This is a genomic window from Agromyces sp. GXS1127 (genome assembly GCF_050565425.1).
Taxonomy (GTDB): Bacteria; Actinomycetota; Actinomycetes; order Actinomycetales; family Microbacteriaceae; genus Agromyces.
In genome coordinates, this window is the sequence record NZ_JBOCIG010000010.1 from 1 (window position 1) to 55,355 (window position 55,355).

Below are 55,355 nucleotides of genomic sequence, written 5' to 3' on the forward strand. Positions count from 1 at the left end.
CACAGTGATCACTCTCCAATCGTTGAGTGTTCACTTTTCGACCGCCGCTACTGTTCAGTTTTCAAGCGTCGCCGACACCGAACGCACCGGATGCCGGTTGTAACCGGAACAGATCCCGTACACGGCCGGTTGCGGGGCGCGAGGAGTCCCTTCGTCGTCCTCGCGATGCGGTGCCCTCGGCCATGCGCCGACCCTATCCGACAGGACTCAGCAAATCCCTCTTCGATTGTCGCCGAGGGATCGGCTGCGTGTCAGCACCTCGAAAGCGGCGGTTGATCGCGGATGACGCAACCACGTCCGGGTCGACGGGCGCAGCGGTCTCGATCGGCAGTCATGGATCATGACCGAGCAACCCCGACCCCGCTCCCGCGACCGGCTCACGAAGATCTCAGGGCGGGTTTCGACCGACTGCCTCGCAGCCGTGCGGATGTGGCTGGGTGACTTCCTCGACCCTGACCACCTCCGGCAATCGCCGCCAGGTGCGTCCGGCGCTCGCCCGACCGCGACCCGGGATCAGTCCCCGGAGGAATCCTCGGCCGGGCGGTCGTCCTCATCCGTGGTGTCCGGCTCCTCCGGGGCGCCGCCGGAAGCGGTGTCGGCCTCCTCGTTCCCGGCGGGCGTCCCCTGCGTGTTCTGCGCGTCGCTGTCCATGCCATCCATATGACGCCCCCGACGGCGGATGCGCCACGGGTTGACAGCGTGGGCACGGCGGTCGCACCGCGACGCTCGTCTCGCGCGGTCGAGGCCGCCGCAGGGCGCGGCCCCGGGGTCGACCACCGCCGGAACACCCGCTCGACCGGCCCCGAGCGGCGCGCCCTGCGGCCGCCCGCGACACTCGGTACCATGCCGCGCATGACCATACGACTCGAGAACGTCGGGATCGCGGTGCGGGATCTCGAGGCGACGATCGCGTTCTTCACGGATCTCGGACTCGAGGTCGTCGGCCGCGACGAGGTGAGCGGGGAATGGACCGACACCGCGGTCGGCCTCGACGGCAACCACGCTCGCATCGCGATGCTCGAGGCTCCGGACGGTTCGGGTCGGCTCGAGCTCTTCGAGTACCTGGACGACCTCGCCATCGAGACGTCGCCGACCCTCCCGAACGAGATCGGCATGCACCGCGTGGCGTTCTCGGTGGACGACCTCGACGAGGCCCTCGAGATCGCCGCCCGGCACGGCTGCCGTCCGCTCCGCGGCGTGGCCGACTACCAGGGCGTCTACCGGCTCACCTACGTGCGCGGTCCCAGCGACATCATCGTCATGCTCGCCCAGGCGCTCGAGGCGGACGCGGGCTGACGGCGGGCCTTGCGAGCGCCGTCGGATCGCTTGCCGCCGACCCGCAGCGCGGGCACGCTGCGGCCATGAACGAGTTGCTCATCGGATACGCGCGCGTATCCACGCACGATCAGGACCTCACCGTGCAGCGTGAGGCCCTCGAGCGTCTCGGCGTCACGCCCGAGCGCATCTACACCGACCAGGGGCTGACCGGCACCAACCGCGATCGACCCGGCCTGCGTCAGGCGATGGCCGCATGCCGCGACGGCGACACGTTCGTGGTCACGAAGCTCGACCGCCTCGCCCGCTCGCTCAAGGATGCCCGCGACATCGTCGACGAACTGACGGCGAAGCGCGTGAAGCTGAACCTCGGAGGGTCGATCCACGACCCGAACGATCCGGTCGGGCGCCTGCTCTTCAACGTCCTTGCGATGGTCGCGGAGTTCGAGTCCGACCTGATCCGAGCCCGCACCCGCGAGGGCATGCAGCTCGCCAAGGCCAAGGGTCGGCTGCGCGGCAGGGCGCCGAAGCTCACCGACGCGCAACAGGCGCTCCTGATGCAGGTCTACCGGGACGGGACCCACACGACCGCCGAGCTCGCGGCGATCTTCGCCGTGTCGCGGGCGACCGTCTACCGAACGGTGCACCGGAACGAACCCTGACCCACGGGTCCGAACGACGACGGATGGCGCGGCCGCTCCTCACCCTCGGCGGCGTGCCCGGCTCACACCCCGGCGAGCGGTCGCGCCGACGCGTACGCGTCGGGCAGGGTCGCGATCGTCGTGTCGTACACCCGGGCGGGGAAGGCCTCACCCGCGGCGGTCGGCCACGACGGGTCGGCGCCCGTGACGAAGGCGACGGCGTCGGCGTGCAGTCGGTCGGCGAGCGCCTGGGGCGCGCGCGCGCCCGCGACCGCGGGCACGTGCGGGTCGGCGAGCACGTCGAACAGGAACGGCACGTCCAGGCAGTGCACCGCCGCACCCGAAACGGGCGATCGCCACGAGAAGCGGTACGCCCACGTCGCAGCTGGGGCGCCGCCATCCGCCGCCGCCACGGCCGCACCGAGTTCGCGTGCGGCGACCGTGCGAACGAGGGGAGCCCGGAAGACGTGGTCGCTCACGTACCGGCCGAGCACCGCGGCCGTGCCGTGCAGGTGCTCGCCGCGGTTCGCCTCGAGCCACTCCGAACGCCGCGGCTCGACGAGGCCGAGGCGCTTCAGCGCGGCCGCGCGCGACACCCACCGCAGACGGGTCGAGGCCTCGCGGAACGCGGACGCGAACTCGTCGTCGGCGGTGCCGAGCACCAGCGGGACGGCTGCCCCGACCCCCGCCGCGATCGAGGTCGGCGTCTTCGCCGGCACGAGCTCCCCGTCGACGACCGGTCCCAGCGGCAGGCCGGCGGCGACGAGCTCGGCGCCGCCCCCGCGAGCGCCCCGAGCCGGGCGCATCGCCTCGCGCTGCAGGTTCAGTACGCGCTCCTCCGGTAGCGATCGCATGCCGTCGAGGTCGGGGCGGATGCCGCCGAGCTCGCCGATCCGAGCGGCGAAGGCCTTCGCCCGCTCGAGCGACACGTCGGCGAGGGCCGGCGAGACCGCCCACACGCGGTGGAACAGGCCCTGCGCCCGCGACATCCCGAGCAGGGTGAGCACCGCGCCGCCGCCGGCCGACTGTCCGGCGATCGTCACGCGCCCCGGGTCGCCGCCGAAGGCCGGGATGTTCGCGCACACCCATTCGAGCGCGAGCAGCCAGTCGAGCACGCCCCGGTTCGCGGGCGCGCCGTCGATCCATCCGAACCCGTCGAACCCGAGGCGGTACGAGACGTTCACGGTGACCACGCCGTCGCGGTTGAACGTGCGGCCGTCGTACCACGGGCTCGCGGGCGAGCCAGCGACGTAGCCGCCGCCGTGGAACCAGACGAGCACCGGCAGGCCGGAGTCGGTGGCGGACGCCGGACCGGGCGACGGCGTGAACACGTCGACGTTGAGCGTCGCGTCGCCCGGCACCGAGGGTTCGGGGATCAGGGTGACGCCGGGGTCGCCGCGCTGCGCGGTCGGCCCGTGCTCGAGCGCGTCGCGGACGCCGTCCCAGGGCCGGGCGGGTTCGGGCGCGGCGAACCGGAGGTCGCCCACCGGCGCCTCGGCGAAGGGGATGCCGAGGAAGGCCGCCGAGGCGTGCGCGTCGTCGGGCGCTCCGCGCCATCGCCCGCGCACCACCCCGGCGCTCGTCGTCACGTCGACGGTGCATTCGGGCTCGGCCACGGCGTCTCCTCGGGTCAGGCGTCGGTCGGTGCGGGCGGCGGCTCGAGCAGGCGGAGCATCGCCGCGACGTGCTCGGCCATCTCGACGCTCGGATCCATGAGCCACTGCACCTGCAGTCCGTCGGCGGCCGCGAGCAGCAGCGTGGCCGCCCGGTCGGCCTCGAGGTCGGCGCGCACCGTGCCCTCGGCCTGCAGGCGACGGAGGTCGGCGGCGACGAGGTCGCGGAGGGTGCGCGTGCGCTCGGCGAAGAACGCGTGCGCCGGGTGCGCGGCATCCGTGGCCTCCGCCGACAGGCGGACGTACAGCTGGATCAGGCCGGGGACCTCGGCGTTCCGGCCGATGATCCGCCGGAAGCCCTCGAAGGTGGAGGTCGCTTCGATCTCCTCCCGCGCTCGGGCGAGGTCGAGTTCGTCGCGCTTGCGCAGCACCGCGGCGAACAGCTCCTCCTTGGAGCCGAAGTAGTGCAGCAGGCCCGCCTGGCTGAGGCCGACGGCGTCGGCGAGCTCGCGGACCGACGCCCGCCCGTAGCCGTGCAGGGCGATGACGTCGAGCGCCGCGGCGAGGATCTCCTCGCGCTTCGCGACGCCCTTCGTGTACGCCCCCCGCCGTGCCATGCCTCGATCCTAGGTTGCTCGGCACGAGCGGCTCGTCAAGGGGTTGGGGGCGGATGCCTCGCGGCGTAGCCTCGCGAACGGACGACCCCCATGCGGTCGTCGTGCCCGGACCGTGAGGAGGACGCATGCCGAAGACTGCCGGTGACCGCGCCGCGCGACGCGACGCCAAGCGCGCGGTGAAGGAGGCCGAACGAGCCGAGAAGCAGGCCCGCAAGCTCGCGAAGTCGCTGCCCGAACCCGCGCAGTCGCGGGTGAAGGCCGTGGCATCCGCGGAGAAGCGCCGCATCGGCGTCGTCAAGCACGATGCCGACCGGGTGCCGTACGCCGCCCGGCGGGCCGCGAAGCGGTCGTCGGCCCGGCTCGAGCGCGTCTCGGTCCGCTACGGCAGCGCCGGCGGGCGTGCCTCGTCGGCCGACGCGTCGCGCAAGGGCGGGCCGGCGAAGTCCATCGAGCGGCAGCGCAAGCAGGTGAAGCGCCCGTCGAGCATGGCGATCGTGAGCGGCTTCCGCACCCTGTTCGCGACGATCACGACGCCGACCGACAAGGAGCGAGCGCGCAAGACCGCCAAGGAGCGCGTGCGACGGATGGAGCGGAGGGGCTGACATGGCGATCCGGCTGAACGAACCTGCGCTGCGCCAGGCCCGTCGGCTCGTGCGTGACGGCGCGGTCGTCCGCGACGAGCGCGACGACTGGAGCGAGCACGCGCCGAGCGCGGACGACGAGAACCGGTACGTCGAGCGGGAGGGCTGGACCGAGTTCCGGCACTGGCACCTCGGCATCGACGACGACGAGAACGACGAGACGAAGGGGGCGTACTCGTTCCCCTACGGCGACTTCTCGAAGGTGCATCGATGCGCGGTGATCTCGCTCGAGAGCCGCGCCGGCCAGTACGACCACGACGAGATCCGCGACGCCGCGCGGAAGCTCCTCGAACTGATCGACGAGTCCCAGTGACCCGGCCCGGGCGACGTCCGCGCGTCACCGGATCGTAAGGAAGCACCTCGATCCGGCGCTGCGGGGGACGGGCAGGGTTGAGCCATGGGGACGGTGGGGGTCATCGGCGGCACCGGGCTCGCCGCGCTCGTCGACGGCGAGGTCCGCGAGCGGGCCACGCCGTTCGGGCCGGCGACCGTGACGATCGGCGGCCTCGGCGGTCGTGAGGTGGCGTTCCTCGCCCGGCACGGCGATGGCCACACCATCCCTCCGCACCGCATCAACGCGCGCGCGAACGCGTGGGCGCTCGCCGATCTCGGCGTGCGCGCCGTGGTCTCGACGGCGGCGGTCGGCTCGCTCCGCGCCGCCTTCCCGACGCAGTCGTGGGCGATCCCCGACCAGTTGCTCGACCGCACGTGGGGCCGCGCCGACACGTTCTACGACGGATCGCTCGTGCGGCACCTGCCGTTCGCCGAGCCGTTCTGCCCCGAACTGCGTCGCATCGCGATCAGGGCGGTGCCGGATGCCGCGGGGCGGGCCACCGTCGCCGTGATCCAGGGTCCGCGGTTCTCGACGCGAGCCGAGGCATCCGTGCTGCGCGACGCCGGCGCCGACCTCGTCAACATGACCCTCTGCCCCGAGGTCGCGCTCGCCGCCGAACTCGGCATGGGCACCGTGACGCTGTGCCTCGTGACCGACACCGACACCGGGCACGTCGACGGCGACCCCGACGCCGTCACCGCCGAGCTGGTGTTCCGCCGCCTCGCCGAGGCGCGCCCGCGCGTGCTCGCCGCGCTCGGGCGCATCGTCGGCGCGATCCCGACCGACTACATGCCGCGCGAACTCATCGACGCCGACGCGATCGCGCAGGTGCTCGCCCTCCCGGTGAGACCATGAAGGTCCTCGTCACCGGCGGCGCCGGATTCATCGGCGGCGAGGTCGTCCGGGCGGCGCTCGGGCGCGGCGACGCCGTGCGGGTGCTCGACTCGCTGCGCCCCGACGTGCATGCAGCACCCGCACCGCGCCCGGAGGGCGTCGAGCTCGTGCACGGCGACGTGCGCGATCCGGTCGTGCTCGACCGCGCGGTCGCCGGGGTCGAGGTCGTGTTCCACGAGGCGGCGAAGGTCGGGCTGGGCGTCGACCTGCAGGACGCGCCCGACTACGCGGCGACCAACGTGCACGGCACGGCCGAGGTCATCGCGGCGATGGCCCGCGCCGGCGCCGACCGGCTGGTCCTGGCGTCGTCGATGGTGGTCTACGGCGAGGGGGCCTACCGCGACGCCGAGGGGCGGCGCCGGCGGCCCGCCGCACGAACCGTCGCCGACCTGGACGCCGGCCGGTTCGAGCCGCGCGACCCCGCCACGGGGCATCCGCTCGTGCCCGACCTGGTCGACGAGGACGACGCGCTCGATCCGCGGAACGTCTACGCGCTCACGAAGCTCGCGCAGGAGCATCTCGTCGCGACGTGGGCGCGCTCGACGGGCGGACGGGCCGTCCTGCTGCGGTACCACAACGTCTACGGGCCGCGGATGCCGCGCGACACCCCCTATGCCGGTGTCGCCGCGATCTTCCGCTCGGCGCTCGCGCGCGGCGAGCCGCCGAGGGTCTTCGAGGACGGCGCGCAGCGCCGCGACTTCGTGCACGTGACGGATGTCGCCGCCGCCAACCTCGCGGCCGCGGACGCGCTCCCCGGCATGCCCGCGGGCACGGCGCGTCCCTTCAACGTCGGGTCGGGCGTCGTCACGACCGTCGGGGGACTCGCCGCCGGGCTCGCCCGCGCGATGGGCGGGCCCGAGCCCGTCGTCACGGGGGAGTATCGGCTCGGCGACGTCCGGCACATCACCGCGTCGTCGGCTCGCGCGCGGTCGGAGCTCGACTGGGCGCCGCGCGTGGCGCTCGCGGACGGGCTGGCGGAGTTCGCCGCCGCCGAGGTCGCCGGAACCGAGGGAGCCGCCCGATGACGGCCGGGCGCCACGCACCCGCACGCGTCGACCTCGTGCTTCCCTGCCTCGACGAGGAACGCGCGCTGCCGTGGGTGCTCGGCCGGCTCCCCGACGGCGTCCGCGCGATCGTCGTCGACAACGGATCGACGGACCGCTCGGCCGAGGTCGCCCGCGACCACGGCGCCACGGTGGTGCGCGAACCCCGGCGCGGATTCGGCGCGGCCGCGAACGCGGGACTCGAGGCGGCGACGGCGCCGTTCGTCGCGTTCTGCGACGCCGACGCCTCCCTCGACCCGGCAGAGCTGCCGCGCCTGCTGCTCCCGGTCGAGCGCGGCGACGCCGACCTCGTGCTCGGGCGTCGTCGACCGACGACCGGTTCGGCGTGGCCCGTGCACGCGAGGTTCGCCAACCGCGTGCTCGCCGCCCGCATGTCGCGTCGGACGGGCGTGCGGCTGCACGACCTCGGTCCCATGCGGGTCGCCGTCACCGCGCGACTCCAGGGGCTCGGCATCCGCGACCGGCGCAGCGGCTACCCGCTCGAGATGGTGCTGCGCGCCGCGGTGCACGGATGGCGCATCCGCGAGCTCGACGTGCCCTACCTCCCCCGCGAGGGCCGTTCGAAGGTGACCGGCACGGTCCGCGGCACCGTCACGGCGGTCGGCGACATGTCCCGCATCTTCCGGGAGGTCCACGCGTGACCGCCGTCGCCGTCATCGCGAAGGAGTGCCGGCCGGGTCGCGTGAAGACCCGGCTCACCCCGCCGTTCACGCCCGAGCAGGCGGCGGCACTCGCCGCAGCGGCCCTCGACGACACGCTGGATGTCGTCGGCGCGCTCGCCGTCGACCGGCGCGTGCTCTACTTCGACGGCGACGCCGTGCCCGCAGGCGCCGCGGGGTTCGACCTGCTCGCCCAGCCGCCCGGCGAGCTCGACGAGCGGCTCGCGCACCTGTTCGACGTGATGGACGAGCCGACGCTGCTCGTCGGCATGGACACGCCGCAGCTGACGCCGGCCCTCGTCGCGGCCGCGCTCGACCTCGACGACCGCCCGGCGGGTCGCGCGGTGAGCGGCGGGCCGCCCGCGGCGCCGATGCGCGAGGGACCCGATGGGTCGCCCACGCCCGACGCCTGGCTCGGCCCGGCCGCCGACGGCGGCTTCTGGGCGCTCGCGATGCGGAACCCCGACGGCGGGGTGATCCGCGGCGTGCCGATGTCGCGCGATGACACCGGACGGCGCCAGCTCGAACGGCTCGAGGCGGCCGGGCTGATCGTCGGGCTGCTCGGCGAGCTCACCGACGTCGACACGGCGAGCTCCGCGGCATCCGTCGCCCTGGCAGCCCCGGGCACGCGGTTCGCGAGGCTGCACCGCGAACTCGCGGGAGGACGGCCATGAGCGCGCCGCCGTTCGGCGGAGGTCGCGGCGAACCCTACGTGCGGCTGCTCGCCGGACAGGACATCGCGACCCTCTCGCTGCGCGGCGCCGACGGCGACACCCACCGGCTCGACGCCGGCAGCTGGGTGCGACCGGCCGGCGCCGCCGACCTGACCGTCCTCGACCGGGCCCGCGGGCCGCTCCTCGACGTCGGCTGCGGGCCCGGCCGCATGCTGCACGCCGCCGGCGCGCGCTCCCTGCCCGCGCTCGGTATCGACGTCGTACCGCACGCCGTGGCACGAGCGCGCCTCGCCGGCGGGCTCGCACTCCGGCGGTCGGTGTTCGACCGGCTTCCGCTCGAGGGTCGCTGGCGGAGCGTGCTGCTCATGGACGGCAACATCGGCATCGGCGGCGACCCGGCTGCGTTGCTGCGTCGATGCGCCGAGCTGCTCACGTGGGGTGGGGAGGTGCTCGTCGAGGTCGACGCCGAGCCCGACCTCTCCGTCGTCGGCCGCGTCACGCTCGTCGACGACGGCGGACGCGAGAGCTCGCCGTTCCCGTGGGCCCGCGTCGGTTGGTCGGCGGCCGTCGCCCTGGCCGCCGACGCAGGGCTCGCCGTCGCCGAGCACTGGGACGCCGCGGGCCGTCACTTCGTGCGCGCGGCGCGATCCGTGCGACGGACCGCCGTGCGCGAGACGCGCAGCGCGATCGCGGCGACGACCAGCAGCGCGGCCCAGATGACCGCGAGCGCGATGCCGTAGGAACCGACGAGGATCGTCGGGTTCGGGTTGCCGAGCATCGAGGCGACGAGCGCGGGCACCGTGATCGCGGTCAGGACGGCGCCGACGACCAGCGCCCCCTGCGCGACCGCGACCCCGCGATCACCTCGTCCCAGCCGGTCGCGCACCCGCGCGGCACCGAGGCCGAACGCGACGACGACCGGCGCGACCACGCCGTCGTGCAGCAGGATCGCCGCTCCCACCCACACCCCGATGCCGAGCCATCGCGACGGTGCGATCTCGGTGAGCACCAGGAATACGCCGAACGCGGCGAGCCCGAGCCCGATCGCGATGAGGATGCCGCGAGCCGCCCTCATACGGTCACCTCGATCCGGCGCAGCCACTTCGTCTGCATGACGCCGGGGCGTCCCGGGGCGATCACGCGCGCGGGGAATCCGTGGTCGACGTGCAGCGTGCCGCCGTTCAGCTCCAGCGCGACCAGGGTGAGCGGATCGCGCGCGTACTGCGGCGGCATCTCGGTGCGGGCGAACGCGCCGCGCTCCTGGAGACTCTCGAACCGGACGGGTTCGGTCGGCTCCGCGGCATCCGCCGCGGCCAGCAGGTCGACGAGCCGGACGCCGCGCCACCTCGCCGACTGGCTCCAGCCCTCGACGCACGCGATCGGCAGGACCGCCTCGGTCTGCGGCAGCGCACGCAGTTCGTCGAGCGTGAAGTCGCGCGAGCCCGACGGCGTCGCCACGGTGAGCACCCAGCCTGGCGCGACGGCGGTCTCGGTGACGCCCGCCTGCGCGGCCGTGCGGTTGATCGGCAGGCCCTGCGGTCCCACGCCCATCCGTCGCGGCGCGAGCACGTTGAGCGGTGCGAGCGCCGGCACCGCCTGGCCCGCGGTGAGGGCGACGGCGGATGCCGCGGCCGCACCGACCCCGGCGAGGAAGCCGCGACGCGACACGAACCGTCCCGCGGCATCCGGTCGGTCGCCCTCGGGCCGCCGCCAGACCTTTGCGATCACGGGCAGCTTCACGCCGAGGTGGATCGCGAGCGACCCGACGAGCACCCATGCGAGCGCGAAGTGCGTGGCGCGGAACGGGAAGGGGAACGCGTACCACTGCACGAGGTTCATCAGCCCGATCGTCACCTCGACCAGCGAGACGCCGACGAGCACCGCGATCGACGCGCGCTCCAGGACGTGCGCCACCGACCGCACGGGCGGCCAGGCGAACAGGCGCGGGTAGACGGTCCAGAGCTTGGCGAGCAGCAGCGGCACGGCCGCGGTGCCGGCGATCACGTGCACGCCCTGCGTCCACCGGTACAGCTCGACGGGCCGGGACGGCATCGGAAGCCACGGCAGCGGGTCCTGCAGCAGGTGGCTGTAGACGCCCGTGGCGAAGCAGACGAGGAACGCGGCGCCGAGCAACCGCCCCACGACGACCGCCGTGCGCGGCGACTTCACCCGAGGATCGGAGGCCGCGCCGTGCGCGGCGCCGGCGAGCGGCTCGAGTCGCTCGGCGATCCGGGCCGAGGCGCGTTCGGTGAAGCCGGCCATGGCTCCAGTCGACCACCGCGGCGCGACGGACGCGAGGGGCGGAGCTTACGGTTCGCGGACGCGCGTGCACGGGCTCGTTCCGCGGGTTCCGACTTCCGTAAGAAGTCCACCCCTGCCCGTCCGTGCACCCGCTCCGTAGGGTCGAAGGGTGCAGCTCGAACCGGAGGGTCCCGGCGCCGAGAGTGCGCGCGCGGCATCCGCTGCGCGACGGCGCACCCTGGTCGTCGTCGCGCCCTGGATCGGCCTCGTCGTCGCCCTCGCCCTCATCGCGCTCGCGATGATCGTGCCGCCGCTCCTCGGCCAGGACATGAACATCCGGTCGTTCCCGCCGCTGCACGCCGAGTGGATGCCGCGGCTCGGGCCGGGCACGCTGCCGGCCGTGCTCCTCGCGGTCGCCGCGGCCGTCTGGGGCGTGCCGCTCGCGCGGCGGCTCCGCTGGGGCGCGCTGCTCGGCGTCGTCTACGCCGCCGCCGTCGCGTGGATGGTCGCCCTCGCGACCGTCGACGGCTGGGACGGGATCGGGCGGATCCTCGAGCACCGGTACGAGTACCTCGGCACGGCGCGTGCGGTCACGGACTTCGGTGCGACCCTCCGCGACTACGTCGCGCACATCCCGCTCGACTCGGAGGACAACTGGCCGGTGCACATCGCCGGGCACCCGCCGGGCGCACTGCTGTTCTTCGTCGTGCTCGTCCGCCTCGGGCTCGGCGGCGGTCTCGCGGCCGGGTTCGCCGTGCTCATCGTGGGCGCGACGGCGGCACTCGCGGTGCTCACGCTCCTCCGCCGGTTCGGGGCGGAGGACACCGCCCGCCGCTCCGCGCCGTTCCTCGCGATGGGGCCCGCGGCGATCTGGTTCGCGGTGTCGGCCGACGGCATGTTCGCCGCCGTCGCCGCGTGGGGCCTGTGCGCGCTCGGGTTCGCGGCGACCGCGCGGGCCCGTGCGCAGGAGGCCGGCGACGGCCGGGCGGGTGTTCGCGGCACGGGCTCGACGGTGGTGTGGAGTGTGCTCGCCGGCCTGCTCCTGGGGTACTGCGTGATGATGTCGTACGGCCTGCCGATCCTCGGGATCCTGGCCCTCGCCGTGCTCGCGCTCGGCCGCGACTGGCGGCCGCTGCCGATCGCAGCGCTGGCCGCGCTCGGCGTCGTGCTCGTCTTCGCCGCGTCCGGCTTCGCCTGGTGGGAGGCGTTCCCCGTGCTCGTCGAGCGCTACTGGGACGGCGTCGCGAGCCGACGCCAGTTCACCTACTGGGTCTGGGGCAACCTCGCCGCGCTCTCGATCAGTGCCGGGCCGCTCCTGGGTGCGGCGATCGCGACGACGGCGGCGCGCGCGACCGGATGGCGGGCCGAGGCCCCCGCCGAGCGCGTCGTGATCGTGCTCGCGCTCGCCGCGGCGGCCACGATCGTCGCCGCCGACCTCTCGCAGATGAGCAAGGCCGAGGTCGAGCGCATCTGGCTGCCCTTCGTTCCGTGGCTCCTCGTCGGCACCGCCCTCCTCACCGAGCGCTGGCGTCGCGCCGGGTTCGCCGGCCAGCTCGCGTTCGCGCTCGTCGTGCAGCACCTGCTCGTCACGAGCTGGTGAGCACCGCCCCGCGTGCTCGTCAGCGGCGTTCCTCGGCGACCGCGTTGCCGCCGTCGACGGGGATGAGCTGGCCGGTCACGTACGACGCGCCGGGGCTGGCGAGCCACGCGATCGCCGACGCGACCTCGTCCGGCCGCCCGCTCCGGCCGACCGGCACGAGCAGGCCCTCCTCGGCCTCGCTCGGAAGCTGGCTCGCGGTCGCGATCCAGCCGGGCGCCACGGCGTTCGCGGTGATCCCGGACAGCGCCTCGTCGACGGCGAGCGCGCGGACGTACCCGAGCATGCCGGCCTTCGCGGTCGCGTACCCGACGTCGCCGCGCGAGGCCATGAGCGGCCCCGACACGCTGGATACGCAGACGACCCGCCCCCACCCGGTCTCGCGCATGCCCGGGAGCATCGCGCGGGTCAGCAGGAACGCCGTCGTGAGGTTCATGGCGAGGCCCGCATTCCAGTCGGCGAGCGTCATCGTCGCGTCGCCGTGCAGCATCTCCGGGTCGCCGGTCGCGATCATGCCGGCGTTGTTGACGACGATGGTGGGGCGGATGCCTCCTGCCGCGAGCTCCGCGGCGAGGTCGTCGACCTGCTCCTCGAGGTCGAGCCGGGCGATCATCGCGGTGGCGGTGATGCCGAGGCGCCGCAGCTCCTCGGCGCGCTCGTGCACGCGCTCGCTCGTCGCGGTGAGCACGACGCCCGCGCCCAGCTCGCCGAGCGCCCGCGCCGTCGCGAAGCCGATGCCCTCGGGGCTGCCGGCGCCGCTCACGATGGCGACGCGTCCGTCGAGGTTCCACGCGCTGGGAAGGTCCATGGCGTCATCCTAGGCACGCGGGCGACCGCGTCGGCAGGGGCGGGTCCGCGGACCGGCCGGCTCCGCGGACCCGCCCCTCCGCGGACCGGCCGAGTGCGGTCACGCGGTCAGGGCAGCGGAACGACGCACGCGGGTGCAGTCAGCTCGAGCGCGCCTCGGGCGGCGCCCGTCACCAGGTCGAGCTCGACGAGCGCATTCCCCTCCTGCGCCGCAACGACGACCGTGCGGTCGTCGAGGTGCGCGTGATGGCGCGGCCAGGCTGCGCCGATCGGGAGTTCCGCCGCGAGCCGCGGGTGCGCGGCATCCGTCGCCTCGAACACCGAGACGGTGTCGCGGCCCCGGACGAGCGCCGTGAAGAGGCGCCCCGACGGCGCGCGATCGAGGTGCGAAGGCTGCACGACCCGGCCGTCGGCCCCCGACCCGCCCTCGGCGGGCGGTGCCGCCGCCGGCTCGGTCCCGCTCGGCGCGACGTTCGCGGCGTCGAGCTCGAAGGTGTGCAGGCGCCCGTCGAGCTCCCCGACGACGTGCAGCAGTCCGCCGCCGACGAGGAGATGCCGCGGGCCGGTGCCGGGCGGCAGCTCCAACGTGCGCACGATGCGGAGCGTCGGCGCCGCGGCATCCGTCACCCGTTCGACGACGAGCTCGTGGATCGCGTCGCCGCCGAGATCGCTCACCAGGTACGTGCCCCACGGCGTCGCCGCGAGCTGGTGCGCGTGCGGGGCCTCCTGCCGGTCGGCCACCGGACCTGTGCGATGCGGCAGCGCGAGCGTGACCGGTCGGCCCAGCTCGCCCGAGGGCTCGAACGGCACGGCCGTCACCGACCCGCCGGTGTAGTTGGCCACGAGGAGCACGCCGTGGTCGGCCGCGACGACGACGTGGCACGGGTCCGCCTCGCCGTGCACGACCGACGCGATCGGCACGAGCGAGGCGTGCGCGCCGTCGGCATCCGCGCCGTCGACCTCGCCGAGGTCGAGCCGGAGGCTCACCACCGACCCCGCGGCATCCTCGCCCACGGCGAACCAGACGTCGCCCGCCACGGCGAGGAACGACGCGTTCGACGCGGCCGCCGAGGTCACCACGCGCCATCCGCCCTCGGCGTCGCGCTCGACGAGGTGCACCGCGGGCCCGGCGCCGTCGGGCGTGTAGCACCCGACGGCGAACCGGCGCGGGGCGGCGGTCATCGCGCGACCGGCGTGCGGTCGGCGACCTGCTCGGCGGCCACGGCGACCGGGCGGGCGACCGGCACCAGGCGGGTGAGCTGCGTCACGTGCTTGGGCTCGAGCTCGTCGAGCGTCGCGACCTCGAGCAGCTTCATCGTGCGCACGACCTCGTTCCGGAGGATCTCGATCGTCTTGTCCACGCCGCGGCGGCCGCCGGCCATCAGGCCGTAGAGGTAGGCACGACCGATGAGCGTGAAGCGCGCGCCGAGCGCGATGGAGGCCACGATGTCGGCGCCCGACATGATGCCCGTGTCGAGGTGCACCTCCAGGTCGCCGCCGACCTCGCGCACGACGTCGGGCAGCAGCAGGAACGGCACGGGCGCCCGGTCGAGCTGGCGGCCGCCGTGGTTCGAGAGCACGATGCCGTCGACGCCGCGGTCGGCGAGGAGCTTCGCGTCCTCCACGGTCTGCACGCCCTTGACGACGATCTTCCCCGGCCAGATGCCGCGGATCACGTCGAGGTCGTCGAACGAGATCGTGGGGTCCATGGCGGAGTCGAGCAGCTCGCCGACCGTGCCGCCGGTCGAGGAGAGCGAGGCGAACTCGAGCTTCGGCGTCGTGAGGAAGTTGATCCACCACTCCGGGCGCGGGATGGCGTTGATCACCGTGCCGAGCGTGAGCTGCGGCGGGATCGAGAAGCCGTTGCGCTTGTCGCGCAGGCGGGCGCCCGCGACGGGCGTGTCGACCGTGAAGAAGAGCGTGTCGAAGCCCGCGGCGGCGGCGCGCTCGGCGAGGCCGTACGAGATCTCGCGCTGCTTCATCACGTAGAGCTGGAACCAGTTGCGGCCGTTCGGGTTCGCGGCCTTCACGCCCTCGATCGAGGTCGTGCCGAGCGTCGACAGCGTGAAGGGGATGCCCGCGGCGCCGGCTGCGCCGGCGCCCGCCTCCTCGCCCTCCGTCTGCATCATGCGCGTGAAGCCGGTGGGCGCGATGCCGAACGGCAGGGCGCTCGGGCCGCCCAGCACCTCGCGGGAGGTGTCGACCTCGGGCACGTTCCGCAGGATCGACGGGTGGAACTCGATGTCGAGGAACGCCTGGCGAGCCCGCGCGAGCGAGATCTCGGCCTCGGCCGAGCCCTCGGTGTAGTCGAACGGCGCCTTCGGCGTGCGGCGCTTGGCGATCGCGCGCAGGTCGGCGATCGTGAGCGCCTGCTCGAGGCGTCGCTCGGTCGGGTTCAGGGTCGGCGTCTTGAACCTCATGAGCTCGGCGAGCTCGCGGGGGTTCGGCAACTGGCGCTGGACCATGTCGGTGCTCTCTTCCTAGGGGTGCGCGGGCGCGCCGGGCGCGCCGCGGTCGGGGTCGGTGGCGATGGTGGGGTCGTCGCCCGGGCGGTGCCCGGGGTCGGAGATCTCGGCGTAGTACCCCGAGATGTGGTCGTGGATGCGCGTGCGCGCGGCCGCGGCATCCGCCGCCCTGATCGCGTCGAGGACGCCGCGGTGCTCCGCGCGGAGCCGGGCGGACGTCGTCGCCCAGTCGGCGATGCGGTCGTGCCCCGCGAGCGCGTACTCCTCGATGCCGCTGCGCAGGCCCGCCATCGTCGCCGAGACGACCTGGTTGCCGGATGCCTCGGCGAGCGCCAGGTGGAAGGCCGCGTCGAGCGCCAGGAATTCGGCCGGGTCGAGGGCGGAATCGTCCATCGCGTCGAGCAGTCGCTCGGCGGCGCCGAGGTCGGGGGCGGATGCCGCGCCTCGCGCCGCCGCGGTGGCGAGGTCGCCCGCGACGTGGGCCTCGAGGACCAGCCGGGTGGCGACGATGTCGCGGACCGGGAAGCCGCTGGCGGCGACCTGCAGCCGCATGAGCGCGCTCATGCCGCCGCCGGGCGTGGCGATGATGATCGCGCCGGCGGTCGGACCGGAGCCCGCGTGGGTGCGGATGAGTCCGAGTACCTCGAGCACGCGCAGGGCCTCGCGGACGCTCGAGCGCCCGACGCCGAGGTCGGCCGCGAGCCGGCGCTCGCCCGGGAGGCGGTCGCCGGGTGCGAGCTCGCCGTCGAGGAGCTGCCGCTCGACGTGCTCGAGGACGGCCTGCCAGGCGCGCGGCTCGATCGAGCGAGCGGATGCCTCGTCGCCCATGTCGCCTCCCTCGCGCGTCCGGCGCAGCCGAAGCGGCGCGCCGATGTGGTCTGACCACAGCGTACCAGATGTGGTCAGACCACAGCCTGACGAGGGGCTGCCGCCGGGCCGACCGCTCGGTCGCATGAGGCGCAAGCCCCTCCTGTCGTGGGCGTCCCGACCGCAGACTGGAGCGGACGGCGCCGACGGCGCCGGGATGGAGGGCACGACGATGAGCGACATCAACACCCCCGGATCCGACTCCCGGGAGCACCCGCAGGAGCCTGCGGAGGGCCGAGGGACGGGCGACGCACGCGAGGAGCAGGAGCACGCCCAGCAGCCGGCGGAGGGCGCCCCCGACACGCCGCCCGACGACATGTCGTCGTACGACATCGAACCTCCGCCGGCCGAGGGCGCCGAGATCCCCGGCGTGCCCGATGCGAGCGACGCGCTCGAGGAGCGCGGAACGGACGAGCCCGGAGCGAACGCGACCGGCGTCGGCGCCTAGCACGTCGGACGCAGCGAGGCGCGGTCGGGCGCGCGGCCCGGGAGGACCGATGGTCCTTGCCGGGCCGCACACGTCTCGGGCAGTCTCGTGGCATGAGCGGATACGCCGACCCCGATCGACCCGAGCAGCGGCTGAGCGACGCGGAGCGCGACGAGGCCGTCGGACACCTGGCCTCGGCGCAGGCCGAGGGCAGGCTCACGCCCGCCGAGTTCGAGCAGCGCTCATCGGCCGCCCGCAGCGCGGTCACCTGGGCCGACCTCGCGCCCCTCTTCGCCGACCTGCCGCCGGTCGCGCCCGGATCGCCCGACCTCGCGCCGCCGCCACCGGGCCCCTCGCCCGCCTACGCCGGGCTGCCGTCGAGCACGACCACGGGGTGGGACGCCTCGGCGCCGCCGCCGTCGAGACGACGCTCGCGTGCCCTCGGCGGCCGGGTCGGCGACACGGTCATGGCGCTCTCGCCGTTCGTCGCGCTGCTGCTGTTCTTCGGGTTCGGCTTCTGGGTGCCGGGCGGCTTCGCCTGGTCGTGGCTCTGGTTCTTCCTCATCCCGATCACGGGCATCATCGTCTACGGCGGCGGGTCGGCCACCGAACGCGATCGCTGAGCCGATCAGCCCTTCTTCGGCCGGATCCGCACGCGGTTCTGACCCGAGGTCTCGTCGAGCTCGACGACGCCGCCCCGGGACTTCAGGAAGTCCGTGAAGGACGCGAAGCCAAGCCGCCGCTCCTGGAACGACGGATCCATGCGCAGCATCTGGTTCTTCACGGCGCCGCTCGGCTGCCACTCCTCGTCGGACTTCGACCGCAGCAGCTCGAGCGCCTTGAGCAGGAGCCGGCCGGGGTTGCGCGTGGTGCCCGCCGGGGCGTCATCCGCCTGGCCCGGTGCCATGAACTGCACGGCCGTCGTCGGGACGGACGGCCGCTCGGCGGCGGGCGCGTCTGCGCCGGGGGCGTCGCTCGAGGCGTCGGTCGCGTCCGACGCCTTCTTCGAGGTGGCGCGCCGCCGTCGCGTCGGCGTCGGCGCACCCCCGGCCTCGGCGGCGCCCTCACCCTCGCCTGATGCCTCCGCCGCGGCATCCGCGCCCGTCGACTTCTTGGATGCGGCACCCGCCGCCTGGCGACCGCGGGAGGCGGCCTGGGGCGCCGGGGCGTTCGCCTCGTCGTCGGCGACGGCGGCATCCGTCGTCAGCAGCGCGTCGTAGTCGGCGAACTCGTCGCACGACGCCGTGAGCGCGCGGCTCGTGCCGCCCGCGACGCCGATGCCGACCACGTAGCGGCCGAGGCGCTTGGCCTTCTGCGCGAGCGCCACGTAGTCGGAGTCGCCGGCGACGATCACGATGTGCGAGAGGTCGTCGATGCGGAACATGTCCTCGACGGCGTCGACAGCGAGGCGGATGTCGGCGCCGTTCTTGGTCGCCGACAGCGGGAAGAGCTGCACGAGGTCGACCGCGCGGTCGATGAGCTGGCCTCGGTAGCTCGCGTTCACGGGCGTCGACCAATCGGCGTAGGCGCGGGCGATCGCGATGGTGCCGAAGGTCGCCGCGAAGTCGAGCACGGCGTCGATGTCGACCGTCGCCTCCTTCAGGCGCTCGGCCGCCTTCGTGCCCGGCGAGACCGCCTTGTTGCGCGAGGTGTCCTTGCGGTACTGGCTGTCGCCGTGCAGCTGGTCGTACCGGGAGATGACGATGTTGTCGAAGTCGAAGTAGAGCGCGACCCGGGGTTCTGCCGAAGCGGGCATGAGGACCTTCCGTCGGTGTCCCTCGATCGTATGCCCGCGCGCCCGGGCGCCGACAGGGAGCGCGCTGCGTGCCGCGCGCTCAGGCGGCCGTGGCCACCGCGTTGTGCAGTTCGTCGGCGTCGACGCCGAACCGGCCGAAGCCGCCGCCGAGGTTCGTCATCAGCACGAAGCACACGCCGAGCGACGGCGTCACCCAGAACTCGGTGCCCGCCCAGCCGCCGTGCCCGAACGTGTCGGTCGTCAGCAGTCCCGGCGCGGAGTGCCGGAGGTTCCACGTGAAGCCCCAGTCCTGGCCGCGCGAGACCGGGTACGGCTCGAGCTTCGGCAGGTCCGCGGTGAGCGGGCGCAGCATCGCGGCAGCGGTCACGGGCGCGACCACCGCGCCGTCGTTGCGGAGCAGCGCGCTGCCGAGCGCGAGCAGGTCGCCCGCTCGGCCGATCAGCCCGGCACCCGGATGCCGCAGCGCGGCGAAGCGCGCGTAGTCGAGCCCCTGTTCGGCGGCGTCCACGGGGGCGTGCGGCGAGGCGGCGGCGTCGAAGGTGAGGCCGGAGGCATCCGCTCGCTCGGCGACCTCGGCGACCGCGCGCTCCCACGGCGCGCCGGAGGCGTCCTCGATCATCGCGGCGATGCCCTCGAACGCGATCGTCGAGTAGCGCGAGACCGTGCCCGCGGCGAAGTCCCGGCCGGGCGCGAGCAGCGACGGCCGGAGCCCGGCGGGCGTGTCGAGCGGCGGCTCGACGATGCCCGAGGTGTGGCTCGCGAGGTGGCGGAGCCGCACGACGTCGTCACGGCCGGCGCCGAAGCCGGGCAGCGCGCGCTCCAGCGGGGTGTCGGGGGTCAGCCGCCCCAGCTCGACGAGGCGCAACGCCGCGAGGCCGACGATCGGCTTCGTGATCGAGAAGAGCGGGTAGTGGTCGTCGACGGATGCCTCGCCGAACGCGTCGAGCGCGACGACGCCGTGGGCGTTCGCGACGCCGAGCACGGCGTTCGGCAGCGGTCCGTCGGCGACGTGACGGCGGACCCAGTCGAAGGCGTGGTCGAACTGCGGCATGGGGGCGGGTCCTCTCGTGGGCGCGGGGTGCGGGCTGGGTGCAGGCGCGGTGGGGCGAGCGAGCCGGTGCGGTCAGGTGCGCAGCACGACGTTGCGCGGTTCGTCGCCCCGCAGCATCCGCTCGATCTGGTCTCGGAGGAGCCGCGCCATGCGCGGCATCATCGCGGTCGTCGCGCCGCCGACGTGCGGCGAGATCAGCACGTTCGGCAGGGCGAAGAGCGGGTGGCCCTCCGGCAGGGGCTCGGGGTCGGTGACGTCGAGCGCGAAGCGCAGGCGGCCCGACGTCGCCTCCGCGAGGATCGCATCGGTGTCGGCGACCGCGCCGCGCGCGACGTTGACGACGAGCGCGCCGTCGGGAAGCGCAGCGAGGAAGGCCGCGTCGAGCAGTCCGGTCGTCGCGTCGGAGAGCGGCACGACCACGACGACGACCTCGGCGTCCGGCAGCAGCGCGGGCAGTTCGTCGACGCCGTGGATGCGGCCGCGCTCGTCGTCGCGGGCCCGGCTCGCGACGCGCGTGAGCTCGACTTCGAAGCCCGCGAGGCGGTCCTCGATCGCGCGGCCCACGCCGCCGTACCCGACGAGCAGCACGCGCCGGTCGGCGAGGCTCGCGTGCCGCGCCGGCGCCCAGCGCCCCTCGTCGGCGGCGCGCACGAAGTCGGGGAGGCCGCGCTGCGCGGCGATCGCGAGGCCGACCGCGAGCTCGGCGGTCGAGGTCTCGTGCACGGATGCCGCGTTCGCGAAGACGTGCCCCGCGGGCAGTGCGTCGGGCACGTCGTCGTAGCCGATCGACTGCGACTGCACGAGCCCGACGTCGAGCCCGTCGAGCACGCCCAGGCGGGCCGATGCGCCCATGTAGGGCGGCACCGCGATGCCGATGCGGCGGCCCGATGCCTCCGCGGGAGGCGGCCCCGCCATGTCCCACTCGAGGACGTCGACCCCGGCGGGCACGCCGCCCGCCGTCTGCTCGAGGGCGCGGCGCAGGGTCGCGCCGGGCACGGTGACGAGGAGGTTCCGCTGCTCGGTCATGCGTCGATCCTTCCAGACCTGATCTCGGACCCTCCGGCTCGCGCTGATCGGCTACGTCGCCGTTCGCCGCAGCCGACTCGCCTGGTGGGAGCAGCTCGTGGCGCTCGGGCTGCTCGTGCTCCTCGGCCTCGCGGTCGTGGGGCTCCAGCAGCTCGCGCACGGGCACTGACGCGTCGTCCCTCCCGGCTCAGCGCGCCGAGGGGTCGTAGCGGCGGGGAGCGAACGCCTGCGCGACGAGCGCCCGGAGCGACTCGAGGTCGCCCGCCGCGAAGCCCTGCGCGCGCGCCTGGACCAGCACGTTGCCGATCGCGGTCGCCTCGACCGGCCCGGCGAGCACCGGGATGCCGGCACGGTCGGCCGTGCGTCGGCACAGCAGCTCGTTGAGCGCGCCGCCCCCGACGACGTGGATCGTGTCGACGTCGACGCCCGACAGCAGCGACGCGGTCCGCACGGCGCCGGCGAACGCCTCGGCGAGGCTCTCGACGATCGACCGGGCGAACTCGGCCCGGGTCCGCGGCGCCGGCACGTCGTGCTCCGCGCACCACTCGGCGATGCGTCCCGGCAGGTCGCCGGGGGCCAGGAACCGCGGGTCGTTCGCGTCGAAGACCGCGACCTCGCCGGTGACGGATGCCGCGGCCGCGAGCAGTTCGGGCAGGTCGATCGCGTCGCCGTCCCGCTCCCACCAGCGCACCGACTCCGACAGCAGCCAGAGCCCCATCACGTTGTGCAGGAACCGCACACGCCCGTCGACGCCGCCCTCGTTGGTGAAGTTCGCCTCGCGCGAGGCATCCGTCGTCACGGGGTGCTCGAGCTCGACGCCGACGAGGCCCCAGGTGCCGCACGAGATGTACGCCGCCGACTCGGCCCGCATCGGCACCGCGACGACGGCGGAGGCGGTGTCGTGCGAGCCGACCGCCACGACCTCGATGCCCGCGGGCGCGCCGAGTTCGGCCGCGACGTCCGGCCGCAGCGGGCCGAGCGAGGCGCCCGGGTCGACGAGCGGGGCGAAGACGGATGCCGGGAGCCCGAGCCGCGCGATGAGCTCGTCGTCCCACTCGCCCGTCGCGACCTCGACCAGCCCCGTCGTGGAGGCGTTGGTGCGCTCGGCGACCCGGGCGCCCGTGAGCTGGAACCCGATGAGGTCGGGAACCAGCAGGAGCGAGTCGGCGAGGTCGAGCCATCCGCCCGCCTGTTCGGCGGCGAGCTGGTAGACGGTGTTGAACGGGAGGAACTGGAGTCCGTTGCGCCGGTAGAGCTCGGCGAACGACACGGTCGCGTGCACGGACCCGACCGCCGCCTCGTTCCGGTCGTCCCGGTAGTGGAACGGTTCGCCGAGGAGCCTGCCGCCCCGGAGCAGGCCGTAGTCGACCGCCCACGAGTCCACCCCGATCGAGGCGATCGCGGGCTCGCGGCGGAACGCGTCGGCGAGGCCGCGCGTGAGGTCGCGGTACAGGCCCGTGACGTCCCAGTGCAGGCCCGACGCCATGCGCACCGGGCCGTTCGGGAATCTCGCGACCTGGTCGAGGTCGAGCCGGCCGGCCGACTGGTCGACGTGCCCGACGATGACCCGTCCGCTCGTCGCGCCGAGGTCGACCGCGGCGACCGCGCCCGCCTTCGCGCCGGCACGGCTGCTCATCGTCGACCTCCCGCGTCGGCCGCCGACGTGCCACCCGCGGCGGCCCCGACCTCGCCGTGATCGCGCGAAGTGGCAACTCGACCGGCGTCGACGAGCGGAGGAACGGCGTTCATCGGAGGAACGCCGCCGCGACGCCCGAGTCGACCGGGATGTGCAGGCCCGTCGTGCGGCTGAGCTCCGGGCCGGTCAGCACGTACACCGCGTCGGCGACGTTCTCGGGCACGACCTCGCGCTTGAGGATCGTGCGGTTCGCGTAGAACTGGCCGAGGTCCTCCTCCTTCACGCCGTACGTCGCCGCGCGGTTCGCGCCCCAGCCGGCGGCGAAGATGCCCGACCCGCGCACGACGCCGTCGGGGTTGATGCCGTTGACGCGCACGCCGTGCTCGCCGAGCTCGACCGCGAGCAGGCGCACCTGGTGGGCCTGGTCGGCCTTGGTGGCCGAGTACGCGATGTTGTTGGGCCCGGCGAACACCGAGTTCTTCGACGAGATGTAGATCACGTCGCCGCCCATCCTCTGCTCGATCAGCGCCTTCGCGGCGGCCTTCGCGACGAGGAACGAGCCCTTCGCCATGACGTCGTGCTGCAGGTCCCAGTCCTTCTCGGTGGTCTCGAGCAGCGGCTTCGACAGCGACAGGCCCGCGTTGTTCACGACGAGGTCGACGCCGCCGAACGCGAGCACGGTCGCGTCGATCGCGGCCTGCACGCCCTCGGCGTCGGCGACGTTGGCGGCGACGCCGATCGCGACATCCGTGCCGCCGAGCTCGGCTGCGGCGGCCTGCGCCTTCTCGAGGTCGAGGTCGGCGACGACGACGCACGCGCCCTCGGCGGCGAGGCGGGTCGCGATGGCCTTGCCGATGCCGGATGCCGCGCCTGTCACGAACGCGATGCGGCCCTGGTGGGTCTTCGGCTTCGGCATCCGCTGGAGCTTCGCCTCCTCCAGCGCCCAGTACTCGATGCGGAACTTCTCGGCGTCGGAGATCGGGGTGTACGTCGAGAGCGCCTCGGCGCCCCGCATCACGTTGATCGCGTTGACGTAGAACTCGCCGGCCACGCGCGCGGTCTGCTTGTTGGCGCCGTAGCTGAACATGCCGACGCCCGGGACGAGCACGATGAGCGGGTCCGCGCCGCGGATCGCAGGGCTCTCGGATGTCGCGTGCGCGTCGTAGTACGCCTGGTACTCGGCGCGGTACTCGGCGTGCAGCTCCTGCAGGCGCGCGAGCTGCTCCTCGACGCTCGCCGTGGCGGGCAGGTCGAGGATCATCGGCTTGACCTTGGTGCGGAGGAAGTGGTCGGGGCAGCTCGTGCCGAGCGCCGCCAGTTCGGGCGCGCGCTCGGAGGCGAGGAAGTCGAGCACGACGTCGGAGTCGGTGAAGTGCCCGACCATGGGCTTGTCGGTCGAGGCGAGGCCGCGGATGGTGGGCGCGAGGGCCGCGGCGCGGGCGTGGCGCTCGGCCTCGGGCAGCGCCTCGAAGCCGGCGCGCACGCCGCCGAAGGGCTCCGGTGCCCCGTTCGCCTCGATGTACGCGGCGGCCGTGTCGATGATCCAGAGCGAATTCGCCTCGGCCTCGTCGGACGTGTCGCCCCACGCGGTGATGCCGTGGCCGCCGAGGATGCAGCCGATCGCGGCGGGATTCGCCGCCTTGATCTCGGCGATGTCGAGGCCGAGCTGGAAGCCCGGACGGCGCCACGGCACCCACACGACCTTGTCTCCGAAGATCTTCGCCGTCAGCTCCTCGCCGTCGGCCGCGGTCGCGATCGCGATGCCCGAGTCGGGGTGCAGGTGGTCGACGTGCGCGGCGTCGACGAGGCCGTGCATGGCGGTGTCGATCGACGGCGCCGCACCGCCCTTGCCGTGCAGGCAGTAGTCGAACGCGGCGACCATCTCGTCCTCGCGGTCCACGCCGGGGTAGGTGTTCACGAGCGCGCGCATGCGGTCGAGGCGCAGCACCGCGAGGCCGGCCTCCTTCAGCGTGCCGAGGTCGCCGCCCGAGCCCTTGACCCAGAGCAGCTCGACGGGCTCGCCCGTGACCGGGTCGGTCTCGGTGCCCTTGGCCGACGTGTTGCCGCCGGCGTAGTTCGTGTTCTTCGGGTCGGCGCCGAGGCGGTTCGACCGCGCGATGAGGTCGGCAGCAGCCTGGTTCGTCATGAGGTGATTCCTTCGGTGATGGAAGTGGTCAGAGGTGGTCGAGTAGGACGTGACGCGCCCGTATCGAGACCCGCCAGCCAGCCGAGCACCCGCTCGACCGTGACGGATGCCGCCGGCTCGCCGGGCCGGTTCAGGTGCCCGTGCTCCGTGCCGGGTTCGGTCATGACCTCGACGGCCACGCCGGCGGCGACGAGCGTCGCGGCGAACGCCTCGCCCGAGACGCGAAGCTCGTCGGCCTCGCCGTTCACCATGAGCACGGGCGGGAACCCGGCGAGGTCGGCGGGTGTCGCGAGCCCCGGCACGGCCGGCAGCGGGGCATCCTCGACCTGCCCGCCGAGGTACGTCTCGTACATCTCGCGCACACGCGCCGGCCCGAAGCGGTCGGCGACCGGGTTCGCGTCGAGCATCGCCCGCAACGCGGCATCCGGTGCCGGCTGGACGGCGAGCAGGGTCGGGTAGGCGAGGAACACGCCCGCGGGACGCGGCGTGCGTTCCGCCGACGGGGCGTCGGAACCCGGTGCGGCCTCCACAGCCGCGTTCGGGAACCGGTCCGCCCCGCCGGCGGAGTCCGGGGTCGCGGGGACGCCGAGCGTGCGCAGCACGGCCCCCGCGGTGAGGTTGGCGCCGGCGCTCGCCCCGCCGACGACGATGCGCGTCGGGTCGATGCCGAGCTCGTCGACGTGCACAGCCGTCCACGCCCAGGCGGCGAGCACGTCGTCGGAGCCGGCCGGGTAGACGTTCGCGCCGTCGGCGCCGACGAGGCGGTAGTCGATCGAGACGACCGTGACGCCGCGTGCGGCGAAGGCGCCAGCGACCCAGTCGGCCTCGGGCATGTCGAGGTCGCCCGCGACGAACCCGCCGCCGTGCGCCCAGACGAGCGCGGGCGTCGGGCGCGCGGCCGCGGCATCTGCCGGGTACACCCGGACGAGCCCGTCGGCCGCCGCGTACGGCGTCGGCTGCGTCATCCGTCTGCCTCTCTCGTCTCGTCGTCTGGTTCTGCTCGGTCGTCCCGGATCGAGAAGTCGCGGATGGCGATGGCTACTCGCCATCAGCGACTTCTCGATGCAGGGGGATCGGGATCTGGGGAAGCGCCTACGCGCCCCAACCCGCCTGCACGCCGCCGACGCGGTCGGCCGCGATCTGGGTCAGGTAGCCGGATGCCGCGAACGCCGCCATCGGGTCGGCGGGCAGGCCCCGCGACTCGCGCCACTCGGCGAGGGCCGGACGCACGTCGGTGTAGAAGGCGTCCATGAAGATGCGGTTCGCCTCGAGCACGTCGCCCGAGACCTGCGCGGCGCGCAGCGCGTCGGTGTCGACGAGCAGCGCGCGCGCGGTCATCTCCTGCACGTTCAGCACCGAGCGGATCTGGCCGGGGATCTTGTCCTCGACGTTGTGGCACTGGTCGAGCATGAACGCGACGTCCGGGTGGTTGAGGCCGCCGCCGCGCGCGACCTCGTAGACGATCCGGAACAGCTGGAACGGGTCGGCCGCGCCCACGATGAGGTCGTCGTCGGCGTAGAAGCGGCTGTTGAAGTCGAACGAGCCGAGCTTCCCGAGGCGCAGCAGCTGCATGACGATGAACTCGATGTTCGTGCCCGGCGCGTGGTGGCCGGTGTCGAGGCAGACCATCGCCTTGTCGCCGAGCGCGGCGACCTGGGCGTAGCTCGTGCCCCAGTCCGGAACGTCGGTGTGGTAGAACGCCGGCTCGAAGAACTTGTACTCGAGCACGAGTCGCTGCTCGTCGCCCAGGCGGTCGTAGATCGTCTGCAGCGACTCCTGCAGGCGGTCCTGGCGCCCGCGCAGGTCGGCCTGGCCGGGGTAGTTCGAACCCTCGGCGAGCCAGATCTTGAGGTCGCGGCTGCCGGTCGCGTGCATGATGTCGATGCACTCGAAGTGGTGGTCGATCGCCTTCTGCCGGACGGCGGCGTCCTCGTGGGTCAGGGCGCCGAACTTGTAGTCGTCGTCCTGGAAGGTGTTCGAGTTGATGGTGCCGAGCGAGACGCCGAGTCCCTCGGCGTGTGCGCGGAGGTCGTCGTACGACTCGACCTTGTCCCACGGGATGTGCAGCGCCACGGTCGGCGCGAGCGCGGTGTAGCGGTGCACCTGCGCGGCATCCGCGATCTTCTCGTACGGGTCGCGCGGGGTGCCCGGCGTCGCGAACACCTTGAAGCGGGTGCCGGAGTTGCCGAACGCCCAGCTCGGCAGTTCGATCGCCTGGAGCTCGAGCTGGTCGAGGACGGTCTGCGGAATGGTGCTCACGGTTCGCTGCTTTCTGTGCGGGTGGTGGCGGATGCCGCGGGGCCGGCGTCGGCCGCGGTGGTGGCGGATGCCGCGCCGGAGTCGAGCGCGGCGAGCTGGTCCTCGAGGTGGAACACCTCGGGAAGTCGAGGGGCGCCCTGGTCGGGGCGGGCGCCGTCGAGGGCGACGAAGAACTCGGCCATCTCGGCCTCCCACGGCGCGGTTCGGGGGTCGTTCGCGAGGGCGGCCTGGGCCGCGTCGTCGTCCTCGACCTCGTAGTAGCCGATGAGGAGGCCGTCCTCCCGGAGGAAGAGCGAGTAGTTTCGTCGGCCGGATGCCTCGATGGCGCGGAGCATGTCGGGCCAGACCGCGGCGTGCCGTTCGCGGTACTCGTCGAGGCGAGCGGGGTCGACCTGCAGCTGGAAGCAGACCCGCTGCGTGGTGCCAGTGCTCATCGTCGAGCTCTCCGTTCGTCGTGAATCGTTTCAAAGACTAGAACACGTTCGCGAGACGCGCAAGTGGAATACGCTTTCCCGCATGACCCCAGCCTACGCCTCGTAGACTCCGACGCGGAGGGGAGTCCGATGGCAGTCAGCGTGCGCGAGGTCGCGGCCGCGGCATCCGTCTCGGTCGGCACCGTCTCGAACGTGCTGAACCGGCCCGAGAAGGTCGCACCCGAGACGGTCGCGCGCGTGCTCGCGGCGATCGAGGAGCTCGGGTTCGTGCGCAACGACGCCGCCCGCCAGCTGCGAGCGGGCCGCAGCCGGTCGATCGGGCTCGTCGTGCTCGACGTGCGCAACCCCTTCTTCACCGACGTCGCACGCGGCGCCGAGGATCGCGCGGCCGAGGACGGCATGACGATCCTGCTCGGCAACAGCGACGACAACCCCGACCGCGAGCGCGCCTACCTCGACCTGTTCGAGGAGCAGCGCGTGCACGGCGTGCTCGTCTCGCCGCGCTCCGACGACCTGCCGCGCCTCGAACGCGCGCGTTCGCGGGGCGTCCCCGTGGTGCTCGTCGACCGCGAGGCGCCCGACCGGAGCTTCTCGTCGGTCGCCGTCGACGACGTCGTCGGCGGCGCGATGGCCGTGCGGCACCTCGTCGACTCCGGGCGCCGGCGGATCGCGTTCGTCGGCGGTCCGTCCTCGATCCGCCAGGTCGCCGACCGGCTCGAGGGCGCGCGCCGCGCCGCCGCCGAGACGCCGGGCGTGACGCTCGAGGTCGTCGCGACGTCGGGCACGACCGTGCTCGAGGGCCGTGCCGCGGGCGAGGCGATCCGCGACCGGGCGCCCGAGCACCGACCCGACGCGATCTTCTGTGCGAACGACCTGCTCGCGGTCGGCGTGCTGCAGGCGCTCATCATGCTCGGCGACCTGCGCGTGCCCGACGACATCGCGCTCATCGGCTACGACGACATCGACTTCGCCCAGGCCGCCGTCGTGCCGCTCTCGTCGATCCGCCAGCCCGCGTGGCTCATCGGCTACACCGCGGTCGACCTGCTCCTGCGCGAGGCGCGCGACGGCGCCGACTTCACGCCCGACCAGGTGCAGTTCCAGCCCGAGCTCGTCGTGCGCGAGTCGACCGGGCGCTGACGAGGTTCGGCCCTCCCGCGCCGAACGCGGGAGGGCCGAACGGTCAGCCGCGGTCGAGCCGCGTATCGACCGCGGCTCGACGGCGGATCAGCGGAACAGGTGCGCGCCCAAGTGGTCGCCCGCCTTCTCCGCCGCCTTCGGCGAGGCCTTCGCCGTGCCGTTCACCGACGACGTCGTCATCGCGTAGGTCAGCACGGCGTGCGCGATGGCGTCGGCCATGTCGGCGAGGCCCTCCTGGTTGACGTTGCTGATCACGCCCTCGTACTCGAGCGCGCCGCCGTAGGCGTCGTTCAGCGCCTCGTAGAGCTCGGCGTCGGCACCGTCGGCGACCGGGTCGAGGCTGTCGCACGCCTGGTGGTAGCACGGGTCGTACGACACCGGCTCGCCGTCGAACTCGGAGAGGCCGCCGTAGTCGAGGACCTGGTCGGCGGTCTTCGCGCCCTCGGCCCCGGTGAAGAGGCCGCCGGCGGGGATGCCCGCCGAGATGAACGCGTCGTAGTCCGAACGTCCGTCGAACGCCGTCGGCTCGGATTCCACGCCGATCGAAGCGAAGAAGTCCGAGAACAGGTGCTCGATGTCGTCGCTGCCGCTCGGACCCGTGATGCCGAACGCGTCGCCGTCGCCGTCGTACACGAAGTTGGCGTAGTTGGGCGAGCCGACCATGTCGAAGTTCAGGTACAGCTCGATCCGGTTGCGCTCCTGGCGGGGCAGCGAGTCGACGTAGTACTGCGACCCGATCAGGCCGGCCTCCTCGGCGCCCCACCACGCGAAGCGCACGGCGTTGCGCGGCTGGATGCCGAGCTCCGCCATCTGCAGCGCGGTCTCGAGGATCGCCGCGGAACCGGTGCCGTTGTCGTTGATGCCCGCACCGGCCGAGACCGAGTCGAGGTGAGCGCCGGCCATGACGACCCGGTCGGTGCGACCGGTCGGCGTCTGCGCGATGAGGTTCTGCGTCTCGACGTCGAGTTCGATGAGCGTCTCGGTCACGAGGTGCATGACGACCTCGCCGGAGGCGAGGAGCGTCGCGAGCTCGTCGCCGATCGCGAACGAGGTGCCGACGACGGGCAGGTCCTCGGAGAAGGCGTCGCCGAGCGTCGCGTTCAGGGTCTCCTGCCGGCCGTCCTGGCCCTCGTTGAAGATGATGACGCCGCTCGCGCCCGCGTCGGCGGCGTTCGCGGCCTTCACGGCGAAGTCGCACGACCCGCGCTGGACGAGCGCGATGTTGCCGGACGTGAATCCGTCGAAGTCGGATGCCTCGCAGCCGCTCGTCGACGTGTTCGCGCTGGATCCCGGCGGCAGCACGAGGTCGACCGCCTCGAGCGGCGCGGTGACGTCGCCGCTGCCCGAGTACTCGGCCGTCACGAAGTCCACGAACGGCACGTACACCTCGGGCTCGGGGGAGATGCGCGCCATGAACGGGTCGCTCAACTCGGTGAACGAGTTGAAGGTGAAGGTCTGCCGCTCGACGAGGTACCCCGCGTCGACGAGGAGGTCCTCGATGTAGTCGACCGAGGCGCCGTAGCCGGGCGTACCGCTCGCACGGGTGTCGCCGTTGGCGTCAGCGATGTCCTGGAGTGCGGACAGGTGGGACATGATGCCGTCGGCCGTGACGGCGTCGCGCAGGGTCTCGGTGTTCACGGGCACGGCGGCCTGTGCACTCGTTGCGGTCAGGGCGATCGCGGCGCTCGCCGCGATCGCCGTGAAGGCGGCATTCCGGGTTCGTCTCTTCACGGTCTCTCCCATGGGGGGTGGTCGGAACCGGCGGCACGGTGCCGTCCGGACATCCGGACGTTCCGGCGGGCGGACCCCGGACGAGACCGACCCTGACACCGCGGCGCGGCGCGGTCAAGGGGCGATCGGAGAGAACGGAGGATGCATGACGCCGTCGCGGTCGGCGCGCGCGATATCGTCGCGCGTCGCGCGATCGTTGCGTCAGCGGGCGGATGTCGCGGGGCGGACGACCTCGACGGGCCGGGTGAGCGGCACGGCGATCGCGGCCGTCGGCGCCTCCGCGTAGGCGAGCGCGAAGCGCGGCATCCGCCCGTCGATCGGGTGGCGCACGACGCGCAGCCCGCGTGCCACGATCAGCCAGCCGAGGCCGACGAGCGCGGCGACGCCCGCGGCCACCGCGGCGACGCCGAGCGCCCAGCGCGGACCCCACGCGTTCGCGACCGCACCCACGATCGGGGCTCCGATCGGCGTGCCGCCCGAGAGGATCGCCATGTACAGCGCCATGACCCGGCCGCGCAGCAGCGGGTCGGTCGTGGTCTGCACGTACCCGTTCGCGGTCGTCAGCATCGTCACGACCGTGAAGCCGATGAAGACGGTGGATGCCGCGAACAGCCAGTACGTCGGCATGACGGCGGACACCGCGGCCGCGATCCCGAAGAAGGCGACCGCGCCGATGATGACGCGGATGCGCGCACGCTCGCGCTTGGCGGCGAGCAGCGCGCCCGTGAGCGAGCCGATCGCGAGGATCGACGACAGCAGGCCGTACTCGCCGGCGCCGCGGCCGAACTCGACGGCCATCGTGGAGGAGAAGATCGGGAAGTTCATGCCGAACGCGCCGATGAGGAACACCATCACGAAGACGACGACGAGGTCGGGTCGGCCGGCCACGTAGCGGAAGCCCGCGACGAACGCGCCGCGCTCGCGGGGAGCCGGCGGCATCCGCCGCAGGTTCGAGCGCTTCAGCCTGGCGAGCGCGGCGAGGACCGCGACGAACGTGACCGCGTTGATGACGAAGACCCAGCCGGTGCCGACGAGCACGATGAGCACGCCCGCGAGGGCCGGGCCGATCATGCGCGCCGCGTTGAACGACGCCGAGTTGAGGGCGACCGCGTTCGACATGTTCGACGACGAGACGAGGTCGGCGACGAACGTCTGGCGGGCCGGGATGTCGACCGCGTTGACGATGCCGAGGAGGCCGGCGAAGACGTAGAGGTGCCAGAGTTCCGCGTGCCCGAGGATCAGCAGCAGGCCGAGCGCGAGGCCGAGCAGCATGAGCGCCGACTGGGTGAACATCAGGATCCTGCGGCGTTCGAAGCGGTCGGCGATGAGGCCGGTCACGGGCACGAGCAGCAGCTGCGGGGCGAACTGCAGGGCCATCGTGATGCCGACGGCGAGCGCGTCGTTGTCGGTGAGTTCGGTGAGCACGACCCAGCTCTGGGCGGTGGCCTGCATCCAGGCGCCGATGTTCGAGACGAGCGCGCCGATGAACCAGATGCGGTAGTCGACTGAGGCGAGGGAGCGGAACATGGATCTCACTGGTCGGTGAGCCTCCTGAGGATGTCGGTGGCGGCGGCGAGCGTGTCGCGCTCGTCGGGGGTGAGGGTGGCGAACCGCTTGGCGAGCCAGGCGTCGCGGCGGCGGCGGGTCTCGCGGACGATGGCCTCGCCCTCGTCGGTCGTGCGGAGCAGCACCTTGCGGCCGTCGTCGGGCGAGCCCTCGCGGACGAGCAGCCCCGATTCGACGAGGCAGTTCACCGTGCGGTTCATGGACGGGGGAGTGACCCGCTCGAGCTCGGCGAGCCGGCCCGGCGTGAGGGGGCCCTCGCTCGCCGTCCAGGCGAGGGCCGAGTACTGCGTCGCGCTGAGCTCGGTGTCGGCACGCTCCTGGCGGATGCGACGGGCGAGCCGCATCACGGCGAGGCGGAGCTCGGTGCTCTGCGCGCCGAGGGGTGCGCGGCGCGCACGAGCGGGAGTCGCGGGCGCCTGGGCGAGCGTGTCGGTCACATCGTTAGCATAACAAATTAGCCACGCTAATGATTCCGCCCGAGACCTCCTCGACCCACCGCGGAAACGGGGACGAAACCCCCGACTGGAACGCTCGGGACATGGGAAGCCTCTTCGACGGGTACGCGGCGACGCGGTCGCGGCGGCGGAGTCGCGCCAGGCCGTGGGACGAGATGTTCCCCGCCGACGCGGTGACCGTGCGCGAGCCGTACCGCGAGCTCTACCCCGCGCTCGCGCGCATGACCCAGGACGAGCTGCGCGGCCGCACGGACGCGCTGGCGAGCAGCTACCTCGCGCAGGGCGTCACGTTCGACTTCGCCGGCGAGGAGCGCCCGTTCCCCCTCGATGCGGTGCCGCGCGTCATCGCGGCGAGCGAGTGGAGCGTCGTCGAGGCCGGCGTCGCGCAGCGCGTGCGCGCGCTCGAGCGGTTCCTCGGCGACGTCTACGGCCGGCAGGAGGCCGTCCGCGACGGCGTGATCCCCGCGGCGCTCATCAGTTCGTCGACCCACTTCCACCGCCAGGCGGCGGGGATCGAGAGCGCGAACGGCGTGCGCATCCACGTCGCCGGCATCGACGTCATCCGCGACGAGATCGGCGACTGGCGGGTCCTCGAGGACAACGTCCGCGTGCCGAGCGGGGTGAGCTACGTCATCTCGAACCGCCGCGTCATGGCGCAGACCCTGCCAGAGCTCTTCACCTCGATGCGCGTGCGCCCGGTCGGCGACTACCCGAATCGCCTCCTCCAGGCGCTCCGCGCGAGCGCGCCCGAGGGCGTCGACGACCCGACGGTCGTCGTGCTCACGCCCGGCGTCTACAACTCGGCGTACTACGAGCACACGCTGCTCGCCCGGCTCATGGGCGTCGAGCTCGTCGAGGGCCGCGACCTGTTCTGCTCGGGCGGCCGGGTCTGGATGCGCACGACCGCCGGGCCGACCCGCGTCGACGTCATCTACCGGCGCGTCGACGACGAGTTCCTCGACCCGCAGCACTTCCGCCCCGACTCGGTGCTCGGTGCGCCCGGGCTCATGCTCGCGGCGCGGCTCGGCCACGTGACCATCGCGAACGCGGTCGGCAACGGCGTCGCCGACGACAAGCTCGTCTACACCTACGTGCCCGAGCTCATCAGGTACTACCTCGGCGAGGAGCCCATCCTCCCGAACGTCGACACCTGGCGGCTCGAGGAGCCCGACGCGCTCGCCGAGGTGCTCGATCGCCTCGACGAGCTCGTCGTGAAGCCCGTCGACGGGTCGGGCGGCAAGGGCCTGGTGGTCGGGCCGGATGCCTCGAAGTCGACGCTCGCGGAACTGCGCGGTCGACTGCTCAAGGACCCGCGCGGCTGGATCGCCCAGCCGGTCGTGCAGCTCTCCACGCTCCCGACGCTGGTCGAGGACGGCATGCGGCCCCGGCACGCGGACCTCCGCCCGTTCGCGGTGAACGACGGCGAGGACGTCTGGGTGCTGCCCGGCGGCCTCACACGCGTGGCCCTCCCCGAGGGGCAGCTCGTCGTGAACTCGAGCCAGGGCGGCGGGTCGAAGGACACGTGGGTGCTCGACGACTCGGTGACGACGGGGCCCGTCACGGGGCTCGTGCCGAGCCCGAGGCCCGAGGGGTTCGCCGCCGGGAACGGCGGAGGCGGCCGCGTCGGCACGATCGTCGCCGACCAGGCGACCGGGCTCGCCTCCGCGACATCCGCTTCACTGACCGCGACGGTGATCGCGAACGCCACGAGCCCGATCGTCGAGATCGAGCAGGCGGCGCATCACCGCGGCCACCGGCCGGAGTCGTCGCCGCAGGACGAGGACGCCCCGGTCCGCCAGCAGCAACAGCAACAGCAACAGGCCCGGTGGTCGAGTAGCACGCGAAGCGAGGGTATCGAGACCCCACCGCCGACGGGGACGGAGGCGACCCCATGCTGAGCCGCATCGCCGAGAGCCTGTTCTGGATCGGCCGCTACATCGAGCGGAGCGACGGCACCGCCCGCATCCTCGACGTGCATCTCCAACTCCTCCTCGAGGACCCGTGGATCGACGACGACTCCGCGTGCCGCGCGCTCATGGCCGTCATGGGCAGCGAGCCGAACGAGGACGTCGCGCTCGGCCCGCACGACGTGATCGCGCTGCTCGCGGTCGACCCGCACCATCCCGCCTCGATCGCCCACTCGGTGACGGCGGCCCGCGAGAACGCGCGCCGCGCGCGCGAGATCGTGTCGACCGAGCTGTGGGAGGCGCTGAACCACACCTATGCGCGGATGCCGCGGCACGTGGCATCCGACAAGACCCACGAGTTCTTCAGGTGGGTGCGCGACCGCGCAGCCCTCGCGATCGGCGTCGTGGACTCGGCGTCGAGTCGCGACGAGGCGTGGCATTTCTTCAACCTGGGCCGCTCGATCGAGCGTGCCGACATGACCGCCCGTCTGCTCGCGACACGCTCGCTCACCGAGGCGAGCGGCCCGAGCTGGACGACGATCCTGCGCAGCTGCGGCGGGTACGAGGCGTACCTCCGCAGCTACCGCGGCGTGCCGTCGACGCTCTCGGCGGCGGAGTTCCTGCTGCTCGATCGGCTGTTCCCGCGATCGATCATCTCGAGCGTCATCCGCGCCGAGGAATCGCTCCGCGAGATCGACCCGCGCGCGGGCCGCGTCGGGGTGACCGACCAGGCGCAGCGTCTGCTCGGGCAGATCCGCTCCGAGCTCGAGTACCGGCCGATCGGCGACATCCTGTTCGACCTCGCCGGGAACATGGAACGCGTCCAGGAGGTCGTCTCGGCGGCGAGCGACGCGATCCGGCAGCGCTACTTCCCGACGAGCGTCGTGCCCGTCTGGATCGGGGAGGTCTCGTGAGTCGGCTCCGCATCGTCCACCGCACCGGGTTCGCCTACGCCGAGGAGGCCACGGCGTCGTACAACGAGGCTCGGATGCTCCCGCACTCCGGCGGCGAGCAGTTCGTGCTGCACGCGAGCCTCGACATCCGACCCGGCGCGACCCAGCACGCCTACCTCGACTACTGGGGCACGCGCGTCTCGACGTTCGAGGTCCTGACGCCGCACCGCGAGCTCTCGGTCACCGCGACGAGCGTCGTCGAGGTGCGGCCGCTCCCCGGCCGCGGGCCGGAGCCGACCTGGGCGGAGCTCGCCGCGATCCGCGGGTCGCGCGTGCCCTTCACCGAGTACACGACGCAGACGGATGCCACGGAGCCGCCGTCCGAGGTGGCCGCGCTCGCCGCGGAGATCGCCGCGGAGGGGATGCCCGTCGGGGAGACCGCGCTCGAGATCTCCCGTGCCGTCGGCGATGCGGTCGAGTACGTCAGCGGAGTGACCGCGGTGAACTCGACCGCCCGCGAGGCGTGGGCCGAGCGGAAGGGCGTCTGCCAGGACATCGCGCACCTCGCGGTCGGCGCGCTGCGTTCGGTCGGCATCCCGGCCCGGTACGCGTCGGGTTACCTGCACCCCGACCGCGAGGCGCCCGTCGGCGTCACCGTCACGGGCGAGTCGCACGCCTGGGTGGAGTGGTTCGCGGGCACGTGGCGCGGCTACGACCCCACGAACCTCGCCGAGGTGGGCGAGCTGCACGTGCTCGTCGGGCGCGGGCGGGACTACGGCGACGTGGCCCCGCTCCGCGGGGTCTACGCGGGCCCCTCGTCGTCGGAGCTGTTCGTGTCGGTCGAGGTGACGCGCGAGGCGTGACCACACGGGGATGACAGGATGAGCGCATGCCGACGTTCACCGACCCCCAGGGCGTGCGCATCCACTACGAGGCGTGGCGCGTGCCCGAACCGGTCGCGGTCGTGCAGCTCGTGCACGGCGTCGGCGAGCACATCGGGCGCTACGGCGCGCTCGTCGAGGCGCTGAACTCGGCCGGCTACTCGGTCTGGGCCGACGACCACCGAGGCCACGGGCAGACCGGCTTCGAGCAGCACGGGGGCGACCTCGACCGGATGGGCAAGCTCGGTCCCGGTGGGCTGCGGGCCGCGATCCACGACGTGCACCTCTTCACCGCCGTCATCCGCGAGACCGAGGGCGACGAGGTGCCGCTCGTGCTCCTCGGCCATTCATGGGGCTCGCTCATGGCGCAGATCCTGCTGAACCGGCATCCGCACGACTGGGATGCCGTCGTGCTCACCGGGACCGCGTACCGGATGCCGCCCCACATGAACTCGGGCGACCTCAACCGGCGCCACCGGCACCTCGGCACGACCGGCGTCGAGTGGCTCTCGCGCGACCCGGCCGTCGCCGAGGCCTTCGTCGCCGACCCGTACACGACCGCGGTGCCGCTGCAGCAGCTGTTCGGCCTCATCGAGGCGGCCCGACTGCTCGGCCGTCCGCGGCGCAACCTGGCCGAGGAGCTGCCGCTGCTCATCATGGTCGGCTCCGACGACTCGCTCGGCGGCGAGAAGAGCGCGCTCAAGCTCGCGAACGCCTACGCCGCGCGCAGCGGCCTCGCCGACGTGACGCTCACCGTCTACGAGGGTGCCCGCCACGAGATATTCAACGAGACGAACCAGGGGGAGGTCCGCGGCGACCTCGTCGCCTGGCTCGACGCGCGCTTCGCCGTCGACTGACCGGTCGCGGCCGGCGGCCGGGCGGGGCGGGCGGGCGGATGCCGCGTCAGCGCAGCGCCGGGACGTTGAAGCCGATGAGCCGCGGCTGGATGCGCCCGTCCACGAGCTCGAACCGCACCTCGGTGAGCGCGCCGTTGAGCACCTCCGGGAACAGGTCCCGATACCGGTCCGGGTCGATGCCGAACCACTCGCAGAGCAGCAGGCGGAGCAGCGTGCCGTGGAACACCACGAGCACGCGCCGACCCCGGCGGGACGCCGCAGAGCCGCCGACCGTCGCCTCGCCGACGCCGAACTCCTCCACGAGTTCCTGCAGCGCGGGCACGGCTCGAGCGATGCCGTCGACGCCGGCCTCGCCGCCCGGCAGGGGGCTGCGCGCCGGGTGTCGTCCGAACGCCGCCCAGGCCTCCGGCATCCGCTCGGCCAACTCGGCGGGAGACCGCCCCTCGCCGTCGCCGAAGTCGATCTCGACCAGGCGCGGGTCGGTGCGCAGCTCGACGCCGGCCGCGGCGGCGGCGGCTTCGGCGGTGAAGCGGGCGCGCGAGAGCGTCGACGACACCACCGCGGAGAGCCGGGCGCGCGACGCCCACTCGGCGAGCTGGTCGGCCTGCGCGAGCCCGTTCGCGGTGAGGTCGACGTCCGACCGACCGGCGTAGCGGTGCTCGCCGTGCCAGACGGTCTCGCCGTGGCGGGTCAGGTAGAGGGTCGTCATCGCGGCTCCCTTCGCGGTCGGCGCCGGCGTGCGGTCCAGCGCACCTGCAGGCGGATGCCTCGTGGCCGAGCCTACGCGCGCCCCGTCCGACGGCGACCCTTGACAGGCACGCAGCGACCCGGCAGGCTGTCCGACGTGAGAGCGCTCTCACGGCTCACTGCGTCGACGATGACCGAACAGCCAGGAGGAATCGATGAAGCTTCCGCACCACCCGAAGACCCTCGCCGGAGGAGCGGCGGTCGCCGTCGCGGCGATGCTGCTCTCGGCATCGCCCGCCCATGCCGCGAACGACGTGCTGTCACCCGAGGCGACCCTCTGGACCAACCCGGCGAGCACCACCGTCGAGGCCGCGGCCGCCCTCGACGGCGACGCTCGCGCCGACGCGCTGCTGCTCGGGTCGTTCCCGAGCGCCACGTGGATCAACGGCGGCACTCCGGTCGAGGCCAAGCAGGACGTCAAGCGCGTCGTCGCCGCGGCCCACGCCGCCGGCGAGGTGCCCGTCCTCGTGGCCTACAACATCCCCTTCCGAGACTGCGCCCAGTACTCCGCTGGCGGCGCGACGACCGTCGACGAGTACACCGCCTGGATCGACGGCTTCGCGAAGGGCATCGGCAACAAGGACGCCGTCGTCATCCTCGAGCCCGACGGGCTCGGCATCATCCCCTGGTACACCACGATCAACGGCGAGCTCGAGTGGTGCCGGCCCGCCGAGGCGGATGCCGCGACCGCCGCCGACGAGCGCTTCGCGATGCTGAACCACGCGGTCGACGCCTTCGCCGCGCTGCCGAACACGGCCGTCTACCTCGACGCCACGCACTCCGCCTGGCTCGGCGTCGGCGACATCAGCGACCGTCTGATCACGGCCGGCGTGGAACGGGCCGACGGGTTCTTCCTCAACGTCTCCAACTACGAGACGACCGAACGCCAGCAGAAGTTCGGCACCTGGATCTCCGAGTGCATCCACCTCGACCAGAACTCGTGGTGGCAGCGCGAGTGGTGCGGCAGCCAGTACTACCCCGCGAACCCGGCCGACTTCTCGACCTGGGAGCTGACGGATGCCGCCTACGACCAGGCGTACGCCGACACCGGGCTCGAGCGCGATCCCGAAGCGCAGGCGCACTTCGTGATCGACACGAGCCGGAACGGAATGGGTCCGTGGACGCCGACCGAGATCTACCCGGACCCGCAGGTCTGGTGCAACCCGCCGGACCGCGGCCTCGGCCTCCGGCCGACGACCGACACCGGGAACGAGCTCATCGACGCCTACCTGTGGGTGAAGGTTCCGGGCGAGTCCGACGGGGAGTGCCTGCGCGGCACGGCCGGGCCGGAAGACCCCGAGCGCGACATGGTCGACCCCGCGGCGGGCCGGTGGTTCGTCGAGATGGCCGACGAGCTGATCGCGAACGCGGTGCCGCCGGTCGCCCCGTAGCCGCTCGAGCCGGAGCCCCTCGAGGGGGCGGGAGCCGACGCACCCCACCCATCGCCTGCGCCGACTCCCGCTCGCCGGGCGAGGCCCGCCCCTCGGGACCCGCCCGCCCCGTGGCATCCGTAGTCTTGAACCCATGCACGGTGAGTACAAGGTCCCCGGCGGCAAGCTCGTGGTCGTCGACTTCGACGTGGTCGACGGCGCGATCCGCGACGCGCGCGTCGCCGGCGACTTCTTCCTCGAACCCGACGAGGCGCTCGACGACATCGACCGGGCGATCGAGGGCCTGCCCGCGGCATCCGATGCCAAGCAGATCGCCGCGGCGATCACGAAGGGGCTGCGCCCCGACGCGGTGATGCTGGGCTTCTCGGCCGAGGCCATCGCGGTCGCCGTGCGCCGGGCGATGACGGATGCCAGGACCTGGTCGGACTACGAATGGGAGATCGTGCACGACCCGGCCGTGCCGCCGCGGCTCCACCTGGCGCTCGACGAGGTGCTCGCGACGCGCGTCGGAGAGGGACGCCGCAAGCCGACGCTGCGGTTCTGGGAGTGGGAGGAGTCGGCCGTCGTGATCGGCTCGTTCCAGTCGGTGAGGAACGAGGTCGATCCGGATGGCGCGGCCCGCTACGGCTTCGACGTCGTGCGCCGCATCTCGGGCGGCGGCGCGATGATGATGGAGAAGGGCAACGTCGTCACGTACTCGCTGTACGTGCCGGCCGAGCTCGTGCAGGGCATGAGCTTCGCCGACTCCTACGCGTTCCTCGACGACTGGGTGCTGCACGGGCTCCGCTCGCTCGGCATCGAGGCGACCTACCAGCCGCTCAACGACATCGCGAGCCCGGCGGGCAAGATCGGCGGCGCCGCGCAGAAGCGGCTCGGCTCCGGGGGGGTGCTGCACCACGTGACGATGGCGTACGACCTCGACAACGCGAAGATGCTCGAGGTGCTGCGCATCGGCCGCGAGAAGATCAGCGACAAGGGCATCGCGTCGGCGGCGAAGCGCGTCGATCCGCTCCGGTCGCAGACGGGGCTGCCGCGTGCCGAGATCATCGAGCGGCTCAAGGAGACGTTCGCGGGGCTCTATGGGGCGACGCCCGGTTCGGTCACGGCCGACGAGCTCGCCGAGGCCGAGGAGCTCGTCGCCTCGAAGTTCGCGACGCCCGACTGGCTCAACCGCGTTCCCTGACGCCGGCATCCCGTGCGTTTCTCAGGAACGCCCGGCCCGTTCCGGGCGTTTCTCAGGACGACACGCCGCCGATCGCAGCGACACGCCGAGAAACTCCTGAGAACGGCAGCCCACCCGGGGCTGGGGACGGGCTGAACGTGAGGAGAGGTCAGGGCGTCTAGAATCGCCGGGTGGACTGGTGGGTCATCCTGATCATCGCCGTCGCGGTCATCGCGTTCGGCGTGTTCGCCGTGCGCAAGGGGTGGATCGACCTGTCCGACAAGACCAAGACCGGCAAGCCGAGCGGGTCCGCCGTCATGATGATCGGCGACGAGGTGTTCGCGCCGCGCAAGTACGAGGCGCAGGTCGAGGTCGATCGCCAGGCCCGGCTGCCCGTTCCCGCCCCGGTGCCGGGCGACGGCGACCAGGGCATCGCCTTCGCGGCGGCCGACGCCGCCGACGACGATCCCGACCGGTTCCGCGGCCGCATCCGCCTCGACGTCGACCGCTGACCACAGGCGCAGCCGGCACCAGGCGACGGATGCCGCGGCGCGGCCCTACGCGTCCGTGAGCGTCGCACCCCACTCGCGCGCCCGTTCGAGCTCGCCGTCGGCGAGGGGGCCCGAGTAGCCGTGCACGCCGAAGGTCGTCGGCGCGTCCGCGGGGCGGAACCCCTTCGCCACGAGCGCCTTCATCGCCTTCTTGGCGGCGGAGCCGGGCAGGCGCGGCTTCACCGTGCGCGTGTCGAACGTGGCGACGGCGACGGCCGACGTCGGCGGGGCGAGCTCGCCGATCCACTCCCGGATGCCCCGGGCGGGGATATCGGTCGCACCCTGCTGGCGGGCGTTGCTCCGGGTCGACGCGGTCGACATCGCGAACGCGTGCGTCGGGCCGCCGACCACCACGAGGTCGACGTCGGGGTCGATCGCGACCGGCGCCTCGACCGCGGTCACGACGTCGACCCGCTCGACGCCCGCGCTGCCGCGCAGGCCTTCGGCCGCCGCCTCGGCCAGGGCTCCCGTGTTGCCCCAGATCGTCTCGTACACCACCAACGCGCGCATGATCCCGCCCCCCACTCGCGTCCGGCCGAGCCTCCGACGTCGGCGGCCAGGCGATCAGCGTAGGCCGCGGTCCACGCGACGCCCGGGACCTTCGACCGCTGGCAGACTTGAGCGGTGTCCGCCGACGAACCCGATCGCGTCATCCACGCCGACAACCTCGACGTGCTGCGCTCGTTCCCGGACGGACGGTTCACGCTCGTCTACCTCGACCCGCCGTTCAACACGGGGCGCCCGCAGGCACGCCGGTCGCTCCGGCACGTTCGGCAGGACGTGGCGGATGCCGCGGGCCCCGAGCCATCCGGCACCGAACTCGGTGGGGGATCGCCCGACGAGCGCCGACCCGACGACGTGCCCGTCGCCGACGCATCCGGCACCGACACCGCGCTCGAGCCCGACCGCCGCCTGACCGTCACCGGCTTCGCCGGCAAGCGGTACGAGCGCATCCGCGGCGACCTGCTCCGCTACGACGATCGGTTCGACGACTACTGGGCGTTCCTCGAGCCCCGACTCGTCGAGGCGTGGCGCCTGCTCGCCGACGACGGCACGCTCTACCTCCACCTCGACTACCGCGAGGCGCACTACGCGAAGGTGCTCCTCGACGCGCTGTTCGGGCGCGAGTGCTTCCTGAACGAGCTGATCTGGGCGTACGACTACGGCGCGAAGTCGAAGCGGCGCTGGCCGACGAAGCACGACACGATCCTCGTGTACGTGAAGGACCCGGAGTCGTACTTCTTCGACTCCGAGGCGGTCGATCGCGAGCCGTACATGGCGCCGGGCCTGGTCACGCCCGAGAAGGCCGCACGCGGCAAGCTGCCGACGGATGTCTGGTGGCACACGATCGTCTCCCCGACGGGCCGCGAGAAGACCGGGTACCCGACCCAGAAGCCCGAGGGCGTGCTGCGTCGCATCGTGCAGGCGTCGAGCCGGCCCGGCGACTGGGTGCTCGACGCGTTCGCCGGCTCGGGGACCACGGGCGCGGTCGCCCGCTCGCTCGGCCGTCGGTTCGTGCTCGTCGACGAGCACGCCGACGCGATCGCGGTCATGCGCCGCCGGTTCGCGGATGCCGCCGGCATCCGCTTCGACCACTGAGGCGCCGCGACCGCTACGCCGACGCGCGCCGCACGAGCCGCGTCGGCATGATGTTGCGGTGCGGCACGTCCTCGCCCGCCAGCAGTCGCAGCAGCAGGTCGGCCATCATGTAGCCCATCTCCTCGGACGGCTGGTAGACCGTCGTGAGCGGGATCGCCGAGGAGGTCGCGGCTGGGCTGTCGTCGAAGCCGACCACGGCGACGTCGTCGGGCACGCGCCGGCCGCGCTCGCGCAGCACCGCGAGCGCGCCGGTGGCCATGAGGTCGCTCGCGACGAAGAGGCCGTCGAGGTCGGGCGTGCGATCGAGCAGGCGACGGGTCGCGGCGACCGCCCCGGCGACCGAGAAGTCCGCCGTCTCGATCGCGTCGGCGGGCAGCCCCGCCGTGTCCATCGCGCGCTGGTATCCCGCGAGGCGGTCCACTGCGGCGGGCATGTCGAGGCGACCCGTGATGGTGCCGATCCGGCGCCGGCCGATGGCGAGGAGCCGCTCGGTCGCGGTCATGCCGCCCTCGAGGTTGTCGACGTCGACGAAGATGTCGTCGTCGGCGATGTTCGGGGGGCGGCCGCCGAACACCATCGGCATCTCGTGGGCGGCCTCGTGCAGGGCGTGATCGCCCTCGTGGTGCGAGACGACGAGCGCGCCGTCGACGACGCCCGAGCGCAGGTAGCGCAGCGTCTTGCGGTTCGGGTCGCTGGTCGAGAGCAGCAGGTTCAGCAGGTACTCGCTGGAGTCCAGGCGTCGGGTGATGCCCTGGACGATCGCCGCGAAGTACGGATCGCCGAAGAACATCGTGGTGTCCTCGGGCACGACGAGGGCGATCGCACCCGACGTCCGGCTCGCCAGCGATCTCGCGGCGCGGTTGGGCACGTAGTTCAGCTTGGCGATCGCGGCGTTGACCGCCCGGGCGACTTCGGGGGAGACCTTGGGCGAGCCGTTCACGACACGGCTCACCGTCGCGCGCGAGACGTTCGCCTCGCGCGCGACCATCTCGAGGGTCGGCGCGGACGAGCGCGCCCCGGATCCGGTTGCCCCCTGCATGCCGGTCAGTCTATTTGCGGTGCTCATGCGGCGGTGGTCATGGACGTCGGTCCGGGGCGCGTTCGTCGGGTCGATCAGCGAGCGGATGCCGCGGGCACGGCGCGGTCGCGGATGACCCGCTGGTACGCGAGTCCGCTGTCCTTGATCGTGCGCTCCTGGGTGTCGTAGTCGACGCGCACGATGCCGAAGCGCTTGTCGTAGCCCCAGGCCCACTCGAAGTTGTCGAGGATCGACCAGTAGAAGTAGCCGTGCACGGGCGTGCCCTCGTCGATCGCGTCGAGGACCGAGGAGAGGTGCCCGAGCAGGAACTCGGTGCGCTCGACGTCGTGGACGGCGCCATCCGCGGCCACCTCGTCGTCGTACGCCGCACCGTTCTCGGTGACGAAGAGCCGCACGCCGGCCGGCTCCGCGTACTCGCGGTGCACCCGCCCGAGCAGCTCGCGGAGGCCGTCGGGCTGCACCTCCCAGCCCATGACCGTGCGAGGCAGCCCCTGCGAGTGGAAGTGCACGCCGTCGGCCGCCGGGAAGGGCGAGCGGGTGGGGCGGTCGGTCGGCGCCTGGCCCTCGAGCGGCTCCGCCGCCGGCCGGTCGCTGACGAGCTCGCCGTGGTAGTAGTTCACCCCGAGCGCGTCGATGGGCGTCGAGATGATCTCGAGGTCGCCCGGCTGCACGGCGTCGCGCAACCCGAGGTGCCCGACGTCGGCGAGGAGGTCGCCCGCGTAGTGTCCGCGGAAGATCGGGTCGAGGAATACCCGGTTGAACTGGCCGTCGATGCGGCGGGCGGCGTCGACGTCGCCGGGGCGCGACGGGTCGACGGGCTTCGCGACGGTGAGGTTCAGCGTGATGCCCAGCTCGAGCGACGCGTCGCGCTCGCGCAGCGCCTGCACCGCGAGGCCGTGGCCCAGCAACAGGTGGTGCGCCGCGCGCAGACCCGCCTCGACGTCCTGGCGGCCCGGCGCGTGCGCGCCGCCCGTGTAACTGAGGAAGGACGAGCACCACGGCTCGTTGAGCGTCGTCCACACCTTGACGCGGTCGCCGAGGGCGTCGTGCATCGTGAGCGCGTAGTCGCGGAAGCGGAACGCGGTGTCGCGGTTCGCCCAGCCGCCCTGCTCCTCGAGGGCCTGCGGGAGGTCCCAGTGGTAGAGCGTGAGCCACGGCAGGATGTCGGCTTCGAGCAGTTCGTCGACGAGGCGCGAGTAGAAGTCGACGCCCTTCGGGTTCACCGGGCCGCCGTCCGGGTGCACACGCGCCCACGACGTCGAGAACCGGTAGGTGTCGAGGCCGAGTTCGCGCATGAGCGCCACGTCGTCGCGGTAACGGTGGTAGTGGTCGCACGCGACATCCCCGTTGTCGGCGTCGATGACCGCGCCGGGCACCCGGCTGAACGCGTCCCAGATGGAGTCGGTCCGCCCGTCCTCGTGGGCGGCGCCCTCGATCTGGTAGGCGGCGGCGGCCGCGCCGAGGAGGAAGCCCTCGGGGAAGCGGCGCACGGCCGACGGTGCGGCCGAGGCCGCGGCATCCGTCGTCGTGGTGGTGATGGACTGGATGGTGGTCATCCCTTGACGGCTCCTTGCATGATTCCTGAGACGAGCTGCTTGCCGGCGACGACGAACAGCAGGAGGAGGGGAATGGTCGACAGCAGCACGCCCGCGAGCACGATCGAGTAGTCCACGAAGTAGTTGGACTGCAGGAGCGAGAGGGCGACGGGCAGCGTCGGGTCGCTGCGGTCGAGCACGATGAACGGCCAGAAGAAGTTGTTCCAGGCCGTGACGAAGGTGAAGAGGCCGAGCATCGCCGCGGCGGGGCGGGCGGCGACGACGCCGACGGTCCAGAACGTGCGGATCATCGACGCGCCGTCGACGCGGGCGGCCTCGATGAGCTCGTCGGGCACCGCCTGGCGCAGGTACTGCGTCATCCAGAACACGCCGAACGCGCTGGTGATCGCCGGGACGATGATCGCGCCGATCTGCCCGGTCCAGCCGAGGTCGGCGAACAGGATGTAGAGCGGCACGACGCCGAGCTGGGTGGGCACGGCCATCGTCGCGACGACGAAGACGAGCAGCGCCTTGGACCCGCGGAAGCGGAGCTTCGAGAACGCCCAGCCCGCGAGGGTCGAGGTGACGACGACGGATGCCGCGATGAGCGCCGAGCTGTAGATCGAGTTCCACAGGGCCGGCCAGAAGTTGACGGCGGGGTCGTTGAGGACCGCGCCGGCGTTGGCGAGGAAGTTGCCGCCGGGCCACCACGAGAAGTCCGGCGAGTTGATCGTGCTGGCATCGCCCGAGCCGATGAGGAACGACCAGTAGAAGGGGAACAGCGAGGCGATCAGCACGACGCCGAGGCCGGCGTAGACCCAGAATCCGGCGCGCCGGCCCTTGATGCGCTTCGTGCGGTTCCGTCGTCGCTGCGGCGTCTCGGGGATGCTGGACTCGACGATGGACAGCGCCGCGGGGGAGTTCAGGGAGCTCATGCGCGGACTCCCTTCTTCTTGCGCCCGGAGTTCGGGTTGCGGCTGCCCTCGCCGCGCACGAGCGAGCGGGTCACCGCGAGGTTGATGAGGCCGATGAGCACGATGATGAGGAACAGGATCCACGCGAGCGCTGCCGCCCTGCCGAAGTTCCACTCGCCCCAGCCGATGTTGTAGAGGAACAGCGTGATCGTGAGCCACTGCTGGGCGGGGCCGCCTTCGCCGGTGTTGTCGAACATGCGCGGCTCGTCGAAGATCTGCAGGCCACCGATGGTCGAGGTGATGATCACGAAGATCAGCGTCGCCTTGAGCGAGGGAAGCGTGATGCTGAGGAACTGGCGGAAGGCGCCCGCACCGTCGACCGTGGCGGCCTCGTAGTAGTCGCGCGGGATCGCCTGCATCGCGGCGAGCAGGATGAGGGTGTTGTAGCCGGTCCAGCGGAAGTTCACCATCGTGGCGATGGCGACGTGGCTCCAGAACGGGTCCTTGTGCCACGGCACGGCCGGAAGGCCGAGGTCCGTGAGGATGCCGTTCACCAGGCCGTGGTTGTCGCCGAACATGTTGCTGAAGATGAGCGCGACGGCGACCGGGGCGATCACGAAGGGCACGAGCACGCTCATGCGCCAGAACGTCTTGGCCCTGATGTTGCGGTCGAGCATGGCCGCGATGAACACGGCGGCGACCAGCTGCGGCACGCTCGAGAGCAGGAAGATGCTGAACGTGTTGCGCAGGGCCGTCCAGAACTGCGGGTTCTGGAGGATCCACACGTACTGGTCGAAGCCGATGAACTCGCCCGAGTTGCGGACCAGGTCCCAGTCCATCAGCGAGATGACCGCCGTGTAGCCGATCGGGAAGAGCCCCACGATCGCGAACATGATGAAGAACGGCGAGATGTAGAGGTACGGCGAGAGCTTCAGGTCCCACCGGCTGAGGTTCTGGCGGAACGACAGCACGCGCACGGGGCGGGCGGGCGGTTCGGCCGGTTCGGTCGGGGGCGCCGACACCGTCGGGCGCGTCTGCGTCGAGGTCACGATGGCTCCGGTTCAGGGGGAGGCGGATGCGGGCGGGCCGGGGTGTGCGGGCCGGACGGCCGGCCCGCACACCCGTGCCGGGCCTAGAAGGCCTGGACCTCGGCGACCCAGGTGTCCCACGAGGACTGCTCGTCCTCGGCACCGTCGAACACGCGGTTCACGGCGTTCTGGAGCGCGTCGTGGTACTTGAAGTAGTCGGCGTCCTTGTACGGGGCGACGGTCACGGCGGCGGCGCGGTTCGAGAGGATCTCACCGCTCGGCGCGTCGTTGAAGTACTCGTTGGTCGCGCTCGCGAGCTCGTCGCTCTCGAGGGCCTCGAGCTGGCTCGGGAAGGTGCCGGCGTTGGCGAAGGCCTTCATCTGCGTCTCGGGGCTGGTCAGCCAGTCCGCGAGCTCGAGGGCGGCCTCGACGTTGTCACCGTCGGCGGGGACCGTCAGGTACGAGCCGCCCCAGTTGCCGCCGCCGTTCGGGAAGACGTCGGCGATGTCCCAGCCGGTGACGTCGGCCGCGTTGCCCGAGATCACGCCGAGCATCCAGCCCGGGCACAGCATCGTGGCGAACTCGCCGTTCGCCATCGAGGCGAACCAGTCGTCGGACCACTGGCCGGAGTAGGCCGAGTTCGGGATGGCGCGCTCGGTGACGAGCTTGTAGGCGTTCTCGATGTCGGGGTTCTCGGTGGCGATGACCGTGCCGTCGGCCTCGGAGTAGGTGTACTCCATCTGGTTGACGATGCCCTGCAGCACCGAGTTCGCCGAGTCGATCATGGGCTTGCCGGTGGCCTCGCGGTACTGGTCGGCCACGTCGAGGAAGTGCTCCCAGTCGCCGTCGAAGAGCTCGGCGACCGACTCGCGGTCGCTGGGCAGCCCGGCGGCCTCGAACAGGTCGGCGCGGTAGCAGATGCCCTGCGGGCCGATGTCGGTGCCGAAGCCCACCAGGCGGCCGTCGGCGTCGGTGGCGGCGGCCTCCTTCCAGTCGAGCCAGCGGCCCTTGACGCTGTCGGGCGCCTCGGCCAGGAGGTCGGAGTACTGCATCGCCTCGGCGAACCAGTCGATCTCGACCGCCTCGATGTCGGCCAGGCCGCCCTTGCCGAGCTTCTGGAAGTAGTTGGCGCGGGCGTCGCCGGACTCGGCCGCGCGGTTGTGGACGATGGTCACGTTCGGGTGCTCGTCCATGTACTCCTGGAGGAGCTCGTCGGTGTAGCCGAAGTCGTTGAACGTCGCGACGGTCAGCTCGATCGGGCCGTCCTCAGCGGCGGTGTCGTCGCCGGCAGCGCAGCCGGTGGCGATGAGGGCGAACGATGCGGCGCCTGCGATGGCGGCGATCGCCTTGGTGCGTCGTGAAAGCATCACGGTCACTCCCTTGTGTGCGTGGAATCGGATTGCGGGTCGTCGTGCGAGCACGCTTCACCGATGGTGAGAGCGCTCTCACGATGCGGTTCCCGATGCTAGGGATGCGACCGTGGTCCTGTCAAGAGAGCGCTCTCACATTTCTCGGATCGCGCCCGATCGTGACCGTCCCGTGACCGACGCGGGGGAGGCCGGCGCCGCGCAGCCGCTCCCGAGCCCGCCACGGCGGATGCACCGCTCGCACGCAGGGCCCTCCCGGCATCCTCCGAGCCGCCGCGGTTAGCGTGACGGAGTGCCTCGCCTCCTCGCCTCCCGCCGCCGCGCCCTCGTGGCCCTCGTCGGCGTGGCTGTCCTGGGCGCGACGTGCCTGGCCGGCTGCGCCGGCATCCCTCCGATGCCGCCCCAGGTCGCCGGCGCCGACTCCGCCTCGCCCACCCGCAGCGGCACGCCCTCCGATGACGCGCCCGACGACGCCGATACCGATGATCCGGGCTCGGAGGTCGCCGACTCGGGCTCCGAGGCGGAACTCGTCGCGGACGTGACGAGCGACCCCGACGTGCTCGCCCAACTCGACTACGCTCTCGAGTACTGGTCGGACTACAACGTGGAGGGGTGGGGCGTGCTCGAGGGCAACGACTGCGTGAACTTCACCAGCCAGATGCTGATCGCACGCGGCTGGGCGCAGACCGACGAGTGGTACCACGGCGGCGACCCCTACTCGTCGAGCGCGTCGTGGCGCAGCTCGACCGCGATGCACGACTGGCTCGCGGCGCACCCCGAGCTCGCCACCCCGATCGACGACGACGACCGCGACCGCGTGCAGCTCGGCGACATCGTGCAGTTCGACTGGGACCGCTCGGGCGACCGCGACCACACCGGCATCGTCACGCGCATCGAGCGCGGCGACGACGGCGAGGTCCGCATCGCCTTCGCCGGGCACACGAAGGACAGCGACTACCGCGACGTCGACGTCGCCATCACCGAGGAGCACCCCGGCGCGGCGGTCTACTACTGGAGCCTCGCCGACTGATGCCCGCCGGTTCGAGCGCATCGCCGCGCGTCCGTCGCAACCGCCTGATCGCCGCCGTCACCGGCATGGTGCTCGTGGCGGCCGCCGTCGTCTGGGCGATCGTGGCGTTCACGCCGTCGTCCGGTTCCGCGAGCCCCACCGCCGCGCCCGCGCCTTCGTCCTCGCCGACCGCGACGCCGCGACCGGCTCCGACGGCCACCTCGACCCCCACGCCGGTCGAGACCTTCGACATGACGGCGCATTCGATCGACGACCCGGACAGCATCTGGGTCGTGGTCGACAAGCTGCGCCCGTTGGACCCGGTCGACCACGAGCCGTCCGACCTCGTCGTCGTGCCCGTCCCGCACACCTGGGAGCCGCTCATGCGCGCTGAGGCGGCGGACGCCGTGGTGAAGATGTTCCGCGCGGCCTCCGACGAGGCCGGACTCGCGCTCGCCTCGAACAGCGCCTACCGCTCCTACGAGGCGCAGGAGCGCGTGTACGACAACGACGACGAGCTCACCGCGCGGCCGGGGTACAGCGAGCACCAGACCGGGCTCACGATCGACATCGGGCCGGAATCGGGCCACTGCTCGCTCGCCGTGTGCTTCGCCGACACGCCGGAGGGGCAGTGGCTGCGCGACAACGCGTACCGCTTCGGATTCCTGCTGCGCTATCCGGCCGACAAGGTCGAGGTGACCGGCTACCAGTTCGAGCCGTGGCACTTCCGCTACATCGGCACCGACCTCTCGAACGAGATGCGCGAGACGGGCGTGACCACGCTCGAGGAGTTCTTCGGCCTTCCGGCGGCGCCGAACTATGCCTGAGCCCGCCGCGGATGCCTCGGGGCCGGGCGCACCCGGCCCCGCGACGTCGGGCGCGCCCGTGTCCGGTGCCGCGGCCGGCGGCCCGGCGGGGTCCGGTGCGACCCAGCGGATGCCGCGGCGCGAGCCCGCACGTCGGCGACCCGGTCTCCAACTCGGCCTGCTGATCGTCAACCAGCTGCTCGCGGGGATCGGCGTCGCGACCGGGATGGCGCTCGCCGCCATCCTCGTCGCCGACCTGACGGGGGTCACGGCACTGGGCGGCCTGTCCCAGTCGGCGAGCGTGCTCGGCGCCGCGATCGCGGCGATCCCGCTCGCCCGGCTCGCGGTGCGCTCGGGCCGGCACGTGGCGCTGGCGACCGGCTACGCGTCGTCGGCGATCGGCGCGGTGCTCATCGTGGTCGCCGCGTCCACCGGGCTGGTCCCGGCGGTGTTCCTCGGGCTCGCCGCGTTCGGGGCAGGCACGGCCGCGGGGCTGCAGGCACGGTTCGCCGCGACCGAGGTCGCGGCGCCGGGCTTCGAGGCGCGCTCGATGTCGCTGGTGCTCTGGGCGACCACGATCGGATCGGTCGCCGGACCGCTGCTCTCGTCGACCGGCGACGAAATCGGTCGAGCCGCGGGGCTGCCGGCGCTCGTCGGGCCCTTCGTGCTCTCCGGCGCGGTCTTCGCCGTCGCGACCCTCATCGCGGGCGCGGTGCTGCGCCTGCCCCGGGCCGGCCGGCTGGTCGCGGACGCCACGGCCGACGGGTCGACCGAGCGCGTCGGGTCGTGGGCGGCGTTCCGTTCCGCCTTCCGCGACGCGCGCGGCCGGCTCGCCATCCTCGCGATCGTGTGCGCCCATACCGTCATGGTCGGCGTGATGGTGATGACGCCGGTCCACATGACCGGGCACGGCGTGCCCATCGCGATGGTCGGGGTCGTCATCAGCATCCACATCCTCGGCATGTACGCCGCGAGCCCGCTCATGGGGTGGCTCGTCGACCGCATCGGCGCCCCGCGCGTGATCGCGATCGGCGGCGCCATCCTGCTCGTCGCCACGCTCATCGGCATCTTCGCCCCCGCCGACTCGATGGTGCTCATCCCGCTGGCGCTCGGGCTCCTCGGGCTCGGGTGGTCGGCGGCGCTCATCGGCGGGTCGACGCTGCTGACGACCACGGTCGCCCCGGCGTCGCGCGTCGCGCTCCAGGGCGCGACGGATGCCGCGATGAACGTCGCGGCGGCCGCGTCCGCCGCCCTGTCCGGCCTCGTGCTCGGCCTCGCGGGCTTCGCCGGGGTCAACCTCGTCGCGATCGTGGTGCTGGTGCCGCTCGTGCTCGCGGGTGCGGCGATGGCGCGGCAGGCGCGACGCAGCCGCACGGCGTAGCGACCGGCGGTCCGTCGCGCGCCGTCGCGCGCACCGCCGGGCGTGAGCGCGCTCTCACGCTCCTCCCAGTGGGCGCGAGGGATCCTCACAAGAACGCATGATGGGCTGGGGCGTCCCCCGAAATGCCGACACGGAACCCCCACGCCTCGTGCCCAAGAACCTCTTCCTGCCTGCCCTCCGTCGATCCACCTACCGTTCTCCGGAACCCGACGCCGCACGCGACTTCGACCTGACGCAGCCTCCCGGCAGCGCCGACCCCGTCGGACGTCGCACCTCGGCGCCCGCCCTGCCCGAGGACGTGCCGTTCGCGGCGACCGACCCGGAGCAGGTGGAGGGCTCAAAGCCCGAGGCGTCCCGGTCGACGTTCACCCCGGCGACGCCCCACGACTCGACCGTGCCCGTTCCGGCCGAGCCGATCCGGGGCGAGCCGGCCGCCGCCCCTGCCGCGGCCGGTTCGGACGCCGCCGCCCGCACCGGCGGCGTCCGCACCCTCGGCGACGGCGCCCGGCTCCCGCGGCATCGTGCCGACCGGCGCGGCAACCGCCGTCCGTCGAGCGGCCGTCGGCCGTTGCTCGTGGCGTGCGCGGCGTTCCTCCTGGGCGGCGCCGTCGTCGGCGGAGCACTCGTCGACGGCGCCGAGCAGCAGGCGGTCGCCGACGCGTCGGCGAGGGACGCCGCGATCGAGGAGCTCGAGGCATCCGCCGCCGACCGCGACGTCGTGATCGCACCCGTGCCCGACGACCGCCCGGTGGTGACCACCGAGCTCTCGGCGGGCGAGGCGCCGTTCACCGGAGGCACGCAGGTGACCGTCGAGGGCCGCAACCTCGACGAGGTGGCCGAGGTCACCGTCGCCGGCACCCCGGCGGAGATCGTCGAGTCCGACGCCACGGCGATCACCTTCGCCGTGCCGGCGGTCGACGACGGCGTGCGCGGGGACGCCGAGGTGGTCCTCGCGGACGGCGACGGTTCCGAGGTCGACGTCGAGGTGCCCGTGGCCTCCGCCCCCGCGTCGATGACCACCTCGATCCAGGGCATCGTCGAGGCATCCGCCCCGCTCGAGGCCGACGAGGTCGACCGCACCCCGCTCGCGATCACCTACACCGACGATCCCGGCATCGAGGCGCAGGTCTCGTACGTGCTCGCGCACTGGTCGAGCTACAACACCGCGGAGTACGCGGTGCTGAGCGGCGTGGACTGCGCGAACTTCGCGAGCCAGTCGCTGATCGCCCGCGGCTGGACGATGGACGCCGCCTGGAACTACGACCGCGGCACCGGGCGGATGACGAGCGCGTGGTCGAGCTCAACCGCGCTCCGCGACTACCTCCGCACCCGGACCGATGTCGCCACCGAGCTCACCGACGCGCAGCGGGGCGAGGTGAAGGTCGGCGACATCGCCCAGTTCGACTGGGACGGCTCCGGCGATCGCGACCACACCGCCGTCGTGACCCGCGTCGAGCACACGGACGACGGCACGAGGGTGTGGGTCGGCGGGCACACCAAGGACGCGGATTACTGGGACGTGGACGTCGCGCTCGCCACCGGCGGCGGCTCGGTCTCGTATTTCTCCCTCGGCTGAGGCCGCGCGGTCGCAGGTTCCCAGCGAACTGTCAACCGGGTGACCGGAATCCCCAAGCTGGCGAAGTATCATCCAGATCGCATGCGCCGTCGCCGCCGGCACCCGCCCCGTCGCACGTCGCGGGCAGGGGGAGCGCCATGGGGGTCCGGATCGCACTCGACGCCGTCCTGTCGGCGCCATCGATCGTCGACGCCATGCGGGCCTCCGACGACCTGGCCTTCGAGGCCGGTCGCGACCCGGGCGCCCGGACCGTGCGGATCCTCGACGGCGTGCTCCGCGAGGGCGACGAGCTCGCCGCGATCGCGGCGACGCACGCGCTGGCCGGGATGCTCGACCACGAGGCCGCACGCGTCCTGGCCGGGCTGCTCTCCGACGACCGCGCGTTCCTCCGGGAGCACGCGGCGTGGGCGCTCGGCTCCGGCCTGCCGCGCTACGAGGCCGTCGGCCGGCTGCTCGGCATGGTCGTCGAGGGCGGGTTCGGCGGCATGCTCGCGCAGCGCACGCTCGAGCAGTGGTCGGGCTTCGCGCCGACCGAGATCGCGATCGGCGTCGAGGGCGCGCTGCTCGGGATCGACGACGCGTCGGCGCGCGCGCGTCTCGTCGAGACCCTCGGCCTCGTCCGGGACCCGGTCGCGACGGGTCCCCTGCTCCGGATCGGCTCGGACGGCGGCGAGACCTCCGACGCGAGGATCGCCGCCGTGTCGGCGCTCGGCGAGCGGCCCTCGGCCCGGCGGGTCGCTTCCGCGCTCGAGTCGCTCGCGCTCGGCGACGACCTCCTCGCCGAGGTCGCCCGACTGGCCCTCGTCGACCTCCGTCCGCCCCGACGACGGCAGCGGGGGACGCCGGGGCTGACCGTCGCCCAGCTCTTCCTCCACGCCGACATCGACCCAGGGCTCCGCGCGGCCGGCGCGGGCGACAACGGCGGCGTCGCGACACTGCTCGTGCGGCTCGGCGACGCGCTGGCCGGCGCGCCGGCCGCCGGGGTCGACCGCGTCCTCACGCTCTCGCGCGGGTCGGTGGGCCAGGCGCTCGACGACCTCCGGGCCGTCGAGGCGTCGCACGGCTCGGGCCACGAGTACGGACGGGTGCCCCTGCTGCACGACCCCGTGCCGTCCCCCGAGGCCTGGCCGCTGCGGGTGGCCGCGCGACGCGGCATCCGTCGCGTCCTCCGGGCGGCCGGCGGGGTCGACCTGCTGCACCTCCGGATGGCGGAGGTGGGCAGCCTCGCTGCCGCCGACGTCGCCCGCGAACTCGGCACGCCGTACGTCTTCTCGCTGGCCCCCGACCCGCATGCCGTCATCGAGTCGCTCGACCGGGCCGGTCGGCTCACCAGGGACGCGTTCGGCGGGGTCGACCGCCGGGAGCACTTCTGGTTCCGCGCCCGCCTCGTCCAGCGCCTCGCCGCCAACGCCGCGCACACCGTCCTGTTCCCACGTCCGCGACTCGAGGAGGACCTGCGCCGGCTCGTCGGCATCGACACGGAGGCCGACCCGGACCGGCGGACGGTCGTGCCGGAGGGCGTCGACGCCGAGGCGATCGACCGGGCGCTCGCCGAGGCGACGGCGCACCGCCGCGGGGACGGCACCGTGCCAGCCCTCGACGAGCTGCGCCGGCATGTGGCCGGGCTCGCCGCGGAGCGTCGCGGCCTGCCGCTCATCGTCAGCGTGGGCCGGTTGCACCGCGTCAAGGGCATGGCGACGCTCGTCGAGGCCTGGGCGGCCGGGCCGCTCGCGGAGCGGGCGAACCTGCTCGTCGTCGGCGGCGATCTCGACGCACCGTCGGACGACGAGCGCGAGCAGCTCGATCGCATCGACGCCGCCGTGCCACCCGCGGACCGCGCGCGGCGCGGACTCATCCTGCCGGGTCACCGGCCGAACGACGTCGTGGCACGGTGGCTCGCCGCCGCCCGCGTCGGCATGCCCGACCTCGTCGCCCCCGGCGGGGTCTACGCCTGCGCGAGCCTGAAGGAGGAGTTCGGCATCGCGCTCCTCGAGGCGATGGCGGCGGGCCTGTTCGTCGTCGCGCCCGACGGCGGCGGGCCGGCCACCTACATCGAGGACGGAGCGACCGGGATCCTCGCCGCCACCTCGGACGCCGACCGGCTCGCCGCCGCGATCGAGCGGGCGCTGGACGGCGCGACCGGCAGCGAGCACGACCCGGCGGGCGACGTCCGGGCGGAGCGCGCGCGGCGGATGGTGCATGAGCGGTTCACCGTGCAGCGCATGGCGGAGGCGCTCGGCGGCGTGTACCGCGCGGCCGCGCTCGACGAGGCCGACCTGCTGGCGCGCGCGGAGGGGAGCCGATGACCCTCCTCGTCGTGAGCCCGGACTACGCCTCGCACCTGCTGCCCCTGGCCACGCTCGCGACCGCGTGGCGGGATCGGGGCGAGCGCGTCGTCGTCGCCACCGGCCCGGCGACGGCGGCCATCGTCGAGGGCTTCGGCTTCGAGCGGCGGGACCTCCGCCTCGGGCGCGGCTCCAACCCCGGCGTGATCGCCGCCGGCGAGCAGCCGCCCGACGAGGGCGCATCGCTGCGCGGCTTCTTCCGCGCCACCGCCGAAGGCGCGCTTCCGACGCTCGCCTACCAGGCGGCCGAACGGCTGACCGACCTGATGTGGGATCCCCTCGGCCGAGCCCTGGCCACGCAGCGCATCGTCGCCGACCTCGCGCCGGACGAGGTCATCGTCGACCACCTCGCCT

The 55,355-nt window shown here is 73.1% G+C and carries 54 protein-coding genes (1 of these 54 running past the window's edge); 27 read left to right on the forward strand and 27 right to left on the reverse strand.

Going from position 1 to position 55,355, the window contains the following annotated elements; all coding sequences use genetic code 11:
- Positions 1-513: 513 nt before the first annotated feature.
- Entirely contained in the window at positions 514-651 is a 138-nt protein-coding gene (locus tag ACQ393_RS16255; protein ID WP_430647901.1) for a hypothetical protein, read from the reverse strand.
- A 201-nt stretch (positions 652-852) separates the two neighbouring features.
- On the opposite strand from ACQ393_RS16255, the gene ACQ393_RS16260 reads away from it, so the two are divergent.
- Together ACQ393_RS16260 and ACQ393_RS16265 are read left to right on the forward strand one after the other, a co-directional pair.
- Positions 853-1,296 carry a VOC family protein gene (locus ACQ393_RS16260; protein WP_430647902.1) on the forward strand — a complete coding sequence of 148 codons (444 nt, stop codon included), beginning with the start codon at positions 853-855 and terminating at the stop codon, positions 1,294-1,296.
- 65 nt (positions 1,297-1,361) lie between these two features.
- On the forward strand, positions 1,362-1,937 hold the full coding sequence (locus ACQ393_RS16265; protein ID WP_430647903.1) for a recombinase family protein: 576 nt from the start codon (positions 1,362-1,364) through the stop codon (positions 1,935-1,937).
- A 62-nt stretch (positions 1,938-1,999) separates the two neighbouring features.
- Here the strand turns inward: ACQ393_RS16265 and ACQ393_RS16270 are convergent, their stop codons facing one another.
- Positions 2,000-3,532 (reverse strand): carboxylesterase/lipase family protein, encoded by a 1,533-nt coding sequence (locus tag ACQ393_RS16270; RefSeq protein WP_430647904.1) that lies wholly within the window; start codon positions 3,530-3,532, stop codon positions 2,000-2,002.
- 14 nt (positions 3,533-3,546) lie between these two features.
- Positions 3,547-4,146, reverse strand: a complete 600-nt coding sequence (locus ACQ393_RS16275) for a TetR/AcrR family transcriptional regulator (protein WP_430647905.1) — start codon at positions 4,144-4,146, stop codon at positions 3,547-3,549.
- Between the two features lie 125 nt (positions 4,147-4,271).
- Here ACQ393_RS16275 and ACQ393_RS16280 point away from each other — a divergent pair, with 125 nt between their 5' ends.
- The 7 genes from ACQ393_RS16280 to ACQ393_RS16310 all read left to right on the forward strand — a co-directional run bounded on the left by ACQ393_RS16280 (position 4,272) and on the right by ACQ393_RS16310 (position 9,152).
- Entirely contained in the window at positions 4,272-4,748 is a 477-nt protein-coding gene (locus ACQ393_RS16280; RefSeq protein ID WP_430647906.1) for a hypothetical protein, read from the forward strand.
- A gap of 1 nt (position 4,749) precedes the next feature.
- Positions 4,750-5,100, forward strand: a complete 351-nt coding sequence (locus ACQ393_RS16285) for a hypothetical protein (RefSeq protein ID WP_430647907.1) — start codon at positions 4,750-4,752, stop codon at positions 5,098-5,100.
- An 84-nt stretch (positions 5,101-5,184) separates the two neighbouring features.
- Complete coding sequence (locus tag ACQ393_RS16290; protein ID WP_430647908.1) at positions 5,185-5,976, forward strand: MTAP family purine nucleoside phosphorylase; 792 nt, start codon at positions 5,185-5,187, stop codon at positions 5,974-5,976.
- On the forward strand, positions 5,973-7,040 hold the full coding sequence (locus tag ACQ393_RS16295; RefSeq protein WP_430647909.1) for an NAD-dependent epimerase/dehydratase family protein: 1,068 nt from the start codon (positions 5,973-5,975) through the stop codon (positions 7,038-7,040). The genes ACQ393_RS16290 and ACQ393_RS16295 overlap by 4 nt, the downstream gene beginning before the upstream one ends.
- Positions 7,037-7,720 carry a glycosyltransferase family 2 protein gene (locus ACQ393_RS16300; RefSeq protein WP_430647910.1) on the forward strand — a complete coding sequence of 228 codons (684 nt, stop codon included), beginning with the start codon at positions 7,037-7,039 and terminating at the stop codon, positions 7,718-7,720. The genes ACQ393_RS16295 and ACQ393_RS16300 overlap by 4 nt, the downstream gene beginning before the upstream one ends.
- Positions 7,717-8,412, forward strand: a complete 696-nt coding sequence (locus ACQ393_RS16305) for a TIGR04282 family arsenosugar biosynthesis glycosyltransferase (protein ID WP_430647911.1) — start codon at positions 7,717-7,719, stop codon at positions 8,410-8,412. Before ACQ393_RS16300 ends, ACQ393_RS16305 begins: the two co-directional genes overlap by 4 nt.
- Positions 8,409-9,152: a class I SAM-dependent methyltransferase gene (locus ACQ393_RS16310; protein ID WP_430647912.1), complete on the forward strand. Its 744-nt coding sequence runs from the start codon at positions 8,409-8,411 to the stop codon at positions 9,150-9,152. Before ACQ393_RS16305 ends, ACQ393_RS16310 begins: the two co-directional genes overlap by 4 nt.
- Here the strand turns inward: ACQ393_RS16310 and ACQ393_RS16315 are convergent.
- Together ACQ393_RS16315 and ACQ393_RS16320 are read right to left on the reverse strand one after the other, a co-directional pair.
- Positions 9,038-9,487: a hypothetical protein gene (locus ACQ393_RS16315; protein ID WP_430647913.1), complete on the reverse strand. Its 450-nt coding sequence runs from the start codon at positions 9,485-9,487 to the stop codon at positions 9,038-9,040. The genes ACQ393_RS16310 and ACQ393_RS16315 overlap by 115 nt on opposite strands.
- On the reverse strand, positions 9,484-10,674 hold the full coding sequence (locus ACQ393_RS16320; protein ID WP_430647914.1) for a molybdopterin-dependent oxidoreductase: 1,191 nt from the start codon (positions 10,672-10,674) through the stop codon (positions 9,484-9,486). The genes ACQ393_RS16315 and ACQ393_RS16320 overlap by 4 nt, the downstream gene beginning before the upstream one ends.
- A 148-nt stretch (positions 10,675-10,822) precedes the next feature.
- Between ACQ393_RS16320 and ACQ393_RS16325 the strand changes: the two genes are divergently transcribed.
- The gene (locus ACQ393_RS16325; RefSeq protein WP_430647915.1) at positions 10,823-12,253 is read left to right on the forward strand and encodes a hypothetical protein; all 1,431 of its coding nucleotides are present in this window, start codon (positions 10,823-10,825) and stop codon (positions 12,251-12,253) included.
- A gap of 19 nt (positions 12,254-12,272) precedes the next feature.
- Here ACQ393_RS16325 and ACQ393_RS16330 read toward each other — a convergent pair whose 3' ends face one another.
- From ACQ393_RS16330 to ACQ393_RS16345, 4 genes are all read right to left on the reverse strand, one after another.
- Positions 12,273-13,058, reverse strand: a complete 786-nt coding sequence (locus tag ACQ393_RS16330; protein WP_430647916.1) for an SDR family NAD(P)-dependent oxidoreductase — start codon at positions 13,056-13,058, stop codon at positions 12,273-12,275.
- Positions 13,059-13,165: 107 nt separating this feature from the next.
- Positions 13,166-14,239, reverse strand: coding sequence for a lactonase family protein (locus tag ACQ393_RS16335; protein ID WP_430647917.1), 1,074 nt, complete (start codon positions 14,237-14,239; stop codon positions 13,166-13,168).
- The gene (locus ACQ393_RS16340) at positions 14,236-15,522 is read right to left on the reverse strand and encodes an alpha-hydroxy acid oxidase (RefSeq protein ID WP_430647918.1); all 1,287 of its coding nucleotides are present in this window, start codon (positions 15,520-15,522) and stop codon (positions 14,236-14,238) included. Before ACQ393_RS16340 ends, ACQ393_RS16335 begins: the two co-directional genes overlap by 4 nt.
- A gap of 15 nt (positions 15,523-15,537) precedes the next feature.
- Positions 15,538-16,350, reverse strand: coding sequence for a FadR/GntR family transcriptional regulator (locus ACQ393_RS16345; protein ID WP_430647919.1), 813 nt, complete (start codon positions 16,348-16,350; stop codon positions 15,538-15,540).
- A 124-nt stretch (positions 16,351-16,474) separates the two neighbouring features.
- On the opposite strand from ACQ393_RS16345, the gene ACQ393_RS16350 reads away from it, so the two are divergent.
- Both ACQ393_RS16350 and ACQ393_RS16355 read left to right on the forward strand, forming a co-directional pair.
- Entirely contained in the window at positions 16,475-16,837 is a 363-nt protein-coding gene (locus ACQ393_RS16350) for a hypothetical protein (protein WP_430647920.1), read from the forward strand.
- A 92-nt stretch (positions 16,838-16,929) separates the two neighbouring features.
- Positions 16,930-17,439: a DUF1707 SHOCT-like domain-containing protein gene (locus ACQ393_RS16355; protein ID WP_430647921.1), complete on the forward strand. Its 510-nt coding sequence runs from the start codon at positions 16,930-16,932 to the stop codon at positions 17,437-17,439.
- Between the two features lie 5 nt (positions 17,440-17,444).
- Here ACQ393_RS16355 and ACQ393_RS16360 read toward each other — a convergent pair whose 3' ends face one another.
- The 8 genes from ACQ393_RS16360 to ACQ393_RS16395 form a co-directional block, all read right to left on the reverse strand.
- Positions 17,445-18,572, reverse strand: coding sequence for an NYN domain-containing protein (locus ACQ393_RS16360; RefSeq protein ID WP_430647922.1), 1,128 nt, complete (start codon positions 18,570-18,572; stop codon positions 17,445-17,447).
- 79 nt (positions 18,573-18,651) lie between these two features.
- Positions 18,652-19,623, reverse strand: a complete 972-nt coding sequence (locus tag ACQ393_RS16365; protein ID WP_430647923.1) for a serine hydrolase domain-containing protein — start codon at positions 19,621-19,623, stop codon at positions 18,652-18,654.
- A 72-nt stretch (positions 19,624-19,695) separates the two neighbouring features.
- On the reverse strand, positions 19,696-20,649 hold the full coding sequence (locus ACQ393_RS16370) for a 2-hydroxyacid dehydrogenase (RefSeq protein WP_430647924.1): 954 nt from the start codon (positions 20,647-20,649) through the stop codon (positions 19,696-19,698).
- 187 nt (positions 20,650-20,836) lie between these two features.
- Positions 20,837-22,285 carry a rhamnulokinase gene (locus tag ACQ393_RS16375; RefSeq protein ID WP_430647925.1) on the reverse strand — a complete coding sequence of 483 codons (1,449 nt, stop codon included), beginning with the start codon at positions 22,283-22,285 and terminating at the stop codon, positions 20,837-20,839.
- Between the two features lie 109 nt (positions 22,286-22,394).
- Complete coding sequence (locus tag ACQ393_RS16380; RefSeq protein ID WP_430647926.1) at positions 22,395-24,431, reverse strand: bifunctional aldolase/short-chain dehydrogenase; 2,037 nt, start codon at positions 24,429-24,431, stop codon at positions 22,395-22,397.
- Positions 24,428-25,396 carry an alpha/beta hydrolase gene (locus tag ACQ393_RS16385; protein WP_430647927.1) on the reverse strand — a complete coding sequence of 323 codons (969 nt, stop codon included), beginning with the start codon at positions 25,394-25,396 and terminating at the stop codon, positions 24,428-24,430. Before ACQ393_RS16385 ends, ACQ393_RS16380 begins: the two co-directional genes overlap by 4 nt.
- A 127-nt stretch (positions 25,397-25,523) precedes the next feature.
- Positions 25,524-26,681: an L-rhamnose isomerase gene (gene rhaI, locus ACQ393_RS16390; protein WP_430648016.1), complete on the reverse strand. Its 1,158-nt coding sequence runs from the start codon at positions 26,679-26,681 to the stop codon at positions 25,524-25,526.
- Between the two features lie 5 nt (positions 26,682-26,686).
- Positions 26,687-27,124: an L-rhamnose mutarotase gene (locus tag ACQ393_RS16395; RefSeq protein WP_430647928.1), complete on the reverse strand. Its 438-nt coding sequence runs from the start codon at positions 27,122-27,124 to the stop codon at positions 26,687-26,689.
- Between the two features lie 129 nt (positions 27,125-27,253).
- Here ACQ393_RS16395 and ACQ393_RS16400 point away from each other — a divergent pair, with 129 nt between their 5' ends.
- On the forward strand, positions 27,254-28,261 hold the full coding sequence (locus ACQ393_RS16400; RefSeq protein WP_430647929.1) for a LacI family DNA-binding transcriptional regulator: 1,008 nt from the start codon (positions 27,254-27,256) through the stop codon (positions 28,259-28,261).
- Positions 28,262-28,348: 87 nt separating this feature from the next.
- Here ACQ393_RS16400 and ACQ393_RS16405 read toward each other — a convergent pair whose 3' ends face one another.
- From ACQ393_RS16405 to ACQ393_RS16415, 3 genes are all read right to left on the reverse strand, one after another.
- The gene (locus tag ACQ393_RS16405) at positions 28,349-29,992 is read right to left on the reverse strand and encodes a M20/M25/M40 family metallo-hydrolase (RefSeq protein ID WP_430647930.1); all 1,644 of its coding nucleotides are present in this window, start codon (positions 29,990-29,992) and stop codon (positions 28,349-28,351) included.
- A 201-nt stretch (positions 29,993-30,193) separates the two neighbouring features.
- The gene (locus tag ACQ393_RS16410) at positions 30,194-31,519 is read right to left on the reverse strand and encodes an MFS transporter (RefSeq protein ID WP_430647931.1); all 1,326 of its coding nucleotides are present in this window, start codon (positions 31,517-31,519) and stop codon (positions 30,194-30,196) included.
- A 5-nt stretch (positions 31,520-31,524) separates the two neighbouring features.
- On the reverse strand, positions 31,525-31,995 hold the full coding sequence (locus ACQ393_RS16415; protein ID WP_430647932.1) for a MarR family winged helix-turn-helix transcriptional regulator: 471 nt from the start codon (positions 31,993-31,995) through the stop codon (positions 31,525-31,527).
- Positions 31,996-32,096: 101 nt separating this feature from the next.
- On the opposite strand from ACQ393_RS16415, the gene ACQ393_RS16420 reads away from it, so the two are divergent.
- The 4 genes from ACQ393_RS16420 to ACQ393_RS16435 are packed head-to-tail and all read left to right on the forward strand — an operon-like array spanning position 32,097 to position 36,551.
- Positions 32,097-33,911 (forward strand): circularly permuted type 2 ATP-grasp protein, encoded by a 1,815-nt coding sequence (locus tag ACQ393_RS16420; protein ID WP_430647933.1) that lies wholly within the window; start codon positions 32,097-32,099, stop codon positions 33,909-33,911.
- Positions 33,905-34,834: an alpha-E domain-containing protein gene (locus tag ACQ393_RS16425; protein WP_430647934.1), complete on the forward strand. Its 930-nt coding sequence runs from the start codon at positions 33,905-33,907 to the stop codon at positions 34,832-34,834. Before ACQ393_RS16420 ends, ACQ393_RS16425 begins: the two co-directional genes overlap by 7 nt.
- Positions 34,831-35,676, forward strand: coding sequence for a transglutaminase family protein (locus ACQ393_RS16430; RefSeq protein ID WP_430647935.1), 846 nt, complete (start codon positions 34,831-34,833; stop codon positions 35,674-35,676). Before ACQ393_RS16425 ends, ACQ393_RS16430 begins: the two co-directional genes overlap by 4 nt.
- Before the next feature lie 26 nt (positions 35,677-35,702).
- Entirely contained in the window at positions 35,703-36,551 is an 849-nt protein-coding gene (locus ACQ393_RS16435) for an alpha/beta fold hydrolase (protein ID WP_430647936.1), read from the forward strand.
- Between the two features lie 46 nt (positions 36,552-36,597).
- On the opposite strand, the gene ACQ393_RS16440 is transcribed toward ACQ393_RS16435, so the two are convergent.
- The gene (locus ACQ393_RS16440; RefSeq protein WP_430647937.1) at positions 36,598-37,260 is read right to left on the reverse strand and encodes a histidine phosphatase family protein; all 663 of its coding nucleotides are present in this window, start codon (positions 37,258-37,260) and stop codon (positions 36,598-36,600) included.
- Positions 37,261-37,453: 193 nt separating this feature from the next.
- Here ACQ393_RS16440 and ACQ393_RS16445 point away from each other — a divergent pair, with 193 nt between their 5' ends.
- The 3 genes from ACQ393_RS16445 to ACQ393_RS16455 all read left to right on the forward strand — a co-directional run bounded on the left by ACQ393_RS16445 (position 37,454) and on the right by ACQ393_RS16455 (position 40,363).
- Positions 37,454-38,689, forward strand: coding sequence for a glycoside hydrolase family 6 protein (locus ACQ393_RS16445; RefSeq protein WP_430647938.1), 1,236 nt, complete (start codon positions 37,454-37,456; stop codon positions 38,687-38,689).
- Positions 38,690-38,822: 133 nt separating this feature from the next.
- On the forward strand, positions 38,823-39,872 hold the full coding sequence (locus tag ACQ393_RS16450) for a lipoate--protein ligase family protein (RefSeq protein ID WP_430647939.1): 1,050 nt from the start codon (positions 38,823-38,825) through the stop codon (positions 39,870-39,872).
- 170 nt (positions 39,873-40,042) lie between these two features.
- Positions 40,043-40,363, forward strand: a complete 321-nt coding sequence (locus ACQ393_RS16455) for a hypothetical protein (RefSeq protein ID WP_430647940.1) — start codon at positions 40,043-40,045, stop codon at positions 40,361-40,363.
- A 45-nt stretch (positions 40,364-40,408) separates the two neighbouring features.
- On the opposite strand, the gene ACQ393_RS16460 is transcribed toward ACQ393_RS16455, so the two are convergent.
- The gene (locus tag ACQ393_RS16460; RefSeq protein ID WP_430647941.1) at positions 40,409-40,912 is read right to left on the reverse strand and encodes a flavodoxin family protein; all 504 of its coding nucleotides are present in this window, start codon (positions 40,910-40,912) and stop codon (positions 40,409-40,411) included.
- Between the two features lie 114 nt (positions 40,913-41,026).
- On the opposite strand from ACQ393_RS16460, the gene ACQ393_RS16465 reads away from it, so the two are divergent.
- Positions 41,027-42,001, forward strand: coding sequence for a DNA-methyltransferase (locus ACQ393_RS16465; RefSeq protein WP_430647942.1), 975 nt, complete (start codon positions 41,027-41,029; stop codon positions 41,999-42,001).
- Between the two features lie 13 nt (positions 42,002-42,014).
- Here the strand turns inward: ACQ393_RS16465 and ACQ393_RS16470 are convergent, their stop codons facing one another.
- The 5 genes from ACQ393_RS16470 to ACQ393_RS16490 form a co-directional block, all read right to left on the reverse strand.
- Complete coding sequence (locus tag ACQ393_RS16470) at positions 42,015-43,040, reverse strand: LacI family DNA-binding transcriptional regulator (protein WP_430647943.1); 1,026 nt, start codon at positions 43,038-43,040, stop codon at positions 42,015-42,017.
- Between the two features lie 74 nt (positions 43,041-43,114).
- Positions 43,115-44,596, reverse strand: coding sequence for a GH1 family beta-glucosidase (locus ACQ393_RS16475; protein ID WP_430647944.1), 1,482 nt, complete (start codon positions 44,594-44,596; stop codon positions 43,115-43,117).
- Positions 44,593-45,510 carry a carbohydrate ABC transporter permease gene (locus ACQ393_RS16480; RefSeq protein WP_430647945.1) on the reverse strand — a complete coding sequence of 306 codons (918 nt, stop codon included), beginning with the start codon at positions 45,508-45,510 and terminating at the stop codon, positions 44,593-44,595. Before ACQ393_RS16480 ends, ACQ393_RS16475 begins: the two co-directional genes overlap by 4 nt.
- Positions 45,507-46,538, reverse strand: coding sequence for a carbohydrate ABC transporter permease (locus tag ACQ393_RS16485; protein WP_430647946.1), 1,032 nt, complete (start codon positions 46,536-46,538; stop codon positions 45,507-45,509). Before ACQ393_RS16485 ends, ACQ393_RS16480 begins: the two co-directional genes overlap by 4 nt.
- 83 nt (positions 46,539-46,621) lie before the next feature.
- Positions 46,622-47,884 (reverse strand): extracellular solute-binding protein, encoded by a 1,263-nt coding sequence (locus ACQ393_RS16490; protein ID WP_430647947.1) that lies wholly within the window; start codon positions 47,882-47,884, stop codon positions 46,622-46,624.
- 292 nt (positions 47,885-48,176) lie between these two features.
- Here ACQ393_RS16490 and ACQ393_RS16495 point away from each other — a divergent pair, with 292 nt between their 5' ends.
- The 6 genes from ACQ393_RS16495 to ACQ393_RS16520 form a co-directional block, all read left to right on the forward strand.
- A complete protein-coding gene (locus tag ACQ393_RS16495; protein ID WP_430647948.1) occupies positions 48,177-48,914 on the forward strand; it encodes an amidase domain-containing protein in 738 nt (245 codons plus the stop codon).
- Positions 48,914-49,720 (forward strand): D-alanyl-D-alanine carboxypeptidase family protein, encoded by an 807-nt coding sequence (locus ACQ393_RS16500; protein WP_430647949.1) that lies wholly within the window; start codon positions 48,914-48,916, stop codon positions 49,718-49,720. Before ACQ393_RS16495 ends, ACQ393_RS16500 begins: the two co-directional genes overlap by 1 nt.
- Positions 49,713-51,080, forward strand: a complete 1,368-nt coding sequence (locus tag ACQ393_RS16505) for an MFS transporter (RefSeq protein ID WP_430647951.1) — start codon at positions 49,713-49,715, stop codon at positions 51,078-51,080. Before ACQ393_RS16500 ends, ACQ393_RS16505 begins: the two co-directional genes overlap by 8 nt.
- A 148-nt stretch (positions 51,081-51,228) precedes the next feature.
- Positions 51,229-52,656, forward strand: a complete 1,428-nt coding sequence (locus ACQ393_RS16510; RefSeq protein ID WP_430647952.1) for an amidase domain-containing protein — start codon at positions 51,229-51,231, stop codon at positions 52,654-52,656.
- A gap of 137 nt (positions 52,657-52,793) precedes the next feature.
- Positions 52,794-54,962: a glycosyltransferase gene (locus ACQ393_RS16515; RefSeq protein ID WP_430647953.1), complete on the forward strand. Its 2,169-nt coding sequence runs from the start codon at positions 52,794-52,796 to the stop codon at positions 54,960-54,962.
- On the forward strand, positions 54,959-55,355 hold the 5' portion of the coding sequence (locus tag ACQ393_RS16520) for a nucleotide disphospho-sugar-binding domain-containing protein (protein ID WP_430647954.1). Its footprint extends 917 nt past the window's final position; only the first 397 of its 1,314 coding nucleotides appear in the window; it begins with the start codon at positions 54,959-54,961; its stop codon lies off the right edge, out of view. The genes ACQ393_RS16515 and ACQ393_RS16520 overlap by 4 nt, the downstream gene beginning before the upstream one ends.

Coding starts and splice junctions, on each gene's coding strand:
- ACQ393_RS16255 (WP_430647901.1), bottom strand. CDS start 651: ATGGACAGCGACGCGCAGAACACGCAGGGGACGCCCGCCGGGAACGAG.
- ACQ393_RS16260 (WP_430647902.1), top strand. CDS start 853: ATGACCATACGACTCGAGAACGTCGGGATCGCGGTGCGGGATCTCGAG.
- ACQ393_RS16265 (WP_430647903.1), top strand. CDS start 1,362: ATGAACGAGTTGCTCATCGGATACGCGCGCGTATCCACGCACGATCAG.
- ACQ393_RS16275 (WP_430647905.1), bottom strand. CDS start 4,146: ATGGCACGGCGGGGGGCGTACACGAAGGGCGTCGCGAAGCGCGAGGAG.
- ACQ393_RS16280 (WP_430647906.1), top strand. CDS start 4,272: ATGCCGAAGACTGCCGGTGACCGCGCCGCGCGACGCGACGCCAAGCGC.
- ACQ393_RS16285 (WP_430647907.1), top strand. CDS start 4,750: ATGGCGATCCGGCTGAACGAACCTGCGCTGCGCCAGGCCCGTCGGCTC.
- ACQ393_RS16290 (WP_430647908.1), top strand. CDS start 5,185: ATGGGGACGGTGGGGGTCATCGGCGGCACCGGGCTCGCCGCGCTCGTC.
- ACQ393_RS16295 (WP_430647909.1), top strand. CDS start 5,973: ATGAAGGTCCTCGTCACCGGCGGCGCCGGATTCATCGGCGGCGAGGTC.
- ACQ393_RS16300 (WP_430647910.1), top strand. CDS start 7,037: ATGACGGCCGGGCGCCACGCACCCGCACGCGTCGACCTCGTGCTTCCC.
- ACQ393_RS16310 (WP_430647912.1), top strand. CDS start 8,409: ATGAGCGCGCCGCCGTTCGGCGGAGGTCGCGGCGAACCCTACGTGCGG.
- ACQ393_RS16315 (WP_430647913.1), bottom strand. CDS start 9,487: ATGAGGGCGGCTCGCGGCATCCTCATCGCGATCGGGCTCGGGCTCGCC.
- ACQ393_RS16320 (WP_430647914.1), bottom strand. CDS start 10,674: ATGGCCGGCTTCACCGAACGCGCCTCGGCCCGGATCGCCGAGCGACTC.
- ACQ393_RS16330 (WP_430647916.1), bottom strand. CDS start 13,058: ATGGACCTTCCCAGCGCGTGGAACCTCGACGGACGCGTCGCCATCGTG.
- ACQ393_RS16335 (WP_430647917.1), bottom strand. CDS start 14,239: ATGACCGCCGCCCCGCGCCGGTTCGCCGTCGGGTGCTACACGCCCGAC.
- ACQ393_RS16340 (WP_430647918.1), bottom strand. CDS start 15,522: ATGGTCCAGCGCCAGTTGCCGAACCCCCGCGAGCTCGCCGAGCTCATG.
- ACQ393_RS16345 (WP_430647919.1), bottom strand. CDS start 16,350: ATGGGCGACGAGGCATCCGCTCGCTCGATCGAGCCGCGCGCCTGGCAG.
- ACQ393_RS16350 (WP_430647920.1), top strand. CDS start 16,475: ATGAGGCGCAAGCCCCTCCTGTCGTGGGCGTCCCGACCGCAGACTGGA.
- ACQ393_RS16355 (WP_430647921.1), top strand. CDS start 16,930: ATGAGCGGATACGCCGACCCCGATCGACCCGAGCAGCGGCTGAGCGAC.
- ACQ393_RS16360 (WP_430647922.1), bottom strand. CDS start 18,572: ATGCCCGCTTCGGCAGAACCCCGGGTCGCGCTCTACTTCGACTTCGAC.
- ACQ393_RS16365 (WP_430647923.1), bottom strand. CDS start 19,623: ATGCCGCAGTTCGACCACGCCTTCGACTGGGTCCGCCGTCACGTCGCC.
- ACQ393_RS16370 (WP_430647924.1), bottom strand. CDS start 20,649: ATGACCGAGCAGCGGAACCTCCTCGTCACCGTGCCCGGCGCGACCCTG.
- ACQ393_RS16375 (WP_430647925.1), bottom strand. CDS start 22,285: ATGAGCAGCCGTGCCGGCGCGAAGGCGGGCGCGGTCGCCGCGGTCGAC.
- ACQ393_RS16380 (WP_430647926.1), bottom strand. CDS start 24,431: ATGACGAACCAGGCTGCTGCCGACCTCATCGCGCGGTCGAACCGCCTC.
- ACQ393_RS16385 (WP_430647927.1), bottom strand. CDS start 25,396: ATGACGCAGCCGACGCCGTACGCGGCGGCCGACGGGCTCGTCCGGGTG.
- ACQ393_RS16395 (WP_430647928.1), bottom strand. CDS start 27,124: ATGAGCACTGGCACCACGCAGCGGGTCTGCTTCCAGCTGCAGGTCGAC.
- ACQ393_RS16400 (WP_430647929.1), top strand. CDS start 27,254: ATGGCAGTCAGCGTGCGCGAGGTCGCGGCCGCGGCATCCGTCTCGGTC.
- ACQ393_RS16410 (WP_430647931.1), bottom strand. CDS start 31,519: ATGTTCCGCTCCCTCGCCTCAGTCGACTACCGCATCTGGTTCATCGGC.
- ACQ393_RS16420 (WP_430647933.1), top strand. CDS start 32,097: ATGGGAAGCCTCTTCGACGGGTACGCGGCGACGCGGTCGCGGCGGCGG.
- ACQ393_RS16425 (WP_430647934.1), top strand. CDS start 33,905: ATGCTGAGCCGCATCGCCGAGAGCCTGTTCTGGATCGGCCGCTACATC.
- ACQ393_RS16435 (WP_430647936.1), top strand. CDS start 35,703: ATGCCGACGTTCACCGACCCCCAGGGCGTGCGCATCCACTACGAGGCG.
- ACQ393_RS16440 (WP_430647937.1), bottom strand. CDS start 37,260: ATGACGACCCTCTACCTGACCCGCCACGGCGAGACCGTCTGGCACGGC.
- ACQ393_RS16445 (WP_430647938.1), top strand. CDS start 37,454: ATGAAGCTTCCGCACCACCCGAAGACCCTCGCCGGAGGAGCGGCGGTC.
- ACQ393_RS16450 (WP_430647939.1), top strand. CDS start 38,823: ATGCACGGTGAGTACAAGGTCCCCGGCGGCAAGCTCGTGGTCGTCGAC.
- ACQ393_RS16460 (WP_430647941.1), bottom strand. CDS start 40,912: ATGCGCGCGTTGGTGGTGTACGAGACGATCTGGGGCAACACGGGAGCC.
- ACQ393_RS16470 (WP_430647943.1), bottom strand. CDS start 43,040: ATGCAGGGGGCAACCGGATCCGGGGCGCGCTCGTCCGCGCCGACCCTC.
- ACQ393_RS16475 (WP_430647944.1), bottom strand. CDS start 44,596: ATGACCACCATCCAGTCCATCACCACCACGACGACGGATGCCGCGGCC.
- ACQ393_RS16480 (WP_430647945.1), bottom strand. CDS start 45,510: ATGAGCTCCCTGAACTCCCCCGCGGCGCTGTCCATCGTCGAGTCCAGC.
- ACQ393_RS16490 (WP_430647947.1), bottom strand. CDS start 47,884: ATGCTTTCACGACGCACCAAGGCGATCGCCGCCATCGCAGGCGCCGCA.
- ACQ393_RS16500 (WP_430647949.1), top strand. CDS start 48,914: ATGCCCGCCGGTTCGAGCGCATCGCCGCGCGTCCGTCGCAACCGCCTG.
- ACQ393_RS16505 (WP_430647951.1), top strand. CDS start 49,713: ATGCCTGAGCCCGCCGCGGATGCCTCGGGGCCGGGCGCACCCGGCCCC.
- ACQ393_RS16515 (WP_430647953.1), top strand. CDS start 52,794: ATGGGGGTCCGGATCGCACTCGACGCCGTCCTGTCGGCGCCATCGATC.